The sequence below is a fragment of the Pedobacter panaciterrae genome (assembly GCF_013204795.1).
In the GTDB taxonomy this organism is placed as follows: Bacteria; Bacteroidota; Bacteroidia; order Sphingobacteriales; family Sphingobacteriaceae; genus Pedobacter; species Pedobacter panaciterrae.
This window is the reverse complement of record NZ_JABMKW010000006.1, coordinates 1-51,470: the sequence shown is the minus strand read 5'-3', so window position 1 is coordinate 51,470 and position 51,470 is coordinate 1. Positions and strand designations below refer to the sequence as shown.

Annotated in this window: 42 protein-coding genes; 30 read left to right on the top strand and 12 right to left on the bottom strand. The window is 36.7% G+C overall.

Annotated elements, in window-relative coordinates; translation table 11 throughout:
- The first annotated feature begins 59 nt into the window (after window positions 1-59).
- On the top strand, window positions 60-1,322 hold the full coding sequence (locus HQN86_RS01705) for an anthranilate synthase component I family protein (protein WP_172659313.1): 1,263 nt from the start codon (window positions 60-62) through the stop codon (window positions 1,320-1,322).
- Between the two features lie 129 nt (window positions 1,323-1,451).
- On the opposite strand, the gene HQN86_RS01700 is transcribed toward HQN86_RS01705, so the two are convergent.
- Genes HQN86_RS01700 through HQN86_RS01685 form a run of 4 tightly spaced genes read right to left on the bottom strand, consistent with a single transcriptional unit; the run spans window position 1,452 to window position 4,215 of the window.
- A complete protein-coding gene (locus HQN86_RS01700) occupies window positions 1,452-2,279 on the bottom strand; it encodes a M48 family metallopeptidase (protein ID WP_048907116.1) in 828 nt (275 codons plus the stop codon).
- A 14-nt stretch (window positions 2,280-2,293) separates the two neighbouring features.
- Window positions 2,294-2,941: a glycerol-3-phosphate 1-O-acyltransferase PlsY gene (plsY, locus tag HQN86_RS01695; RefSeq protein WP_172659312.1), complete on the bottom strand. Its 648-nt coding sequence runs from the start codon at window positions 2,939-2,941 to the stop codon at window positions 2,294-2,296.
- A gap of 3 nt (window positions 2,942-2,944) precedes the next feature.
- The gene (nadC, locus tag HQN86_RS01690) at window positions 2,945-3,787 is read right to left on the bottom strand and encodes a carboxylating nicotinate-nucleotide diphosphorylase (protein ID WP_172659311.1); all 843 of its coding nucleotides are present in this window, start codon (window positions 3,785-3,787) and stop codon (window positions 2,945-2,947) included.
- A 35-nt stretch (window positions 3,788-3,822) separates the two neighbouring features.
- A complete protein-coding gene (locus HQN86_RS01685) occupies window positions 3,823-4,215 on the bottom strand; it encodes a DUF4783 domain-containing protein (protein WP_048907259.1) in 393 nt (130 codons plus the stop codon).
- 212 nt (window positions 4,216-4,427) lie between these two features.
- Between HQN86_RS01685 and gpmI the strand changes: the two genes are divergently transcribed.
- Both gpmI and HQN86_RS01675 read left to right on the top strand, forming a co-directional pair.
- Complete coding sequence (gene gpmI / locus HQN86_RS01680; protein WP_172659310.1) at window positions 4,428-5,948, top strand: 2,3-bisphosphoglycerate-independent phosphoglycerate mutase; 1,521 nt, start codon at window positions 4,428-4,430, stop codon at window positions 5,946-5,948.
- Window positions 5,949-6,479, top strand: a complete 531-nt coding sequence (locus HQN86_RS01675) for a hypothetical protein (protein ID WP_172659309.1) — start codon at window positions 5,949-5,951, stop codon at window positions 6,477-6,479.
- 55 nt (window positions 6,480-6,534) lie between these two features.
- Here the strand turns inward: HQN86_RS01675 and HQN86_RS01670 are convergent, their stop codons facing one another.
- Window positions 6,535-7,161 (bottom strand): tetratricopeptide repeat protein, encoded by a 627-nt coding sequence (locus tag HQN86_RS01670; RefSeq protein ID WP_172659308.1) that lies wholly within the window; start codon window positions 7,159-7,161, stop codon window positions 6,535-6,537.
- A 317-nt stretch (window positions 7,162-7,478) separates the two neighbouring features.
- On the opposite strand from HQN86_RS01670, the gene lon reads away from it, so the two are divergent.
- The gene (lon, locus tag HQN86_RS01665; RefSeq protein WP_172659307.1) at window positions 7,479-9,950 is read left to right on the top strand and encodes an endopeptidase La; all 2,472 of its coding nucleotides are present in this window, start codon (window positions 7,479-7,481) and stop codon (window positions 9,948-9,950) included.
- A gap of 104 nt (window positions 9,951-10,054) precedes the next feature.
- Window positions 10,055-11,008, top strand: a complete 954-nt coding sequence (locus HQN86_RS01660; RefSeq protein ID WP_172659306.1) for a lipid A deacylase LpxR family protein — start codon at window positions 10,055-10,057, stop codon at window positions 11,006-11,008.
- On the opposite strand, the gene arfB is transcribed toward HQN86_RS01660, so the two are convergent.
- Window positions 11,009-11,419 (bottom strand): alternative ribosome rescue aminoacyl-tRNA hydrolase ArfB, encoded by a 411-nt coding sequence (gene arfB / locus HQN86_RS01655; protein ID WP_172659305.1) that lies wholly within the window; start codon window positions 11,417-11,419, stop codon window positions 11,009-11,011.
- A 91-nt stretch (window positions 11,420-11,510) separates the two neighbouring features.
- On the opposite strand from arfB, the gene cmk reads away from it, so the two are divergent.
- The 7 genes from cmk to HQN86_RS01620 all read left to right on the top strand — a co-directional run bounded on the left by cmk (window position 11,511) and on the right by HQN86_RS01620 (window position 20,539).
- On the top strand, window positions 11,511-12,191 hold the full coding sequence (gene cmk / locus HQN86_RS01650; RefSeq protein WP_172659304.1) for a (d)CMP kinase: 681 nt from the start codon (window positions 11,511-11,513) through the stop codon (window positions 12,189-12,191).
- Window positions 12,192-12,352: 161 nt separating this feature from the next.
- Entirely contained in the window at window positions 12,353-13,519 is a 1,167-nt protein-coding gene (locus HQN86_RS01645) for an efflux RND transporter periplasmic adaptor subunit (RefSeq protein ID WP_048907126.1), read from the top strand.
- 45 nt (window positions 13,520-13,564) lie between these two features.
- Window positions 13,565-16,741, top strand: a complete 3,177-nt coding sequence (locus tag HQN86_RS01640; protein WP_172659303.1) for an efflux RND transporter permease subunit — start codon at window positions 13,565-13,567, stop codon at window positions 16,739-16,741.
- A gap of 10 nt (window positions 16,742-16,751) precedes the next feature.
- A complete protein-coding gene (locus HQN86_RS01635; protein WP_172659302.1) occupies window positions 16,752-18,152 on the top strand; it encodes an efflux transporter outer membrane subunit in 1,401 nt (466 codons plus the stop codon).
- Between the two features lie 86 nt (window positions 18,153-18,238).
- On the top strand, window positions 18,239-18,916 hold the full coding sequence (locus HQN86_RS01630; RefSeq protein WP_172659301.1) for a response regulator transcription factor: 678 nt from the start codon (window positions 18,239-18,241) through the stop codon (window positions 18,914-18,916).
- A 28-nt stretch (window positions 18,917-18,944) separates the two neighbouring features.
- Window positions 18,945-20,258 (top strand): sensor histidine kinase, encoded by a 1,314-nt coding sequence (locus HQN86_RS01625; RefSeq protein WP_172659300.1) that lies wholly within the window; start codon window positions 18,945-18,947, stop codon window positions 20,256-20,258.
- 77 nt (window positions 20,259-20,335) lie between these two features.
- The gene (locus HQN86_RS01620) at window positions 20,336-20,539 is read left to right on the top strand and encodes a hypothetical protein (RefSeq protein WP_172659299.1); all 204 of its coding nucleotides are present in this window, start codon (window positions 20,336-20,338) and stop codon (window positions 20,537-20,539) included.
- A 62-nt stretch (window positions 20,540-20,601) separates the two neighbouring features.
- Here HQN86_RS01620 and HQN86_RS01615 read toward each other — a convergent pair whose 3' ends face one another.
- The 5 genes from HQN86_RS01615 to HQN86_RS01605 all read right to left on the bottom strand — a co-directional run bounded on the left by HQN86_RS01615 (window position 20,602) and on the right by HQN86_RS01605 (window position 23,746).
- Complete coding sequence (locus HQN86_RS01615; protein ID WP_172659298.1) at window positions 20,602-21,456, bottom strand: sigma-70 family RNA polymerase sigma factor; 855 nt, start codon at window positions 21,454-21,456, stop codon at window positions 20,602-20,604.
- Window positions 21,457-21,626: 170 nt separating this feature from the next.
- A complete protein-coding gene (locus HQN86_RS27045) occupies window positions 21,627-21,989 on the bottom strand; it encodes an aminotransferase class V-fold PLP-dependent enzyme (RefSeq protein ID WP_317171629.1) in 363 nt (120 codons plus the stop codon).
- 18 nt (window positions 21,990-22,007) lie between these two features.
- Entirely contained in the window at window positions 22,008-22,172 is a 165-nt protein-coding gene (locus tag HQN86_RS27040) for a hypothetical protein (RefSeq protein WP_317171628.1), read from the bottom strand.
- Entirely contained in the window at window positions 22,153-22,503 is a 351-nt protein-coding gene (locus HQN86_RS27035) for an aminotransferase class V-fold PLP-dependent enzyme (RefSeq protein WP_317171633.1), read from the bottom strand. The genes HQN86_RS27040 and HQN86_RS27035 overlap by 20 nt, the downstream gene beginning before the upstream one ends.
- Window positions 22,504-22,729: 226 nt before the next feature.
- The gene (locus HQN86_RS01605; RefSeq protein WP_172659297.1) at window positions 22,730-23,746 is read right to left on the bottom strand and encodes a LacI family DNA-binding transcriptional regulator; all 1,017 of its coding nucleotides are present in this window, start codon (window positions 23,744-23,746) and stop codon (window positions 22,730-22,732) included.
- A 287-nt stretch (window positions 23,747-24,033) separates the two neighbouring features.
- On the opposite strand from HQN86_RS01605, the gene HQN86_RS01600 reads away from it, so the two are divergent.
- The 18 genes from HQN86_RS01600 (at window position 24,034) to HQN86_RS01515 (ending at window position 50,256) form a co-directional block, all read left to right on the top strand.
- Complete coding sequence (locus HQN86_RS01600; protein ID WP_172659296.1) at window positions 24,034-26,451, top strand: TonB-dependent receptor; 2,418 nt, start codon at window positions 24,034-24,036, stop codon at window positions 26,449-26,451.
- Window positions 26,451-27,611 (top strand): PepSY-associated TM helix domain-containing protein, encoded by a 1,161-nt coding sequence (locus tag HQN86_RS01595; protein WP_172659295.1) that lies wholly within the window; start codon window positions 26,451-26,453, stop codon window positions 27,609-27,611. The genes HQN86_RS01600 and HQN86_RS01595 overlap by 1 nt, the downstream gene beginning before the upstream one ends.
- Before the next feature lie 136 nt (window positions 27,612-27,747).
- Complete coding sequence (locus tag HQN86_RS01590) at window positions 27,748-28,722, top strand: GlxA family transcriptional regulator (protein WP_172659294.1); 975 nt, start codon at window positions 27,748-27,750, stop codon at window positions 28,720-28,722.
- Window positions 28,723-28,895: 173 nt separating this feature from the next.
- Complete coding sequence (gene rpsA / locus HQN86_RS01585) at window positions 28,896-30,830, top strand: 30S ribosomal protein S1 (RefSeq protein ID WP_048907135.1); 1,935 nt, start codon at window positions 28,896-28,898, stop codon at window positions 30,828-30,830.
- A 113-nt stretch (window positions 30,831-30,943) separates the two neighbouring features.
- Entirely contained in the window at window positions 30,944-32,554 is a 1,611-nt protein-coding gene (locus HQN86_RS01580) for a beta-N-acetylhexosaminidase (protein ID WP_172659293.1), read from the top strand.
- Window positions 32,555-32,621: 67 nt separating this feature from the next.
- Window positions 32,622-33,143 (top strand): zinc ribbon domain-containing protein, encoded by a 522-nt coding sequence (locus HQN86_RS01575; RefSeq protein WP_172659292.1) that lies wholly within the window; start codon window positions 32,622-32,624, stop codon window positions 33,141-33,143.
- Window positions 33,144-33,908, top strand: a complete 765-nt coding sequence (locus tag HQN86_RS01570; protein ID WP_172659291.1) for a CPBP family intramembrane glutamic endopeptidase — start codon at window positions 33,144-33,146, stop codon at window positions 33,906-33,908.
- A gap of 85 nt (window positions 33,909-33,993) precedes the next feature.
- A complete protein-coding gene (gene pyrR / locus HQN86_RS01565; RefSeq protein WP_172659290.1) occupies window positions 33,994-34,542 on the top strand; it encodes a bifunctional pyr operon transcriptional regulator/uracil phosphoribosyltransferase PyrR in 549 nt (182 codons plus the stop codon).
- A gap of 1 nt (window position 34,543) precedes the next feature.
- Window positions 34,544-35,476: an aspartate carbamoyltransferase catalytic subunit gene (locus tag HQN86_RS01560; RefSeq protein WP_172659289.1), complete on the top strand. Its 933-nt coding sequence runs from the start codon at window positions 34,544-34,546 to the stop codon at window positions 35,474-35,476.
- A 133-nt stretch (window positions 35,477-35,609) separates the two neighbouring features.
- Window positions 35,610-38,627 (top strand): tetratricopeptide repeat protein, encoded by a 3,018-nt coding sequence (locus HQN86_RS01555; RefSeq protein WP_172659288.1) that lies wholly within the window; start codon window positions 35,610-35,612, stop codon window positions 38,625-38,627.
- 11 nt (window positions 38,628-38,638) lie between these two features.
- On the top strand, window positions 38,639-40,342 hold the full coding sequence (locus HQN86_RS01550; RefSeq protein WP_172659287.1) for a TonB-dependent receptor: 1,704 nt from the start codon (window positions 38,639-38,641) through the stop codon (window positions 40,340-40,342).
- 54 nt (window positions 40,343-40,396) lie between these two features.
- Entirely contained in the window at window positions 40,397-41,779 is a 1,383-nt protein-coding gene (locus HQN86_RS01545; RefSeq protein WP_172659286.1) for an HU domain-containing protein, read from the top strand.
- Between the two features lie 2 nt (window positions 41,780-41,781).
- Window positions 41,782-42,492, top strand: coding sequence for a MotA/TolQ/ExbB proton channel family protein (locus HQN86_RS01540; RefSeq protein WP_152542437.1), 711 nt, complete (start codon window positions 41,782-41,784; stop codon window positions 42,490-42,492).
- Entirely contained in the window at window positions 42,492-42,893 is a 402-nt protein-coding gene (locus tag HQN86_RS01535; protein WP_048907142.1) for an ExbD/TolR family protein, read from the top strand. Before HQN86_RS01540 ends, HQN86_RS01535 begins: the two co-directional genes overlap by 1 nt.
- Complete coding sequence (locus HQN86_RS01530; RefSeq protein ID WP_172659285.1) at window positions 42,893-43,708, top strand: energy transducer TonB; 816 nt, start codon at window positions 42,893-42,895, stop codon at window positions 43,706-43,708. The genes HQN86_RS01535 and HQN86_RS01530 overlap by 1 nt, the downstream gene beginning before the upstream one ends.
- Window positions 43,709-43,751: 43 nt before the next feature.
- Window positions 43,752-45,038 (top strand): bifunctional folylpolyglutamate synthase/dihydrofolate synthase, encoded by a 1,287-nt coding sequence (locus HQN86_RS01525; protein ID WP_172659284.1) that lies wholly within the window; start codon window positions 43,752-43,754, stop codon window positions 45,036-45,038.
- A 108-nt stretch (window positions 45,039-45,146) separates the two neighbouring features.
- The gene (gene pafA / locus HQN86_RS01520) at window positions 45,147-46,808 is read left to right on the top strand and encodes an alkaline phosphatase PafA (RefSeq protein WP_172659314.1); all 1,662 of its coding nucleotides are present in this window, start codon (window positions 45,147-45,149) and stop codon (window positions 46,806-46,808) included.
- An 85-nt stretch (window positions 46,809-46,893) separates the two neighbouring features.
- Window positions 46,894-50,256 carry a methylmalonyl-CoA mutase family protein gene (locus tag HQN86_RS01515; protein WP_172659283.1) on the top strand — a complete coding sequence of 1,121 codons (3,363 nt, stop codon included), beginning with the start codon at window positions 46,894-46,896 and terminating at the stop codon, window positions 50,254-50,256.
- A 73-nt stretch (window positions 50,257-50,329) separates the two neighbouring features.
- On the opposite strand, the gene HQN86_RS01510 is transcribed toward HQN86_RS01515, so the two are convergent.
- A complete protein-coding gene (locus tag HQN86_RS01510; protein WP_048907147.1) occupies window positions 50,330-51,310 on the bottom strand; it encodes an acyl-ACP desaturase in 981 nt (326 codons plus the stop codon).
- Window positions 51,311-51,470: the final 160 nt, after the last annotated feature.

The window sequence follows — 51,470 nt, the reverse complement described above, 5'->3', positions numbered from 1 at the left end:
TATTTGTCGCCTTTTTTCGTTTATGCTATTCCGATATTCTATACATTTGCGCAAACAAAATGAAAGTACAGGATTTAGATTCGTTTAAAGAAAAAGCATTGCAATGGGCCAACGCATTTGATGTTTGTTGTTGCTATGATTCGAACAGCTATCCTGATTCCTATGGAGAATTTGATTTCCTATTAGCCGTTGGCATTAAAGAATCGATTAATCTTAAATACGGCGCTGCTTTTGATTCCTTGAAAGAATTTTATGGAGTCCAGAAAAACTGGATGTTCGGACTACTTAGTTACGACCTCAAAAACGAGGTTGAACAATTAGACTCAGGGAATTCTGACAGTCTTAATTTTCCCGATTTGTTTTTCTTTGTCCCCAAATACCTTATTGCAGTGGTTAAAGGAGAAATAAAGGTTATCCTTGGAGACCAAACCCTGTTAAATCAAATTGAGGAATATACCAGTGATGACCAGGAAGCCCACTCTGGAATTGAAATTCAAAGTAGGCTATCAAAAGAGCTCTATATCAAAACAGTTGAAGAGCTACAAGAACATATTATAAGAGGTGACATATATGAGGTTAATTTTTGTCAGGAATTTTTTGCTGAACACGCCCATATAGACCCTTTAAATATCTATACAAAATTAAAAAAGGTATCCCCTACTCCATTTTCAGGTTTCTTTAAAATAAAAGATCAGTACATATTATCGGCCAGTCCGGAAAGATTTCTCTGTAAAAGAGGAAATAAACTGATCTCACAGCCGATTAAAGGAACTGCCAGACGAAGCAGCAACATAAAGGAAGATGAACTTATAAAGCTCAACCTGCAAAATGATGCTAAAGAACAGGCGGAAAATGTAATGATTGTGGATCTGGTTAGAAATGATCTGACCAAAAGTGCGGTGAAGGGAACCGTAGTGGTTGAAGAGCTTTTTGGAATTTATGGCTTCGCCCAGGTTTATCAAATGATATCAACAGTTACCTGTCAGTTAGATCCCAGGATACATTTTATTGACGCCATAAAAAATGCTTTCCCTATGGGCTCGATGACGGGCGCGCCGAAAATAAAAGCCATGGAACTGATAGAAGCGTATGAATTTAGCCGCCGTGGCGCTTACTCTGGTACATTTGGATATATAACGCCTGAGGGGAACTTTGATTTTAATGTGATCATCAGAAGCATCTTGTACCAATCTTCATCAAAATATCTGTCCTTTCAGGTCGGAGGGGCAATTACATACGCATCTAATGCTACCGCTGAATATGAAGAGTGTATGCTTAAAGCATCAGCGATTATGCAAACTCTTGAAGAGCATGTATCATAATCAATGAAATCATGCTATCTCCATTTCGTCATCTCGAAAGAAGAGAGATATTTCTTGCCTGTGTTATCCAAGAGATATCTCTCTTCTTTCGAGATGACGACCGTTTTAAGACGACCGCTTTATGCCTCCTTATTTTATTGGTTTCCCGGTTGTAGATTTATAGTATTTCTGTGCTTCGGGTATACTTCTTTGGATTTGTGCAATCCTTGTAGCGTCACTAGGGTGAGTACTTAAAAATTCAGGTGGTTTCTGACTGCCCTGAGAGGCGGCAGCCATCCTTTGCCAGAACGAAGTTGCGCTTTGAGGATTATATCCTGCCATTGCCATAAAAATAAGCCCTAATCTATCCGCTTCCAGCTCCTGATTACGCGAATAATTAAGCATCACTAAAGGCGTCCCTACTCCATATAGCGTATTAAATACAGATTGAGATTTTGCATTTTTTGATAACGCTACATTGCCCGCAACACCTAAACCTTGTGAAACCATTTGTTGCGACATACGCTCAGCTGAGTGTCCTGCAATAGCATGAGCAATCTCGTGTCCCATAACAGTAGCTAAACCAGCATCATCCTGAGTTACGGGTAATAATCCTGTATAGACTACAATTTTACCACCAGGCATACACCAGGCGTTCATCTCCTTATTTTCTACAACATTTACTTCCCATTTATAATCCTTAATTAAATCCGCATAGCCATTATTATTCATATAACTTTTTACAGATAATATAAGACTGTTTCCTACCCGTTTAACGCGTTGGGCCTGGGCATTTGTTGAAGATAATACTGCTGTTTTATTCTCAGTAAGAAACTGTGAATACGCCTGAAAGGCCATTGGCAACACCTGATCATCACTTACCAGATTTAGCCTGCTTCTGCCTGTTAAGGGAACTGTAGAGCACGAGGAAAACGCCAGGCCAATTGCTGTTACCCCGATTATTAATATCTTTTTCATTAGATTAAGGTTAGTTAATTTGTTTTTTTTTTAAACAGATATACTTTAGATTCTTTGCCTTTGAGTAGTCGCTCCAAGTTCTTTTGATGTGTTACCAAAATAAGTATGCAAACACACATACCATATAAAACCTCTGACTTTACTGAAGAATGAATTATGAACACTATGCTTAATGGGAAGGTGAACCCTGCACAAATAGAACTTAGTGAAACATATTTAGTTGCCAATAATACTACTACAAATACCAGAACACAAAACATCGCTGCTGTGAAGTTAACTGCCAAAATCATTCCAAAAAGAGTTGCCACTCCCTTTCCGCCTCTAAATCCGGCAAAGATAGGGAACAAATGGCCCATAACAGCTGTAACACCAAGGGCTAGCTCATAATTAATAAATTGCGAAGAATTTTGAGGACCCGTAACAGAAAGACCTATAAAGTATGCAAGCTTTGTTGCTGTGTAACCTTTTGCAATATCTATTGTCATTACAGCAATACCGGCCTTTTTGCCAAGTACCCTAAATGTATTGGTTGCACCTGCATTGCCGCTTCCATATTCCCGAACGTCTACACCATAAAACGCCTGGCCAAGCCACACCGCTGTTGGTATAGAACCAAACAGATATGCTAAAATAACTGCTGAAATAGAATAGATGGAAATCATAACCTAAAAGGCTTTTAAACTCATGTCTAAACTCTTAACAGAATGTGTTAATGCCCCCATGGATATAAAATCTACTCCACAAGCAGCGTATTCTGCAACATTTTCTTCAGTAATACCTCCCGAGGCTTCTGTAATATATTTACCATTAATTGCTTTAACAGCCTCTTTGAGATCGGCAAATGTAAAATTATCTAACATGATCCTGTTTACATTGCCATTCTTTAAAACCTCTTGTAATTCGGATAAATTTCTAACCTCGATCTCAATATCGAGTGTCTTTTTTTTATCTTTTAAATATTGATTTGCAGAATTAATAGCATTTGCAATACCCCCGGCATAATCAACATGATTGTCTTTAATTAAAATCATATCATATAGCCCTATGCGATGATTTACACCTCCACCAATCCTCACAGCCCATTTCTCGAGATACCTTAATCCGGGAGTGGTTTTCCTTGTATCTAAAAGTTTAGTTTTATAGTTACCTAAAAGCGCAACCACATGATTGGTTTTTGTTGCAATGCCACTCATACGCTGCATGCAATTCAAAACCAGGCGCTCGGCCAACAAAATTGAATGCGTACTACCCGATACTGTTAGAACAATATCTCCATATTTTACGGGAGCCCCATCTTTAATAAATACTTCTACGATTAATCTAGGGTCAATATGATTGAAGATCTGCAATGCCAATTCTACTCCGGCAACAATACCGTCTTCTTTAATTAGCAACTTCGCTTTCCCCTGAGCATTTGCCGGAATGGTTGATAAGGAGGTATGATCTCCATCGCCCAAATCTTCCGCAACAGCATTTTTTATAAATTGATCTATAGTTAGCTTATCCAAAACTTAAATTTAAACCCAAAAATAGCATTTTACAACTATTTCTCAGTCTCAATTCTTAATTCAGTAATAAAAAAAGCATTGCCGGCCTTTTTCATTGTAATGGAAACCCTAAAAGTTCCATTCTTTGTAACAAGAGAAAGGGCCCCGTATCTGTAATTGGGATTGGTATTTAACCTATGAATTACGGATGATTTTACAGGAATATATTTAGTAAAAAAACTTCTTAATATTTGTTCAGCTTGTGCTTTTGAATATACATCTTCCTCATCTATTATAATTAAGTCAACAGAAGGAGAAAAATGAGCGGCTATTTCTTTTGAATTTCCAGCTTTAAAATTTGTTGATAAGCCATCAATAATATCGCCCTGAATAGCAGCAAAAGAGGAAAAGTGAATAAAAAAAACAAATAATGAAAGTAAGGGCTTCATAATCTCTAAATAGCTAATGATCATTCTTGCACATAAACTATGCCATTAATGGCATAAAAACCACTTATAACACAAACCACTCAGTATGTGGTACTATAAAATATATTGACATGTTCTTGTAAAAACATACAAATATTGATATGAATTTTAATTAGGTTCAAAAAAAAGGCACAATAGACTTATCTTTGTTAATAAACGAAAAGTAGACAATAATGAATAATAAAAAACTAGTATTACTTATCCTTGATGGTTGGGGTTATGGAAAAAAAGACAAATCTGATGCCGCTTATGCTGCCAACACTCCATTCTTTGATTCCTTATTAAAAAAATACCCTAACTCAAAGCTTGAGGCTTCCGGAGAAGCTGTTGGTTTACCAGCAGGACAAATGGGAAACTCGGAAGTTGGCCATATGAACTTAGGTGCCGGACGAGTAGTATATCAGGAACTCGGACGAATCAATAAAGCAATAAGCGATAGAACTTTGCATCAGAATGAGGTTTTACTAGATGCTTTTAATTATGCTAAAAATAATAATAAACAAGTTCACTTTATAGGCCTTGTTTCAGATGGGGGCGTTCATGCTCATATCAACCATCTAAAGGCATTATGTGATGCAGCTGATGAACAAGGACTTAAAGATGTATTTGTACATGCTTTTTTAGATGGAAGAGATACCGACCCAAACTCAGGCCTTAAGTTTATTGAAGACCTTAATCGCCACTTAGAAACTTCTAATGCTCAAATAGCCAGCTTAATTGGCCGCTATTATGCTATGGATAGAGATTCCAGATGGGAAAGAGTTAAGTTAGCTTATGACCTCCTTACAAAAGGTGTTGGCGAGGCTACCAGTAATCCTATTTCTGCGATAGAGCAATCCTATAAGGATGGCATCACTGATGAGTTTATTAAACCTGTTGTAATTACAAAATCAGATGGTTCACCTGTCGCAACTATACAACCTGATGATGTGGTTATCTGTTTCAATTACAGAACAGATAGAGGAAGAGAGATAACTTCTGTATTAAGTCAGGCTGATTATCCTGATTTTGGAATGCATAAATTGCCACTGTATTATGTTACTATGACAACTTATGATGAAAGTTTTAATAACGTAAAAGTTATATTTACCAAGGACGATCTTTCTCAGACTCTTGGAGAGGTACTTGAAAAAAATCATAAGAACCAGATCCGAATTGCAGAAACAGAAAAATATCCTCACGTAACTTTCTTCTTCTCGGGTGGTAGAGAACAAGAGTTCGAAAATGAAAAAAGGATCCTTATCCCTTCTCCAAAAGTAGCAACCTATGATTTGCAGCCAGAAATGAGTGCTGCAGGAATTACCGAAGCTATTTGCAAAGAACTGGAGACAGGCTGGCCGGATTTTGTTTGTCTAAATTTTGCAAACCCTGACATGGTGGGCCATACTGGAGTATTTGATGCTGTTGTTAAAGCTGTTGAAACAGCTGACAGCTGTGCTGAGATTGTAGTAAATAAAGGAATTGAAAATGGATATTCGTTTATTATACTTGCAGATCACGGCAATTCAGAATATATGATAAATGGCGACGGCTCTGTTAACACTGCCCATACAACTAATCTTGTTCCCTGTATTTTAATTGATAAAGATTTCAAATCTGTTGCTGACGGCAAACTAGGAGATATTGCCCCTACTATTTTACAAATAATGGGTATTCAAAAGCCGGAAATTATGACTGGTAACAGTTTAGTATAAATGAAAAACACAATTTTATCATTTTTCATTCCTTTGTTTTTTATCAGTTGTAGCAATTCAACTGATAAAAAACAGAAAACTGACTTAACCTATTTTGATGTAAAAGGGTATTTTGAAAAAGAAGCTACAAGGCTAAACAAAGAGAATCCCTTAATAAACAAAACAGTAAGTGTGAATGGTGCTACAGAAAGTAAGCGCATTAAAATCCCTGATTGGAAAAAGGAATTAGCTCTTTTTTCGGACGCTGACATGAATAGGGCTTCATGGAAAGGTTTGTTTGAACTTAAAAAATCAAAGGATCAGGAGCTTTATTCTTCCGATAATGAGAAAGTTCCGGTTAAGGAGATCTCAGTAGTTTATAAAAACAATGAGGTGTTTGGTCTTAAAGTACTAATAAAAAATACAAATTCTCTGTACACGTCTATTGATACCTTGACCTACTATGCAGACAGTCTATACCAGGTTAAGAAAACGCAAAACATTAAATTACTATCCAAAAAATCATATACAATTACTGGATCTTTCCAATAAAAAAAGACCAATGCAAATTATGCATTGGTCTTTTTTTTTTAAGCTAAGCTTCTTATTATTTTAAACTGGTTATCTGGGCTTTTACGTAATCAATTAAAGATATGATATCTTTACGTTGTGGCTGAACAAGTAGTATCTTTTGAAAATCCGAAACCGAATTGTTGAATAAGGTAATGCAGGCTTTTTTCTCTACTGCCTTTTTTATCTTATAGGATTTATAAATTCCATAGTCCTTATAGGCCAATCCTCTGTTTTGTAACAACTGAGGATCTTCTTCCCCGTTTATCTCTATTGCTTTCGAAAAATCTTTAATAGCAGCTAGATAAAAGCTTTCTCTCATCTGATTTAGTGATTCTTTTGGATCATTTGCCACATTTAATCTGGCTTTTCCCCTATAATAATATGCGGAGTAATCTGATGGTTTTAAAGTCAGGAAACGGCTATATGTATTTATCGCATTTTCATAATCGCCACACTGGTAATAAGAATAACCTAACATTTTTAAAACGTTAGAATTATTAGGGTCTTTGGTATCCGCTTTTTCTAATTGAGCCACTGCACCTTTATAATCACCCTTTAACCAGGCCTGCATTCCCAACTTATCGTAGTTATTGTTTTGAGCAATACTACTGTTGGCCGAAATCACAAGTAATACCAGAATTGTTTGCTTGAAATAGTTCATTAATTTTTATTAAAAAATAAATATATTTAGTTTTATTCAATACCCTAACAAATTTTAAACTTTTTTTTCCCAGGTATCTCGGAGTTTACATTAGGCAACTATCATACCATTTACAAATATGATATACTAAACGTTAAATAATTAAAAATATGATGGGTATAAGGATTATTATTTTTTACCTGACTTTTTAACATAGAAAACAACTTATAGTGCTTTTGGCACAGGAGTTGAAATTATAGGTATTCAATATAATTAATAATTTCGCAAGCGACATGCTGTCAGATTGTCGTTTTTTAATTTTAAGAAGGACTATATTAATGAGTAAACAAGATCAATTTGATTTTAGCAATGCACTACCTATCATAAATGAAGATACTGAGTTTTTTCCGTTGATGTCTCAACAAGACGAAGATGAAATGAACAATGAAGAAACACCAGAGGTCCTGCCCATACTCCCACTTAGAAATACAGTCTTATTTCCAGGTGTGGTTATTCCTATTACTGTAGGAAGAGATAAATCAATAAAACTTATAAAAGAAGCTTATAAAGGAAATCGGATTATTGGAGTTGTTTCACAACGTGATGTTTCTATAGAGGATCCCACCTTTGAGCAATTAAACAGTGTAGGTACAGTTGCCCACATTATCAAAATGCTTCAAATGCCTGATGGAAATACTACGGTAATTATTCAGGGAAAGCAGCGCTTCAGATTAATCGAAGAAGTTCAGTCAGAGCCTTATATTAAAGTAACGATTAGTAAGTTTACTGAAGCTAAACATAAAAGCGACAAAGAGTTTAAAGCTTTGGTGGCTTCTATCAAAGAAATGTCGAGCCAGATTATTCAACTGTCTCCAAACATCCCTAGCGAGGCTGGAATTGCATTAAAAAATATTGAAAGCACTTCCTTCCTGATTAACTTCATATCATCGAATATGAATGCCGATGTGTCTGACAAGCAAAAAATGCTTGAAATGACTAACCTGCGTGAACGTGCCATGATGGTAATGGAACTGTTAACACTGGAGCTTCAAATGCTTGAACTTAAAAACCAGATACAGTCTAAAGTACGAACTGACCTTGATAAGCAACAAAGAGATTACTTTCTGAACCAACAATTAAAAACAATACAGGAAGAACTGGGAGGTAATTCATCTGATTTGGAGTACGAGGCTTTACAAGCCCGTGCAAAGAAGAAAAAATGGGCATTACATATAGAAAGTCATTTCAATAAAGAACTGGAAAAATTAGGCAGAATGAATCCTGCCGCTCCAGATTATTCTGTTCAGATAAACTATCTGGAATTGTTGCTAGACCTACCTTGGAATGATTTCACTAAGGATAATTTTGACCTAAAACGTGCACAGCGTATTTTAGACAAAGATCATTTTGGCCTTGAAAAGGTAAAACAAAGGATTATAGAGTATTTGGCTGTACTTAAGCTTAAACGTGATATGAAAGCTCCTATCATTTGCTTGGTTGGCCCTCCGGGAGTTGGTAAAACATCATTAGGAAAGTCAATTGCTAAAGCTTTAAACAGGAAATATGTCCGTATGGCTCTTGGAGGAATACGAGACGAGGCAGAAATTCGCGGTCACAGAAAAACCTATATTGGTGCAATGCCAGGCCGGATCATACAGTCTATCAAAAAAGCGGGTGCTGCTAATCCAGTATTTGTTTTAGATGAGATTGATAAAGTAGGCTCTGATTTTAGAGGGGACCCTTCATCTGCCCTTTTAGAAGTATTAGACCCAGAACAAAACAATGCTTTTAACGATCATTATGTTGAGGCGGATTACGATCTATCCAATGTCCTTTTCATTGCAACGGCTAACTCTTTAAGCTCTATTCAGCCGGCTTTGCTGGATCGTATGGAAATAATTGAGGTAAATGGCTATACCATTGAAGAAAAGATAGAAATTGCTAAAAAGTATTTACTTCCTAAACAAAAGGAACAACACGGCATAAAATCTAAAGATATTACCTTAAAAGGAGCTTTAATTGAAAAAGTGATTGAAGATTATACCCGTGAATCAGGAGTTCGTGGCCTTGAGAAAAAAATTGGTTCACTTGTACGAGGCGTGGCTACAAAAATTGCCATGGATGAAACTTATGAGCCTAATTTAACTTCTGAAGATGTTGAACGCATACTTGGAGCTCCAATTTACGATAAAGACCTTTACGAAGGTAACGAAGTTGCCGGTGTTGTAACCGGATTAGCATGGACCCAGGTGGGTGGCGATATCTTATTTATTGAAGCAAGCTTAAGCCCGGGAAAAGGAAAGTTAACCTTAACGGGTAATCTGGGTGAAGTAATGAAAGAATCTGCCATTATAGCATTGGCTTATTTAAGGGCTCATGCTGATTTGTTTGATATTGATCATTTACTGTTTGATCAATGGGATATTCATGTTCACGTTCCGGCAGGAGCTACTCCTAAAGATGGCCCATCAGCAGGCATAACTATGCTAACTGCCCTAACTTCTGCATTTACTCAACGTAAGGTAAAACCTAATCTGGCTATGACCGGAGAGATTACATTACGTGGTAAAGTTTTGCCGGTTGGAGGTATAAAAGAAAAAATACTCGCGGCAAAAAGAGCAAACATTAAAGATGTAATTCTTTGTAAATCAAACAAAAAAGATATTTTAGAAATCAAAGAAAGTTACATTAAGGATCTTAACTTCCATTATGTAACCGAAATGAAAGAGGTAATTGAGATTGCGTTAACTAAGGAAAAAGTCAAAAATCCTCAGAATCTTAATGTTAAACCAAATCCAATTGCTAACTAAGGCATAATATTTATTTCGAATAATGGCTATTGGCTTATATTTAGTCATTAAGTACTATATTAGACTCCGGTAATTTATACCGGAGTTTTTTTTACAACCAACAAATGAACAGCAAATCCATTCTCTTATTTTCGATTCTATCTATATTAACATTTAGTGCTTCCGCTCAAACTTTCAAGAATGAGTTCGGTTTTAAAAGCGACAATGACTCTTATCTTGCACAAGGTTCTGACCGTTACTACACCAATGGTTTATTTATTAATTATCGCAGAGCGATGGATCAGAGCAAGCTAAAGAATGGACTAGAAAAAAAAACCTATGAAATATCTGCCGGGCAAAAAATGTATAACCCTATTTCGGGCTATGCACCAGATCCTGAAAAACAAGACAGGCCATTTGCAGGGTATTTATATGTTGGAGGTGCTTTAAGCTGGTTCCATAGTAATGAAAGTGTACTAAAAACCAGTATAGAAATAGGAACAACCGGGCCAAATTCATTAGCTGAAGACGGACAAGAGCTATTACATAATACTGTGGGCTTTTATGAGCTTGATGGCTGGCAATATCAGATCAGAAATGAGATGGCGGTAAATCTTTCAGCCCAATACACAAAGCTATTACACCGTGCATCCAACAATGCTATTGATTTTTCATTTGATGGTTATGCAAATGTGGGTACCACATTTAGTGGGGCGGGGGCAGGTATTTTATTTAGAGCAGGCGGCATTAATCAACTGTTCAATTCCGCTTATACAAATGCAGTAATTGGAAATAATGCAAAAACAAAAGCATTGGTAAAAAGAGAGATTTTCTTTTACGCCAAGCCACAATTGAATTTTGTTGCTTATGACGCAACAGTACAAGGAAGCATGTTCAACAACAATAGTCCGGTTACATTTGGTATAAAACCTATTGTTTTTGCTCAGCAGATTGGATTTAATTACAGCTCACAACGCTTCACATTTGATTTCGGAATGCTATTTAAAACAAAAGAGATAAAAAGCACAGCTAAAGCACACCAGTATGGATCAATTAGTATGTTTTACAGATTTAATTAATTAGTCGAACTGCGGGCGCCTTCTGTTTTCTTTTTTAGCTGCTGTTATTTGCTTATCTGCCAATCTTTTTCTGATAACTGATTTAGGGATTTTTGTTGGCTTCCTATTTTTTTGAATGTGAAGCGCAGATTTCAGCAATGCAATTAATTTAATAATGGTTCTTTCTTTGTTCATCAGTTGACTGCGGTCTTCTTGTGAAACAATATGCAGGTTTCCTTCCTGATCTAGCCTATGCGCTAACCTTTCATTTAAAAGTTCCTTTTCATCCTCATTTAAAAAGGGTGCTGAGTGTATATTTAAAATTAGTTCAACCTTACTTGAAACCTTATTTACATTTTGTCCGCCCTTACCTCCGCTACGTGAAGTTTTAAATAGCACAACTTTAACAATATCTTCCTTAGTGGGTATCATGCCGCAAAAGTAATTATTTCCATTGCCATCAATTTACTTTATTAGAAATTTTGATTGAAAATCATTCCTCAAATTATTAACTTTGCCTTATATGAGAAAAAACCTGGTTATAGCTATTGACGGCTATTCTTCTTGCGGAAAAAGTACTCTTGCAAAGGCTTTAGCCAAAAAACTAGGTTTCATTTATATAGACAGTGGGTCCATGTACCGTGCCGTTACCCTATTCTTTATTCGCAATAAAGTCGACATTAGCGATCCTGAGGCAGTAAAAGATGCACTTCAGCATATCGAATTAAACTTCCACTCAAGGGATTACGAATCTCACATTACGCTGAACGGTGAGGAAGTTTCTGAAGAGATCAGACAAATGCCAGTTTCTGAAAACGTTAGCGAAGTCTCTGCGAACAAAATTGTGCGTAAAGAAATGGTAAAACAGCAACAACGCATGGGTAAGTCAAAAAATATTGTAATGGATGGCCGCGATATAGGCACAACAGTATTTGCCGATGCTCAGGTAAAGTTTTTTATGACTGCGGACCCCAAAATCAGGGCCGAACGTCGCTTTAAAGAATTACAAAGTAAGGGCGATACAATTACTTCTCTGGAAGACGTTTTTGAAAATCTGGCTCATAGAGATTACGCAGATACTACACGTGCAGAAAGCCCGCTAACCCGGGCCGAGGATGCTATAATTCTCGACAATACAGAATTAACACAAGAAGAACAGCTCGATTTTGCCCTAGAGCAGGTTCATCAGCATTTACCCGTCTGATTTTCGGGTCACCAACCCAATTATCATTTCATTAGTTTTCTGCAAAGCTTTAGTTACAAAAGTTGAAATAGCTTAAACATTACATTTTGATGTTTTATCTATTTTAAACTATGAATAATTTCGCAACCCGATAGTAAATATCTTTAAAACCTGCTACAAGAATGAAAACAAAGTTCCAATCTATTTATTTTTTATTACCAGTTTTATTAATCATTAGTTCTTGTGGAAGTAATGATAAGAAAAAGGATGCCGGAGCGGCAAATCAGGTACAGGCCTACCCTGTTGTTGCATTAACCGCTCAATCTACATCCTTGGAAACAGACTACCCTGCAACAATTGAAGGTATTCAAAATGTAGACATCAGACCAAAGGTCGATGGCTTTATTGAGAAAATTTACGTAGATGAAGGTGCTGTAGTAAAGAAAGGTCAGCGACTTTTTAGCATTAATGCGCCACAATATGAACAACTGGTTAGAACTGCAACCGCAGCAATCAGTAGTGCCGAAGCTGATGTAAATGCAGCACAGCTACAAGTAAACAAAACAAAGCCCTTAGTTGAGAAAGATATTATTAGTAAGTATGATCTAGATGCTGCTCAACTTACACTTCAAAGTAGAAAAGCTGCATTAGCTCAAACGAGAGCTGAACTAGTAAATGCAAAGGTAAACCTTGGTTACACTACAATTACCAGTCCCGTTGACGGTGTAATTGGTAGTATACCTTTTAAAACCGGTAGCCTTGTAAGTGGCAGCAGTGCAGAACCGCTAACCACTGTATCAAATATTTCAAAAGTTTATGCTTATTTCTCTTTAAATGAGAAACAACTTCTTGACTTTTCGAGGAATTATAAAGGCGCAACACTTGAGGCACAAATGAAAAACATTCCTGCAGTATCGTTGATATTAGCTGATGGAAGTGCCTATGCTGAGAATGGAAAAATTGAGTCTATAAATGGCTTAATAAATACCAACACTGGTTCAGCAAGCTTGAGAGCCACATTCTCAAACCCTTCTAAACTCTTAAGAAGCGGTGCCAGCGCATCGGTACGTATACCTCAGCATCTGGAAAATGCCATTCTTATTCCTCAAAAATCAACTACTGATTTACAAGGAAAAAAGTTTGTATTTGTTGTTGATGACAAGGGGATCATTAAAAATACGGAGATCGAAATTATGGAAAATGCAAAAGGCAATTTCTATGTAGTTACCAAAGGCCTTAAAGCCGGAGATAAGATTGTACTTGAAGGTTTTCAATCTTTAAAGGACGGTGCAGAGATTAAACCGGAAGAGAAAAGTGCAGATTCAGTATTCGCTGATCTTAAAAAATAAATAACAGTTTATCCAATCCGGCAATAACCGGTTGAAATAGAATATATGTTTAAGAAATTTATAGAGAGACCTGTTTTATCAACAGTTATATCCATTATAATTGTAATATTGGGGGTATTAGGTTTAATTACTTTACCTGTATCTCAATATCCAGAAATTGCCCCACCAACAGTTCAGGTATCTGCATCCTATCAGGGTGCGAATGCTGATGTTGTGATGAACAGTGTTGTTGTTCCGCTTGAGGAACAGATTAACGGTGTTGAGGATATGACCTATATGACCTCAACAGCCAGTAATGATGGTACAGCAACAATTACAGTAAACTTTAAACTGGGTACAAATCCGGATCTGGCAGCTGTAAATGTTCAGAACCGTGTATCAAGAGCTACCAGTTTATTACCTGCTGAGGTTACACGTTCAGGCGTAATAACTGCAAAAAAACAAGCAAGTAACGTTTTGATTTTCGGTATTTATAGTGATAATCCATCCTATGACCAGACATTTCTTCAAAACTACGCCAACATTAACTTAATACCCCAAATTAAGCGTATCAATGGTGTTGGTGATGCGAATGCTTTTGGTTTAATGGATTATACCATGCGAATCTGGCTTAAGCCAGAAGTTATGGCAACCTATGGCTTAGTGCCGAATGATATTAATGTAGTGCTTGCGGAACAAAATGTTGAAGCAGCACCGGGCCAATTTGGAGAACAAGGCAATCAGGCATTTCAATATACATTAAAATATTCAGGGCGCTTAAAAAGTGAGAGCGAGTTTAGTAATATCATTATCAGGACTGCGGCAAATGGACAAGTATTACGTCTTAAGGATATTGCAAGAATTGAATTAGGAGCTCAAAGTTATGCCAGTTCAGTAAGGTTTGATGGGAAGCCTGCACTTGGTATTGCTATAAACCAAACCGCAGGATCGAATGCAAAAGATGTTATTGAAGGTGCAATAAAGGTTTTGGACGATGCATCGGTTAACTTTCCAAAAGGCGTTCATTATGCACCACTTGTAAATGTTAATGATTTTCTAGATGCATCAATTGAAAAAGTAATACATACACTTGTTGAAGCATTTATACTCGTGTTTTTAGTTGTATTTATATTTCTTCAGGATTTCCGATCGACTCTAATTCCCGCAATTAGTGTTCCGGTGGCTATTATTGGTACATTCTTTTTCTTAAATCTTTTTGGCTTTACAATAAATCTATTAACACTCTTTGCTCTGGTTCTTGCCATTGGTATTGTTGTGGATGATGCCATTGTAGTAGTTGAAGCGGTCCATGCTAAACTCGATCATGGTTATAAATCGGCCAAAAAGGCTACTATTGATGCCATGGAGGATATCACGGGAGCAATCATATCCATCACATTGGTTATGGCTGCTGTTTTTATTCCGGTAAGTTTTATCCAGGGGTCTTCGGGGGTATTCTACAAACAATTTGGTTTAACCCTTGCCATTGCAATTATATTATCAGCAATTAATGCATTAACATTGAGCCCTGCTTTGTGTGCGCTGTTTTTAAAACCGCACGAAGAAGATCATGAGAAGAAGAAAAGTTTCCTTCAAAAATTCTATGTAGGTTTTAATACATCATTCGACATGATGACTAACAGATACAAAAGATCTGTTAAATTTCTTGCCAGAAGGAAATGGATTGCTGGTTTAGGCATCGCTATATTCACAGTAGTTTTAATTTGGACAATGAACACTACCCCTAAAGGATTTGTTCCGAATGAGGATTTAGGTACCATTATGTCTGATATTTCATTACCAGCTTCTACTTCACAGGAACGCACAAACGAGGTTATTGCACAAATTGACAGTATAGTTCACGCAGTTCCAGAGGTTAAAAACTCCATTAGAGTAGTGGGTAGAAGTATGATTAGTGGATCCGGAAGTTCTTATGGCATGGTAATTTCAAGACTTAAACCCTGGAATGAAAGAACTCGTGACGTAAAGCAGATTATTGGTGAATTATTTGCTAAAACAGCAAGTATCAAAGGCGCAAAAATCATTTTCTTTGCACCGCCAACAATTCAAGGTTTTGGTACCAGTGGAGGTTTTGAGTTTCAGTTACAAGATAAAACTGGTGGTGATATTAATAAGTTCAATACCATAGGAAACGATTTCCTTGCTGCCCTTAGCAAACGACCTGAAATTCAATATGCATCTACTTCCTTTAACCCTAATTTCCCTCAATATCAAATTGATGTTAATGTAGCCACGGTAAAACAGGCTGGACTAACTGTTACCGATGTTTTAAGTGTTCTACAGGGATACTATGGTGGTGTTTATGCATCCAACTTCAACAAATACGGAAAACAATACCGTGTTATGTTCCAGGCTGATGCGCAATACAGGGCAAATCAGGCTAGCTTAAATAACATATATGTAAGAAATGCAAGCGGCAAAATGGCACCCGTTAGTGAATTCATAACCTTAACTAAGGTTTATGGTCCTCAGGCAATTTCCCGCTTTAACTTATTTACATCTATTGCTGTAACCGGAAACCCAAACAATGGATATAGTTCTGGTGATGCATTAAAAGCCGTACAAGAAGAAGCGGCAATACACCTACCGGTGGGTTATGGCTACGAATTTTCAGGATTATCTCGTGAAGAGATGTCAAGTGGTAGTCAAACCATTTTTATATTCCTTCTATGTGTTGTGTTCGTTTACTTTTTACTTTGTGCGCAATACGAGAGTTACATCCTACCTCTTGCTGTTCTAATTTCGCTTCCTATAGGTTTAGCTGGTGTATTTATCTTTGATAAGATTTTCGGAATCGATAATAACATTTACACGCAAATCACCTTGATCATGCTTGTGGGCCTCTTGGCTAAAAATGCAATTTTGATTGTCGAATTTGCTGTAGACAGAAGAAGAAAAGGCATGAGCATAGTAAATTCGGCTATTAATGGTGCAACTGCACGTTTACGTCCTATTTTAATGACATCATTTGCCTTTATTCTTGGGCTATTACCTTTAATGCTTTCAACAGGAGTTGGAGCTGCAGGTAATAAATCTATTGGTACCGGTGCCGTTGGAGGAATGCTTATAGGGACAATATTTGGAATATTTGTTATTCCTGCACTATTTATCATTTTTCAAACCTTGCAAGAAAAAGTAAGTAACAAATCTCCTTTTGAAGAGGGTATTGTTAAAGAACAAGCGGAAATTGAATTCCCGGCAGTAGATACCCGTGAACATTAAATTTAATCACATGAACTTTAGATATAAATCTTATATAATCATCGGTTTTGCCACACTCTGTTTAACCGCCTGTGTAACTAAAAAATACGAACGCCCGGCCGTAAACAGCAATGATCTATACCGCGACAAAACCGGAACCGATACTGCGACCATTGCCAATTTGCCCTGGAAAACTTTATTCGCTGATGGCACTTTACAAACTTTAATTCAACAGGGATTAAATGAAAACCTTGATTTAAAGCAGGCTGTTGAACGTATTAAAATTGCTGAAGCTACATTAAGACAAAGTAAAGCTGCTTTTTTACCGAGTCTAAGTGGCGATTTATCTGTTACCGATGCTAAACAATCCAGAGCGGCATTAAACTTCCCTCCAGGAATAAATATCAATACAGAAACGCAAACCTATAAAGCACAATTGAGTACAAGCTGGGAAGCTGATATCTGGGGTAAACTGAGTAGTGCTAAAAGATCAGCATATGCTTCTTTACTCCAAACAGATGCGGCAAAAAGGGCAGTGCAAACACAGCTAATTGCTAATATTGCAAACACTTATTACAACTTACTTGCACTGGATAAACAATTAGCTATTACAGAGCAAACTGTAAAAATTAGAGAAACTGATGTAGAAACTATGAAATCTTTAAAAGAAGGTGCAATAGTTAATGGAGCAGCAGTTGTACAAAGTGAAGCAAATTTATATGCGGCGCAGGTTACCATTCCAGATCTTAAAAAGAGTATCAAAGAGACAGAAAATGCACTTAGCATACTTTTAGGAAAAGGACCTGGAACTATTGACCGTACTACTTTAGATGAGCAACAGCCATATAATGCTTTGGAGACAGGTGTATCTTCACAGTTATTACAAAATAGACCAGATGTCCAGGCGGCTGAATTTGCTTTTAGAGCAGCATTTGAAAATACGAATACAGCAAAAACATACTTCTACCCTGCTTTAACATTAACTGCTAATGGTGGATTATCAAGCCTTGACCTGAAAAATTTCTTTGACCAGTCTATATTTTATAACCTAATTGGGGGCATTACACAACCTATCTTCAATAAAGGACAAAATAAAGCAAGATTGAAAACTGCTCAGGCACAGCAACAGCAAGCATTTTATGGCTTTCAACAAACGCTTTTAACTAGCGGACAGGAGGTTTCAAATGCGTTATTTGCTTACCAAACGGCATCTGAAAAAGAAACAACCAGGGCAAAGCAAATTGCATCTCTTACCAAAGCTGTAGATTACACAAAAGAGTTGCTTCGTTATAGCTCGGCAACCAACTACACAGACGTTTTAACCTCTGAGCAGAGCTTGTTAGCTGCGCAATTGAATGGTATAAATGATCGTCTTCAGAAACTTCAATCAATTGTTAATTTATACAGAGCCCTTGGAGGCGGTTGGAAATAGAAATCTAATTGATTAATATTACAGAAACCTTCATGAGTTTATTATTTTAGAATAATAAACTCATGAAGGTTTTTAGCATATTAGAAATGAAAATACTTATTGTTGAAGATGAAAAAACATTAGCACTGGAAATGGCCGAATTCCTTGGCAAAGAAGGATACACCATTGAACATGCCTGGAAAAAGTCATCAGCTGAAGAAAAGATCTTTGTAAATTCTTACGACTTCATTTTACTTGACCTGGGGTTGCCAGGTGGCGATGGCTTCGAGTTGCTACATCAGTTAAAACAAATCGGTGGTCGTGATGATGCCGTGATTATACTTACCGCACGTGGCGATGTTGATGATCGGATTAAGGGCTTAGAGGCTGGAGCCGATGACTATCTGGCAAAACCTTTCTCTTTAACAGAACTATTGGCTAGAATGCATGCCATTATAAGGCGTAAGCACAAACTCGAAATGAATGAGATAAATGTTCACAAATTTACCCTGGACATTAAAAACCATGAAGTTTGTTTTAATGGAGAAAAGGTTAATTTGACAAATAAGGAATTTGAAATTTTCAATTACCTGGTGTTAAATAAAAACAGAGTAATTTCAAGAGTAAATCTTACAGAACATGTTTGGGGTGATATTCTGGAAATTAATTCAGATTCAAACTTTGTTGATGTACATGTTAAAAATCTACGTAAAAAACTATCGGCTCATTCATCCATTAACTGGTTTGAAACAGTTAGAAGTATCGGATACAGAATCAACTTCTAATGCGTAATTTCATATAGTTAATCCAATTATGAAACTACAATTTAAGCTTGCCTTATATAACACGCTAACCAAGATCGCTATTATTACCTTTCTGGGGATATTAATACTGGTATCTATTAATCATATCTCGGTAAAACACCTTCAGCAGCGTTTGATTCAGAAGAAAGCTAAATTTGTATCAAACCTCTCAACTGGAGAGATCAATGACTTACTCACACAACAAAAAACCTTTACCGATTACAACCTACTTAAGGAAGAATACATCATTCTAAAAGAAATTAAACAAGACAACAAACCCCTTAAAAATCACTTTAGCCAAGAAATACGCAGTATAGAAGATAGTGAAGAGGAGTATCAGATCCTTACTACAGACCTGGTTTTTGAAGGGACAAGATATGAACTCGAATTGGGCGAGACCATGGCAACGGTATACCAATTAGAACATACCATTTCAGTTTTTACATTTTTTATACTTCTTGCTGCAGTTATCTTAACATTAATAACTGACCTGGCTTTCACCCAATTTTTACTAGCTCCTTTTTATCGGATTATAGATCAGAAGCTAAACCGGGTAAATGACCCAATCAACTTCAATTATGAACCAATAAAAACCACAACAGAAGATTTCAAAATACTAGATAATAGTATCAGCATATTAATGAATAAAATTGCAACCTTATTTTTAACAGAAAAGGAATTTATTGCCAATGTTTCTCATGAATTACTTACGCCGATTTCAGTTTTAAATACCCGACTAGAAAATTTACTGAACGATGAAAAGCTATCTCCAGAGGGTGAAAACAAATTATTTGCCTGCCTTAAAACCCTAAGTCGTCTGAAATCAATTATAAACAGCTTGTTGTTAATTTCTAAAGTTGAAAACAATCAGTTTAACAAGCCGGATCTTATTTCTATAAGAGATACAGTAGCCGAAGTATATGAGGAATTAGAACATAGGCTTTTGATGATGAGTTTAACACTAAACATCAATCTTCCTGAAGATTATACTTTTACCGGAAATCGTTCACTGCTCCACACTTTAATAAGTAATTTGGTTAGCAATGCCATTAAATACAATGTTCCATCGGGTGTGATAAACATATATGGCAATAAAGAAAGTGATGGTTTCCATCTTTACATTGCCGACACTGGTCAGGGAATGAACCTTGATGAAGTGAAAGATGCCTTTGTTCGTTTCGAAAAATTCGAATCAAAAAAGGAGGACAGCTATGGTCTGGGTCTGGCTATTGCAAAAAGTATAGCGGCATTTCATCAGATTATAATAGATATCAAATCTGAAAAAGATAAAGGCACTACGGTCGAACTTATCTTCCATTTTTAGCCTTTATCTATCTTCATTAAATCTTCATGTTTGCTTTGCAACTTTGATCTAACAATTAACACAAAATAATTTTAGATATGAAAAGAACAATCTTAGCGTTAGCATTAGTTGCAACAACTTTTGGCGCATTTGCACAAACTCCTGCTGCTCAAAAACCAGCTACTCAAACAACTGCTGCTGCTCAAAAACCTGTAGCCCACAAAACTAAATCACATAAAAAAGCCGCTGTTAAAAAAACCTCTACAGCTGTTGCCCCAAAAGCAGCTGAAAATAAAAAATAAGGCAATTAATTAGGTTCAATAGTTTTGTCTAGCCGTCTGTTTATTAACAGGCGGTTTTTTATTTAAAAGCGATAAGAAGGGTTGTTTCTTAAATAAATACGTATAAACATTAAAACTTCATCTTTTAGCTGTCGGACCCTCTCTTTACAACGGTTTAAAAAAATTGATATGTCTTCAAGAGTATGAACAGTTTGGCCTATTCCAAAAAACATTTTTAGTATCATGTGTTGTCTGGAAGGTAATATCTTAAGTAATCGCTCTATATCATATTGAAAAGATTCGTGGATCAGCGAGGCATCTGTAGCGGGTGAATTCTCATCTGCAATAGTATCCATTAAAGTATAACCTGTTTCATCATTTATTACCATATCAAGAGAATGGGTCTTTTGTGAATCCAATATACAATCCGTTATTTTGTCTTCAGAAATACCAAGTTCTTCACTAAGCTCCTCATAAGTAGGCAACCTTTCATTTTTTTGCTCAAAGTAATTATTTGCATTATTAATCTTCAGTAAGTTTAAAATTTTGTTACCAGGCAACCTTACTATACGATTACTTTCTTGTAAATATGTCCAGATACTCTGACGAATCCACCAAACGGCATAAGAAATGAGCCTAAATCCACGGGTCTCATCAAATTTCTCTGTAGCATATATAAGTCCAATATTGCCGGCACTAATCAAATCGACCAAAGGAAGCCCTTTGCCCTGAAAGGCTTTTGCAATAGAAACCACAAAACGGAGATTGGCCTCGACCACCTTATCCCTTGCTCCTGGCACATTTTCTCTCACTTTTTTTATAAGACTTACCTCTTCATCTGGAGTTAATAAGGGGATTTTGTTTATCTCATTTAAGTACCATGATAATTCTCTAGAATCCCTGTTTAAGATTGATTGAGTGATCTTTAATCTTCTCATACTGCATTTATATTTGTTTAAGTTTAAAATTTCTAAATAGATCTTTGTTTGTAAAATCGTTCATACAATGCACCAAAACTTCAACACCCGAAATATCCATCGCATTGTAAAGAGAAGCCCTAAAACCACCCAAAGAACCAAAACGTCCAATTCCAACTACTCCCCTGCTTTCAGCAAAATTCAGTTTCCCGTTCCCTGTTGTACATTTTGAACGTTATGTTCATTCTTGATCTGTCAGCCTTGTCTGCCAATCCATAAAAACAATTGCTACGGTCAATTGCATCATAAAGCAGATTTGCTTTTGCTATATTCTTTTGTTCTGCTTGTTTAACACCTCCCATTTCCTTTAACCAGCGTAAATTCAGCATTGCCACATAAATAGAAAATACAGGAGGCGTATTAAACATGGAATTATGACTATCATATATGCGATAATCTGACATGGAAGGAATTAGGTTTTGAATTGCTTGTAGCAAAGCTTTTTTAACAATTACCAATGTTAAACCAGCCGGTCCCATGTTGGGCGCCTGCATAGATCAAGTCAAAATCTGCTACATTAATTTCTCTGCTGAAAATATCGGAAGACATATCACATCCATTGGTACCTCCGTTTCAGGGAAAGCAAAAATCTCGGTGCCTTCTATTGAATTATTTGATGTACAATAGAAATACGCTGAGCCAGCAGGAATATGGTAATCATAAGGTATATAAGTCATAGTCACTACCTTTTGAGCTTGCTGCTATATGAACAGGCCCGAACAAACTGGCCTCCTTAATGGCTTTTAGAGAAAAGTATCCTGTGTCTAGATAAACAGCCCTTTTGTGAGGTTGCATCAGGCACATGGGTACCATAGAAAACTGTGTGCTTGCACCACCTTGTAAAAACAGAACACTATAGTCATCAGGCACTTCTAAAAGCTCCCTTACAAGACTTTGGCATTCATTTATTACATTTTCAAATTCTGATGAGCGGTGAGAAATCTCAAGGATACTTAACCCTGTTCTATTATAATTTTTAACAGCACCCGAAGCACTATTTAAAACAATATCCGGAAGAATACATGGGCCTGCTCCAAAATTATATTTTTTATTAGCCTTTGCGGTTTAGGTTGATACCCGCAAAAGTCGGAAGGATCTTTTTAAAAAATAAAGCCCATAAAGTTCAGTAAACTATCCTGTATCGGAAAGATTTACCAAATCTTATTTAGTTCCAAAATCATTCTAATAAATTTAACCAAATATAATTTTTGGATAAACGCTGAAGCTATTGTTATTATTTGACTGTAGTTGAGTCCCTGATGTTTAAGACTGTAGGTAATATTACCTCATAAGATTCATGATCTCCTTTTTGATTATCCAGTCTATTCAATAATATTTTCATGATATTTTCGGCGATTTTTTCAAGTGGCTGGGCTACTGCTGTAATTGGAGGAGCAGAGAATTCAAGTAGTTCAAAATCGTCAAAAGAAAGCAAAGCTATATCTTTAGGAATTTTTAAACCCAATTTCTGTATTGCTCTTAGGCTTGCCATAGTGATATAATTAGTAGCACATATAACTGCATCTAACTTTTTTTCTTCTTTCAAATAATCAGCGACCTCTTGAATTAATTCATTCGAAGGCGCATAAGTAAGTTTTTTAACATATGAGTTTAGCCCTTCTGCTTTAACCGCATCTTCATAACCACTCAAACGATCGAGCATCTGTTGCTCAATTGTATCAATAGTAATAAATCCAATGTTCTTATACCCTCCATCTTTTAGGTGTTTAACAGCGCTACATGTGCCTTGATGATTATTAATAATTACATAATCAGTTTTTATATCAGGGAAATACCTGTCAAACAAAACAACTGGTTTCCTACTCTTCGTCAGCAACTTTACTTCATCTTCCAAACCATGAGGAAGAGCTATGATATAGCCATCAACATGTCGGTCCTGAAAAATCTGTAGCAATTCCTGTGCTTTCGTTTTATTATTTTTTGTGCTGCTATAAATTATTTTATAGCCCTTTTGTGAAGCCTTTTCATCTATAAGTCGTGCAATACTGGAAAAAAAAGGCTCTGAAATATCATCAACCAAAAACCCGATAATATTGGTTTTTCCAGTACGAAAACTTTTTGCCAAAGCATCTGGCTTATAACCCAGCTCTTCAACGAGTTCTAAAACCTTCTTAGTCAATGGTTCACTAATTCTTTTTTCTTTAGCTTTACCATTTACTACAAAAGAAACCGTACTGATTGAGATACCCAATAATTTAGCGATATCCTTAATTGAAACTTTTTTTTCCATTAATTTAATTCCCGATTAATATTGCAATATAGTAAATCAGGAATTATTTCCTATTCTTCCATCTAACTAGCTTGCAGTATAGGTTCTTTAACCCCTTCGGGATTATCAAAGGTAGGCTCCTTCCAAAACATTTCATTTTTTCTCCTAAACCAACGTTTTAAAGATATTTTTTAAAACCACAAAACCAATCAGATTAGATTAATTCTAAATAAATTTTGATTATAAAATATTAGACACTTACTTTGCAGCAAATTAGAATTAATCCAAATAAGCAAACAAAAGAATAAATGAATAATTTTAGAGTATTTAATGTACTTATAACGCTGTTGTTTCTCTCAGTTAATGCTATGGCCCAACAAACCGGCAGCATTACCGGAAAGATCACCACATCAGATGGGCACAATGCTGCATTTGTATCTGTTAAGTTAATTGGGACACCGTTTGGGGCAACTACGAATGAAAAGGGTGATTATGAAATCAACAAAGTGAATCCTGGAAGATATACCATAAGAGTTTCAGCGGTTGGTTTAAGTCCTCAAGAAAAAACCGCAGACGTTACAGAATCAACAAGTACTAAAGTTGATTTTGTATTGAGAGAAGACCTTAGCACACTGGAAGAGGTAAACATATCTACAAATGCCAAAAGATACAAAGTAGATCAACCCTCATCATCTTTAAGATTAAACCAACCATTGTTAGAAATACCGCAAAACATTCAGATTGTTAGCTCATTAGCCCTGGCTGATCAGCAAGTAATTAGCATGAGTGATGGAGTACTCAGGAACGTCAGTGGAGCTGCAAGGCTAGAGCATTGGGGCGACATGTATACCAATATCACAATGCGTGGTTCACAAATTCAAGCGATGCGAAATGGATTTAACTTTGTTGCATCATACTGGGGACCGCTTACAGAGGATATGAGTATGGTAGATCATATTGAATTCGTGAAAGGACCAGCAGGTTTTATGATAGGTAATGGAGATCCAAGTGGAATGTATAACGTTGTTACCAAAAAACCAACGGGCAACAACCGTGGAGAAGTTTCTTTTACCGCAGGCAGCTTTGACCTATATAGAACCAGTATAGATTTTGACAGGAAATTAACCGATGATGGAAAGTTGTTGTTCCGATTGAATGCCGCGGCTCAAACAAAGGACTCATTCAGACCGTTTGAGAAAAATGACCGCTACACCTTTGCGCCTTCATTAAGCTACCAGTTATCCAATAAAACTAAATTAACTGCAGAATATGCATGGCAAAATGCAAAAATGACGGAAGTAGGTTCGTTTTACATCTTCTCTCCTGAAGGTTACGCCACCCTGCCCCGTGATTTTACACTTACCCAACCGGGAGTGCCTCCAACCAGAATTAACGATCATAGTGCTTTTATTAATTTACAACACAACTTTAGTAACAACTGGAAAGCAACGGCACAGGTAGCCTATTCCAAATACCTGCAAAATGGATATAGTTCATGGCCATCTGCAGTATACGCCAACAGCACCCTAATTAGAAATGTTGGTATTTGGGATGCTGAAAGCACCATGAAATTAGCCCAATTCTTTATCAACGGAAAGGTAAAAACAGGTGGTATTAATCATAATATTTTAGCCGGCTTTGATGGAGGAAAAAAAAGCTATATGGCAGATTGGGGTCAATCCCATGATTTGGATCTCCCATCTTCACCTTTTGATTTAAAAAATCCTAACTATGGTTTTCCATCTAATGGCTATCCTGAATTTGACAGAGTAACTAGTTTGAAAGACCGGGCAATTGCCGCAGGTGGGTTAATGGACCAAAAATACCTAAGCGGTTATCTACAAGACGAACTTGGCTTTCTGGATAACAGAATTCGTTTAACACTTGCCGGAAGGTATACCTATGTAAGCCAGTCGGCATGGGGAGGAAGTCCCGACAAAGCAAAACATTTCACACCGCGTGTGGGATTAAGCGTCTCGGTAGACAAAAATACTTCTATATATGCTGTATACGATGAAGCATTTATACCCCAAACTGGATTTTTACGTAATGGGGGAAGTATTGATCCAATTACCGGAACCAATTACGAAGTTGGTATTAAAAAGGATTGGTTTGATGAAAAATGGAATACTACTTTATCTGTATACCGAATTCTTAAACAGAACGAACTTGCTTCAGACCCCTCCAATGGAGCTGGCGATAACTTTAGCATAGTTGTTGGCGAAAAAAGAGCACAGGGTATAGAATTCGACTTAAAAGGCGAGATCTTTACTGGCTTGAAATTGATAGCCAATTATGCATATACAGATGGCAAGGTAACCAAAGTAGCAGATGGTGTAACTGATATGGCTGTTGGCGATGTAGTTCCCGGCTTTTCAAAACATACCTCTAATGCCTGGTTAAGTTATACTTTACAAAGGGGAGCTCTTAAAGGCACAGGTATTTCATCAGGCTTTACCTATCTGGCAGGCAGAGCTATGGGTACGTATAGCGGAGATAATTCAGAACAGAATCTACCTGATTATTTTAAGCTGGACGCCGGACTTTTCTGGGAAAACAAAAATCTAAGAATCACTGGAAACGTATTTAATATCCTGGATAAATATTTATATTCAGGAGCATATTACACCAATTATTGGAACGCACCAACTTATGAACAAGCAGTTTATTCATGGCAGGCAGAATCTCCAAGAAATTATAGATTAAGTATAGCCTATAAATTTTAATGATTAATAACAAAAAATACCGGTTTAAATACTGGATTGGACGAATACACTTATGGCTCGGATTAACATCCGGGCTATTTGTATGTTTTCTAGGTATCACAGGCTGTATACTGGCATTTCAGCGGGAAATAGAGGATACAGTACAATCTTACAGATATGCCGAGATAAGAAATGAGCCTCTGCTACCTCCTTCCAAAATAAAGAAAATTGCAGACCGTGCACTGCCTGGTAAAGAAGCCCATAGTATAGGATATCAAAACGGAAGAGCCTCAATAGTATCTTACTTTAAAGAAGGTGAAGACTATTACTGGACTGTATATGTAAACCCATATTCAGGTGAAGTTTTGAAAGTGAAAGATATGGCCTGGGACTTTTTCAGGATCATGATAATGGGCCACTATTATCTCTGGCTACCTCCAAATATCGGTCAGCCTATTCTCGCTACTGCCACCTTGTTATTTACTTTCTTATTATTTTCAGGATTGATACTTTGGTGGCCTAAAAATAAAGCTGCAAGCAAAAAACGCTTTACTGTAAAATGGAATGCAAAATGGCGAAGGGTAAACTATGACCTCCACAATGTATTTGGCTTTTACATGACATGGGTGCTGATTTTTATAGCATTTTCTGGGTTGGTAATGGGTTTTCAATGGTTTGCTAAATCTGTCTACTGGGTATCTTCAGCTAGTAAGAAGATGATTCCTTTTGAAGAAAGTATCTCAAAAAGCGCTCTTGATGCTAAATTAGTTGCGTCAGCTGTGGGTAAAGCACCCGCAGAGGATATTCTTTGGGCAAAGGCAAGAACCGAAAGACCCGGTTTTGAAGGCAGTATGGATGTGCATCCCCCTCATGCTAAAAACTCAGCAGTAGAAATATCGATTAATCCTGATCCCGACACTTATTGGAAGTCGGACTACCTGTTTTACGACCGTTACACACTACAAGAAATAGAGGTAAACCATATGTATGGTAAACTTGAGAATGCGACAGCAGCTGATAAGATCGCCCGTATGAACTACGACATTCATGTAGGAGCAGTATTGGGGCTTCCGGGAAAAATAATGGCCTTCGCAGCCAGTTTGATTGCTGCCAGCCTACCCATCACCGGCTTCCTGATTTGGCGCGGACGGAAAAAGAAAAGCAAGCAATCTCTCACTTAATTCACACATTGTGCAAACTTCCTTCACAAAAAAGCACCTACTAGTGAGTTTGGTGTGAAGGAAGTCTGAGCATTGTGTGAAGAAATCATTGGCTTGAGCATTTTTTTCCTAATTTGCATTTCCAAATGCAAAACCTATGATACAAGTTGCACTATTATTAACTAAAAAATATCGTCTCCTTAGTATTGCTGCGATTTTAGACGTATTTGATACTGTAAACAGCTATTATAAATCGAATGGTAAGGATGCTATTTTTAATTTGAATCTATTTTACATTGGAGATTACACCAATGAGGTAGCCATCTTTGAAAAATATATTCCCAAGCTTTTAACTTCCTCTGATAGACAAGACATTGTGTTAATACCTGCATTTGACACCGGAGAAATAGGCTTATCATTAAATGAAAATGTTGAGTTTTTACCCTGGCTACAACAACAATATAAAAAAGGTGCAGAGATCGCCAGTTTCTGCACTGGAGCATTCTTACTAGCCGCAAGCGGTTTGCTTAATGGTAAACAAGCAACCACTCATATCAACGCCAGCTCAGCTTTTGCCTCTTACTTTCCAGATGTAACTTTTAAGCCTGATGCCGTAGTTACTCATGATACAAGAATATATACAAGTGGTGGCGCAACAAGTAGCTTTCATTTACTACTTAGGTTAATTCATAACTACTGCAATCGCGACGTAGCAGTACGTGTAGCCAAAATATTTTCAATTGATATGAACCGTGAGCAACAAAGTCATTTTGGATCCTTTACCCCTATTCGCGACCATGGAGATGAACTGGTGTCCAAAATCCAGCATTGCATGGAAAACACCTATAGTGAGCCTATAACAATTGATGATATATTAAAACAAATCCCATCTAGCCGGCGCAATATTATCAGACGGTTTAAACAGGCTACGGGGAATACACTAATTGAATATCTTCAAAAAACCAGGATAGAAGCCGCTAAAAAACTCCTCGAACAAACAAATCAAAGCATTTTGGAAGTTATGCTAAATTCAGGATATAATGATCTTAAAACCTTTAGGCAGCTGTTCAAAAAGAATTCCGGAATGCCGCCTAAAGATTATCGCGATAAATTTAAAGTGCGGGTTGCATAGCACAAATCCCCCAACCTTTTTAGAATAACTATTATATATATACTTATTTAAATGTTGTGGCAATCCCTACACAATCTGTTCTAAATCAACAACATTTATCAAAAAAGTCTTTTCTTTAAAAATATTAATTATTATCTTTGCCGTCCCTAACGGGAAAAGGAGATTTAATTTTAATGGCTAAAAAACAAGTAGCAGAAAAAGAACTAGAGGCTAAAACAGCTGAACTACAAGGCGCAGATGCTCGTCTTGCAGAAAAAGAAACCATTGAATCAGAAGCTGATTCAGTGTCGATCGAACAGATCAAATCATCGTTAGCAACACCTGATCAAGATTTTGACTGGGATGCTGATGATAAAGTTTTCGGAAAATACTCGGATGAAGACCGTAAAAAGTTTGAAGACATGTATACCGATACTTTCAATCAAATCACTCAAGGTGAAATCATTAGCGGTACTGTTGTTTCTATAAACAACAAAGACGTGGTATTGAACGTTGGATTTAAATCAGACGGTTTAGTATCTACTTCTGAATTCCGTGATACACCTGATTTGAAAGTTGGCGATAAAGTTGACGTTTTCGTGGAAGCTCCAGAAGATGCTAACGGCCAATTGATTTTATCTCGTAAAAGAGCTAAAACTCAGAGATCATGGGAAACTATCAATGAAGCCCTTGACAATGACAGAATTATCAACGGATTTGTTAAAAGCCGTACTAAAGGTGGTCTTATTGTTGACATTATGGGTGTTGAGGCTTTCTTACCAGGTTCTCAAATTGACATCAAACCTATCCGCGATTACGATGTATACGTGGGTAAAACAATGGAATTCAAAGTTGTTAAGATCAACCACGAGTTTAAAAACGTAGTTGTATCTCATAAAATCTTAATTGAAGACGACTTAGAAAGCCAAAAAGTTGAGATCGTATCTAAACTTGAAAAAGGTCAGGTACTTGAAGGAACTGTTAAAAACATCACTGACTTCGGTGTATTCATCGATTTAGGTGGCGTTGATGGTTTACTTCACATCACTGATATTTCTTGGGGCCGCATAGAGCATCCAAAAGAAGTATTGAGCTTAGACGAAAAAATCAACGTTGTAGTTCTTGACTTTGATGACGAGAAAAAACGTATCGCATTAGGATTAAAACAATTAACTCCTCACCCTTGGGAATCTTTAGATGCTAACTTAGCTGTTGGTTCTAAAGTTAAAGGTAAAATTGTTACTGTTGCTGATTACGGTGCTTTCCTTGAAATCATTCCTGGTGTTGAAGGTTTAATTCACGTATCAGAAATGTCTTGGTCTCAAAACTTACGTAGCCCTCAGGAATTCCTGAAAGTTAGCGACGAAATCGAAGCTGAAGTTTTAACTTTAGACAGAGACGAGCGTAAAATGAGTTTAGGCATTAAACAATTAACTCAAGATCCTTGGCAAAATGTTGCTGAAAGATATCCTATTGGAAGCAAACATACTGCTGTAGTCAAAAACATGACTAACTTCGGTGTATTTGTTGAAATCGAAGAAGGTATTGACGGTTTAATCCATATATCTGATCTTTCTTGGTCTAAAAAAGTTAACCACCCTAACGAATTCACTAAAGTTGGTGATACATTAGACGTAGTTGTTCTTGAATTAGACGTTGAAAGCCGTAAATTAAGCTTAGGTCACAAACAACTTGAAGAAAACCCTTGGGATACTTTCGAAACTATCTTTACTGTAGATTCAATCCACCAGGGAACTGTTGTTAAAGTAACTGATAAAGGTGCTGTTATTGCTTTACCTTATGGTGTTGAAGGTTTCGTACCTACTAAGCATATGGCTAAAGAAGATGGTACTACTATCAAAGCTGAAGAAACTAATGATTTCAAAATCATTGAGTTTAACAAAGATGCTAAACGTATCGTTGTTTCTCACGCCCGTATCTGGGAAGAGGCTAAAGCTGAAGCTGTTGCTGAAGAAAGAGCTACTAAGAAAAAAGAAGCTAAAGCATCTAGCAATGCAGTGAAAAAAGTTAAAGATTCAGTTGAAAAATCTACATTAGGTGATTTAGGCGTGCTTGCACAATTAAAACAACAAATGGAAGGTGAAGAGAATAAAGCTAAAAAAAGCTAGTTCCATTTAACTTTATATAATATAAAGGCCCTCAAAATTTGAGGGCCTTTTTTTTGCTCTAAAATTTGGACTCATATTATTACTTTTGAGCAACACACATGATACCTCCTACTATGAGAATAACACTTAGCTTATTTTTACTCATCATTCTTTCCTTTAAACTGAGTGCGCAAGATATAATACCTGCACCCGTTGAAATGAGGGCAGGATCCATACCCAACGAGAAATTTAGTATCGATAAAAACACTGTGATCTTTATTAATACTTCACAGGCGCAGTCTTCCGCTCAATTCTTATCAGATTATATCTCTAACCATTATAACTTACAACTGGAAATAATTACTGAGATTACAAAAATTGGCCCTCGGCGATCTATAAATTTAATTGTAGACAGCACATTATATCCCAATCCTGACAAGTACACACTCTCAGTGCTTCCAACCACAATAAATGTAGGGTCGCCATCTCCCCAAGGCATTTTCTATGCGATACAAAGTATTATACAGCTTTTACCATCGCAACCAGACAATCCGGAAAAACTGACTATTCCAACAGTGGAGATTATTGATTATCCCCGCTTTGCCTATAGGGGAATGCACCTTGATGTTAGTCGGCATTTTTTTGATGTTAATTTTATTAAGAAATACATTGATTATCTGGCACTGCACAAACTAAACTATTTCCATTGGCACCTGACTGATGACCATGGTTGGCGGATAGAGATTAAAAAACACCCCAAGCTTACGGAAATTAGTGCATGGCGTAATGGAACTATTATTGGCCTTTATCCTGGAACAGGAAACGACGGGATTAGATATGGAGGATACTATACACACGAGGAAGTTAAAGAGATAATAAAATATGCAGCAGAAAGGTACATCACCGTTATTCCTGAAATTGAAATGCCCGGACATAATATGGCAGTATTAGCCGCTTATCCGGAATTGGGAACCACTCCTTCCATACCAACTCAGGTGGCGCAAACATGGGGTATCTTCAACAAATTCAATAACGTGTTACAGCCAACTGAGAAAACATTTAGCTTTCTGGAAGATGTTCTGACAGAAGTAATGGAATTATTCCCTTCTCCGTACATTCATATTGGAGGTGATGAATGTTCAAAGATTTGGTGGAAACAATCTCCATTTGCCCAAAAGCTGATTAAAGAAAAAGGATTAAAAGATGAGAATGGTTTACAAAGCTATTTTATTCATAGAATGGAAAAATTTGTAAACAGTAAAGGAAAAACGATAATTGGATGGGATGAGATTCTGGATGGTGGCCTGGCGCCTAATGCTATTGTGATGAGCTGGCGTGGAGAGAAAGGTGGCATTGCAGCGGCAAAACAACACCATAAAGTAATCATGACTCCAGAAAATTCTATGTACTTTAATCACGGTCAGTTTATGAAAGATGACTCATTGACGGCGGCTAAATTTTTACCACTAAAAACTGTTTATGATTATGAGCCCGTTCCTGCTGAACTTACTGCCCAAGAAGCAGAATATATTTGGGGCGGACAGGGAAACCTTTGGTCGGAATATATTGCAAATCCAGCCAAAGCTGAATATATGCTTTTCCCCAGATTAGATGCACTTAGCGAAGTTTTATGGAGCCAAAAAAATAAACGCAATTATGTCGATTTTAAGAAAAGGCTAAAGACGCAGTTTAAGCGTTACGATTTAATGCTTATAAATTACAGTAAAACATACACAAATAAGTAAAGGTAATTTTCAATTAATTTTGTGATTACTTATTACAGTTATATCTTTAAATAAATTAACGCCTTATATGGAATATCATACAAACTCATGTCCTTGTTGTAATAACAAGCACGAATCTGACGATTTATTTTGCAATGGATGTGGCTTCCCACTTAAGGGAACTCAACAAGAACAAGACTTTTTTTATTCTGAAAGAAATGCTAAAGAAATCGACCTTTCGGATTTAAATAATAATGTCGAATCTGCCCGAAAATCACTATACTGGATTGCAGGACTTAGCGTAATATCATTTTTTGTTGGATATTTTACAGCTAAAAATGAACAGGATAAATTCGCTATTCTATTTACCTCGGTGATACTTATAGGAGCTTTTTTAGCTTTTGGCGTATGGAGCAAAACCAAACCAACAGCAGCTATGATATCCGGATTGTCACTTTATGTGATTATCCATGTTATAAATGCCATTGTAGACCCCGTTACAATATTTTCAGGCATAATTTTAAAGGTGATCATTATTGTTTACCTTATAAAAGGAATTAGATCAGTTTTAGAAGTCGACAAACTAAAAAAAGAACTGAACATCAATTAATTGGAAACTCAGGAAATTCAGCAAATAGAATGCAACCACTGTAATGGTTTAATATCTATCAACAATAAATATTGCAACATTTGTGGTAAAGAACAGAAAAAAGACCAAACTCTTATAGACTCTAGAAAATGGCCCGGACTTAAACAGATCGGGCTATTTTTTGCTATAGAGCTTACTTGCTGTGTTGCAGCACTATCGATAGATAATTTCGACATATCTACAGCAATTCTCTTTGATATAATAATGGCGGGAACAGCGGTGCTATTCTTCTCTTATAACTGGAGAGAAAATGCGCATCTGTTAAAATGGCCAAATTTTTCCCTTAAAAAAACTATTATCTGTATTATAATAAGTATAACGGCATCTATTATAGTTCAATTTCTTGTTGAGCATTTAAACCACTCGCTCTTCAATACAGATTATTCTTATTACACTATATACAAGCCGCATAAATATGGCAAATACATCATGATTATTTCAGTTGCCTTATTCCCAGCATTATTTGAAGAGCTGGCTTACCGAGGCTATCTGATGCAAAAATTACTAACAATCGTAGACAAAAAAGAGGCCATATACATTACCTCTATTCTATTCTTTTTTATGCACCTCAGCATGACATCATTTTTCTGGATGTTACCTTTTTCAATTGTCCTGGCCCAAATAAGGATTAGAGAAAATACACTTTGGTATGGAATTATAATACATTTCACTTTTAACCTCACGGTATGTATGATGGAGATTTCAACTTTTGATACCTTGATTTAAATTACAACCTAGAATATTTTCAAAAAGCTTACTCAGAGGTTTGGTGTTACAACTTTTTGGCTATATTTGTACAACAATTTAGTCAATGCAAAAGAGAACCCTGCTAGACGGACAAAAATTCCAAATCACAATTAAGCGACTTTGTCATCAATTAATTGAGAATCACATCGATTTTTCTAATACTGTTTTAATAGGTATACAGCCAAGAGGCAGTTACTTTGCCGACAGGGTGCAACAAGAGCTTTCACAAATCCTTAAAAAAACCAACATTAAAAAAGGCAATCTGGACATCACCTTTTTTAGAGATGACTTTAGGAGAAAGGACGGAATAGTTTCTGCAAACAGCAATACCATAGATTTTATAATTGAAGGCCAGAATGTTATCCTTATTGATGACGTATTGTGGACCGGCAGAACAATTAGGGCTGCAATGGATGCATTACTTGCATATGGAAGGCCTGAAAAGGTTGAACTAATGGTGTTAATAGACAGGCGTTTTTCCAGACAACTACCTATCGAGCCAGATTATATAGGCCAGAAGGTAGACAGCCTAAACTCACAAAAGGTTAAGGTAAGCTGGAAAGAAACCGAAGGAGAAGACAAAGTTATCTTATTATCAGAAAGCAATAAATAGTATGGCAGTAGAGAAATTATCAACCCGACATCTTTTAGGTATCAAAGATATTAACCGGAATGATATTGAATTAATTTTTGAAACTGCAGATAACTTTAAGGATGTAATTAACCGACCTATCAAGAGGGTTCCATCTTTGAGAGATATCACCATTGCAAATATCTTCTTCGAAAACTCCACCAGAACCAAACTTTCTTTCGAACTGGCAGAAAAGAGGCTTTCAGCTGATGTGGTTAATTTTGCAGCGTCTTCTTCCTCTGTGAGTAAAGGAGAAACGCTAATAGATACTGTAAACAATATCCTGGCTATGAAAGTGGATATGGTAGTGATGAGACATCCATATGCCGGAGCCGGACAATTTTTAAGTAAGCATATTAAAGCTCAAATTATAAACGCAGGAGATGGTGCACATGAGCATCCCACCCAAGCGCTACTTGATGCTTTTTCCATTCGCCAAAAACTGGGCGATGTAGCCGGAAAAAAAGTAGTAATCGTTGGCGATATCCTGCACTCCAGAGTTGCCATATCAAATATTCTTTGCTTACAAAAGCTTGGTGCTGAGGTGATGGTTTGCGGCCCTACTACTTTAATTCCCAAGCACATCCAAAGCCTTGGTGTAAAGGTTGAACATGATCTGATTAAAGCACTTAACTGGTGTGATGTGGCAAATATGCTCCGCATCCAGCTGGAAAGACAAGACATTAAATATTTCCCTTCATTAAGAGAATACGCCATGATGTATGGGCTGAATAAACAGATTTTGGACAATCTTGATAAAGAAATAATTGTAATGCATCCAGGCCCAATTAATCGCGGTGTAGAGATTACTAGTGATGTTGCTGACAGCAAACAATCAATCATCTTAGAACAGGTAGAAAATGGGGTTGCCGTAAGGATGGCAGTACTTTATTTACTAGCCTCTCAAAGAGATTAACTTTCTTTAACAGCTTTTTTATACCATTTTCTTTTTCTGTTCGTTAAACCTGTGTTATTAACACATGTTAATTTCTTATGCTATCAAGACACAATACTATATCTATATTAGTACCAACCATATTTGAAATCAGATGCAAAAAAAATACTTTTTTATTCCGCTGTTACTAGCAGGCGGCTATACTGCAAGTTATGCCCAGTCGAGCCTACTAGTTAACCTCAATAAAAATTATCAAACAGGACTCGAACTGCTTGACAATGAAAAATACGTTGCTGCTGCCCAGCAATTTAAACTGGTTGAACAGCTTAGACAAAAACCAGGAACACAACAGGAAAGCAACTCGGAACTTTCCTTATTAAAAGAAAATGCTAAATTCTATGCTGCTGTTTGCGCATTAGAATTGGGCAATAATGATGCAGAGAGTTTATTTCAAAATTTCATAAAAGATTATCCACTTAATCCCAATACAAAACTTGCCTATTTTCATGTAGGAAAATCATATTTTGATCAGAAAAACTACAAGAAAGCATTAGAGTGGTTTGAAAAAACAGATCCTTCTACTCTTTCTGCTAAACAACGTTTAGAATATCAGTTTAAGCAAGGATACGCTTATTTTTTACAGAACGACATTGAAAAGGCCGAGCCTTTATTTGAAACTGTTAAAAAAGAAAAATCTCCTTTCCAGGAAAGTGCTACCTATTATTTTGCGTACATCAATTACCTGAACAAAGAATATAAAACTGCATTAAGCAACTTTGAGAAACTTAAAGGATCTCCAACATACGAAGCTAGTTACCCTTATTACATTACTTCAATGTATTATCTTGATGAAAGATATGATGATGTATTAGAATACGCCCTGCCCATTCTTAAATCTTCAAAACAACAATATGAGGCAGAGATGTTAAGTCTTATTGCTGCTTCATATTTTGCAAAATCTGATTTTGTAAATGCAGAGAAGTATTTCAAAGAGTTCTACGCTAAAGATAAATCAAATGTTAAAAATAACCTTTTCATTTATCAATACGGATACTCGTTATTTCAATTGAAAAGATATCCTGAATCAGTTTCAATTTTGGAAAAGCTTGATACGGATGATGTATACCTTCAAAGCGGGATGTACACTTTAGGTCGCTCTTTCATTATTCTTAAAGACAAAGAGAAAGCAAGAAGTGCCTTCTTCAGGGCATCAAGACTTGATTTTGATAAAGTTATACAAGAAGAATCATGGATCAATTATGCAAGGTTAAGTTATGAACTAGACTTTAATCAGCAAGCTCTTGAAGCGACCCAGAACTTTTTAAAACAGTTTCCAACTTCTCGCAAAATTAACGAAGCAAAAACCTTACTTGGAGAAATTCTATTGACCAGTAAAAACTATCAGGCTGCAATAGATATTCTTGAACCGATTCAAAGCAAATCGCCAGAGGCCAGAGAAGCTTATCAAAAAGTGACTTACTTTAGAGGACTGGAGTTTTATAACGAACGAGCATTCCCTAACGCTTTATCAATGTTCTTACGTTCTGAGAAGTTCCCCGAGGATAAAGAAATTCACGCATTAAGTACGTATTGGAAAGCCGAGGCTTCTTACGAATTAAGAAAATTTGGTGAAGCTGTTAAACATTTCGAAACATTCCTTGGAATGCCTGATGCTGATAAAACCGGGGTTTATAATTTTGCAAATTATGCCCTTGCCTACGCTGCATTTGAAAACGAAAGCTACGGAAAAGCAGCTACATACTTTGAACGCTTCTTAGCGGGTAACGATAAGGATCAAAAAACAGTTAACGATGCCATCATAAGGTTAGCTGACTCTTATTTTGTAAATAAAAGTTACGGCAATGCACTTGTAAACTATAACAAGATCATCAATGCCAGATCTACGGGCGAAGATTATGCACTTTTTCAACGTGGTATGATCCAGGGATTGGAAAATCAAAATGAGGCTAAAATTGGAACCATGCAGGATCTTCTTAAACAGTTCCCTAATTCTAATTATGCTGATGATGCTGGTTTCGAAACTGCCTATACTTATTTCAATATTGGCAATTTCGATAAATCTAGTACAGATCTTATTAGTTTAGTTAGTTTATATCCTAATAGCAGTTATGTTCCAAGAGCCTTGGTTACCATTGGCCTTGTTCAATATAATCAGGATAAAGACGATCAGGCATTAGAGTCATTCAAAAAAGTAATCAGAGATTACGCCAGTAGCGAAGAAGCAAAACAGGCATTAGAATCTATTAAAAATATCTATGTTGACCGTGGTGATTCACAAGGTTTCATCACCTATGCTAATTCAACTCCCCTAGGTAATTTCTCCGAAGCAGAACAAGATAATATAGTTTTCCAGGGAGCAAATAACCTTTATTTAAAAGGCGACTTCAAAGGTGCTTTTGAAGCTGTAAATGCTTATTTTGATAAGTATCCGAAAGCAATACATGACAAAGAAGCTAAGTTTGTTAGAGCTGAGTCATTGGTTAAGCTTGGTCGCCCTCTGGAAGCTGTTGCAGATTATGAGTACATTCTTAATGACTGGACAAGTGATTATACTGAACGTTCACTGGTAAGTATTTCTCAATTGTTTTTAGATCAGAAGAAATATAACGAAGCAATTGTTTACCTAAAAAGACTAGAAACTACTGCCGATTACAAAGTTCACCATAGTTACGCTATAAATAACCTCCTGAAAGCCTACGACGCATTAAAGATGCCTGATGATATGATCAAGTATGTTCAGTTGATTAAAGAGTCTGAAAAAGGTTCTGAGGAAGAGAAGAACAGTGCTGATCTATATGCGGGTAAGGCCTATTTATTAAAGGCCGATACAACAAGTGCAGTAAAAGCCTTCAATAATGTAGTAAGTAAAACTAAAACCCTGGCAGCAGCCGAAGCTAAATACAATATTGCTGCAGTACAATATGCCAAAGGTGATTATAAAACCTCAACTAAAACATGTTTTGATCTGATTAACAATATGGCCTCTTATGACTATTGGGTTGCCAAATCGTTCCTTTTATTGGCAGATAATTATGTAGCTCTAAAAGATAAGTTACAAGCTAAAAGTACGCTCTTAAGTATTATCGACAATTATGAAGGCAAGGATGATATCGTTCCAACTGCTAAAGAGAAATTAGAAAAAATTAAATAAGATTAAGCGACATGAGATTAACTAAATTAATATATAGTACCCTTTTCTTTATCACAGCTACATCCCTAGGGTTGAAAGCTCAGGATACAAAGACTACAGAAAAGAAGACGGATGAGAAGGCTGTTACCGAAGAAATTGAAGTTGTAAGACCTTACAAACCTATTTTAGCAGAGGCAGTAAAACTGAGAAGAAGCCCTGATCTGAATGATATAAAAACATATAAGGCTAAATTTAACTATAGCCTTACAGATAGAAAATTAGAACTAAATTCCGACATTAATAAATTACAAGCCCAGGAAGTAGTTGCCGAAAAACAAGAAGAGCTAATAAACAACTATATTAAAGGTGGTTTCGGATCTGCGAAAACTATTTTTGGCGAGGCCTATATAAACCTGGGCCGTGATGAGGCTATGCAAGCTGGTGGATATTTTCAACATTTTAGTCAGTCAGGCAAGCTAAATAAACAACAGTCTAGTCAGCAAAAACTTAGTGTTTTTGGCCGTAGCATTGGCGATGTTGTTACCTTAAGTGGTCGTGTTAATTTTCAAAGAAACGGATTATATTTCTATGGCATTGATAAGAACAATCCGACATTAAATCCCGATCCTGAAAAACAAACACTTAATTTCTTTGAAGCAGAAGGGGAACTTGTAAATAAATACACAGAAGATCCCGACGCCCTTAGTTATGCATTGAAACTTAACGGATATATCTGGAGTGATAAATTTAATGCCAAAGAAAACTCAGTTGTTTTAAATGGATATGTAAATAAGAGAATCAGTAAGTTTAACTTAGGTCTTGCTGCATCAACTGAATTCGGAAGCACTAAAGATGAGCTAGTAAGTGTTGGCAACAATCTTTTAAAGTTAAATCCTTATATCAGATTACAGGCCAGCGGTGTAAAAATAACCGCTGGAATTAATTTTGTACAGGAATTTGGCGCATTCTCATCAAGTAGGATTTTCCCGGCTGTTACAGCTGATTTTACATTAATACCTGATTACCTGCAAATATTTGGAGAAGTAAAAGGTGATGTAAACCGTAGTTCTTTAAAACAATTTAGTGATGAGAATCCATTCTTGAACAACAATATTACCATCAGAAATTCTATCGAAAAACTAAGTATCAGTGGCGGTATTAAAGGCACAGGCGGTCCTGGTTTTGGATACAAAGCAAGAGTATACCACAAGAGCATTGAAGACATGCCATTGTTCGTAAACAACTTTTCAAATTTCAATAAATTTGATGTGATCTACGATTTCGGAACTATGAAACTTATTGGAATAGAAGGGGAACTCTCTGTACAGGTAAGTGATGCCTTAAAATGGACAGGTAAATTAAATTTTGAAGATTATAAACCAGCCGCAGAAACACAAAGCTGGTTTAAACCTCAAATGCGTTTAAGTTCTGATCTATCATATGTGATCAACAAAAAAGTAACCCTTAATGCTTCTGTAGCGCTTCAGGATGATAGCAAAGCAAAAATTTATACTGCAGCTCCTGCTAATCCTTATTATACACCTGATCCTGCAAATGAAACAGTAGTTACTGTTAAGGGATTTGTCGATCTAGGAGCCGGAGTATCATATAAAATAAATAATAAGTTTTCTGCATTCGCGAGAGCCAACAATTTGTTAAACTCATCGTATAGCAGATACCTGCATTATGAGGTAATTGGGCTCAATGTTTTCGGAGGTATAAGCTACTCATTCTAATAGGTTTTTAATTAATAATTGGTTGATACGGAATTAAAATTTATTTTTACCAGAATGGATATCTTATCATACCTTACTGAACTTATAAAAACTCGTAAAGAAGTTGGAATTTCTGGACTGGGTACTTTTTATAAAAAGAAATCGCCAGGAAGGTACGATGTTGAAACACACTCTTTTCTGCCGCCAAGTTATACTTTGGCATTTGCAGAAGAGAATAGAGAATCTCAATCTCTTATCGCCTACATCAGTAAAAAAAGGAACGTATCAACCGAGGCGGCTACTTATTATATTGACCAGTTTACTGATGAGACAATAAAGCAGCTTTCCGAGAAGCAATACGCTGATTTTGGAGAAATAGGTATACTATCTGGCACACCTGGAAACTTAATTTTCAACCCCAAAGATCAACTAAACTTTGGCTTTGACTTTTATGGTTTACCTCCTTTAAAAGAAGACGCAACTGCCATTATTAATGAAAACATTGCGGAACCTGAAATAGCTGATGAACAAGCTATTGAACAACCACTATCTTTTGAACAAGAGCCTATCATTACAGAAGAGCAATTGAATCTTGAAGATAATAATGCCGATTTGAGTGATGGGTCAGATGAGATAGAAGTTATTGTTCATCATCATGAAGAAAAACCTGCACGGGATGACCAACCTGTTTATGACGAGATATCAGAAGTTAAAATAGCCCAAAAACCTACCTCTTCAATTTCGATTGAAACCCCAGAGGGTTTAGATGATGACTCAAATGTTGTTGAAGAGCCTATTGCTCCAAAAGTTACCAATACTCCATTCTTTAACACACCAAGTCCACTAGAGCCACAGATTGCTGAACCAATAGAGATTGAAGAAGAAAATCATGGACTTCCGTTCTACCTAAAAATTATTATTGCCTTTGCAATAATAGTAGCAATAGGATTGGCCGCGTATTTTATTAAGCCCGAACTTTTTAATGGTGCTTTAAATAAATCCGACAATGGTCTTCACGATAATTCTGAACTGATCAAAAATAATGATAAAATCAAAACTGATTCAATTGCCCAGGCAGATAGTATCAGAATAGCTAACGAGAGAGCAATACAAACTGCAGATTCAATAAAAAAGGATAGTTTGGCTGTTAGTCCTGCTCCAACGCCAGCTGTTTCCGGAGCTACAGTTAGTGGCCCTGAAGGTCCTGTTACATGGGAAGTTATTGGTGCTTCAGTAATTAATCAAAAGGAAGCAGATAAATTTATCGCCCAAATGAAAGCAATAGGCATAACTGCAAAAGTTATCCCAACCCTTCCTGGTAAAAGGAGATTGAAAATTAGCATTGCAACATTTAAAGATGAGGAAAGTGCAAGGGAAGGACGCAAACTACTAGTTACAAAATTAAAAGATCCAGGAATTTATATACATCAAAATAAACACACACACAAACCACAATAAATATGATCGTTTTATTACAAGGTGCAACTGATACCGCTAACAAGCTTATTGATACCGCTAATAACTTAAACCAAGCAATTACAACTGCCCCACCAGAGCTTCATTTCATAGACCTTTTATTTAAAGGCGGATGGGTAATGCTCCCTTTAGCTTTTTTGGCATTTTTGGGATTAGTGATCTTTGTTGAAAGATACCTGACAATAAGAAAAGCTTCTAAAACTGAATCAAATCTAATGCTTCAGATTAAGCAATACATTCATGATGGAAGATTAGAAAATGCAATAACTTTATGTCGCAATAATAACTCTCCATTGGCAAGAATGCTTGAGAAAGGATTAAAACGTATTGGTCGCCCTATTAAAGATATTGAAGCTGCCATTGAAAACAACGGAAAATTAGAAGTATCGAAATTAGAGAAAAACATAGGCATATTAGGAATTATTGCAGGTATTGCTCCCATGCTTGGTTTCGTAGGAACAATTATTGGGGTAATTACTATTTTCCATGACGTTTCCATTAAGGGTGCTATTGAAATTGGTACAATTTCTGGTGGTCTTTATACAAAAATGATTACCTCAGCAACAGGACTGATCATAGGTATTATTGCTTATGTGCTATATCATATTTTAAATATGATGGTTGAGCGTATAATTTTAAGAATGGAAACTGATGCTATCGAATTTATTGATCTATTAGAGGAGCCAGGAAAATAATGAATTTACGCAAAAGAAATAAAGGAACTGTAGAAGTACATACCTCTGCTTTGAACGACATCATGTTCTTCCTGCTTTTGTTTTTTCTATTGGCATCAGCTGTAGTTAATCCACAGGTAGTGAAGTTATTACTACCTCGTTCAGAAGCAGGACAACAATCTAATTCCCAAAAAACCGTTACTATATCCATAGATGATAATTTAAATTATTTTGTAGATAAGCAACCTACTAAGCCTGAAAATATTCTGGCTGTAGTTGAAACCATGCAAAAGGCATCACCAGATTTAACTATAGTCGTTTACGCTGAAAGAAAGGTTTCCATTGAAAACGTGATGTCTATCTACGATGTAGGTAACAAATTGAAACTCAAAGTTGTACTCGCTGTAGAACCTAAGAAATAATGACTTATCCTAAAGAAGAAAACAATTATCCCAAGGCACTGGCAATATCTACCGGTATCATGGCTGCATTGCTTGCTTTAAGCTTCTTTATCGTTATAGGAAGCTTTGAGCCTGAAGAAGCAGGTATGGGGGGTATGGTTGTTAACTATGGAACTTCTCCTACAGGTATGGGATCAGATTACACCAGTATAGAAGAGCCATCTGCCGATCCGAATGCAAATAACCGTAAACCAGATAAAGTTACACCAGAAGAAGTAACTAAAGAGACTCCTACTCCACAAACAAGCGAAAAAGAGATCGTTACGCAAAACTCTGAAGATGCCGTAGTTGTAAAGAGTAAAGCAACTAAAAAAGAAGCAACTCCTACTGCTACTAATACAGAGACAAAACCGTCAAAACCAGTTGTGAATCAAAATGCCCTCTACAAAGGAAAATCCAGTAAGGGAGCTGGTGCAGGTGATGGAACAGGTGATACACCAGGAAATCAAGGGAGTAAAAATGGAGATCCGCTAGCTAATAATTATGGCGAAGGGGGATCTGGTTTTGGGGAAACTCCCATTGCATTAAGGAAATTCACAAACCTGGTTACTCCAAAGGACGATGGTCAGAAAACTGGTAAAATCGCTGTACGCATAAAAATAAACAAAGCCGGTCTTGTTATAGATGCTACTCCCGGAGTTAAAGGAACTACCCTAAATGATAGGGAATTATGGCAAAAATGCAAGGAAGCTTTAATGGGTGCTCGCTTAGCGCCATCAGAAACCGCCCCAGATATTCAAATTGGTGTAGTTGTTTTCAACTTTAAAGTTAAATAATCAGGTAGCTTTGATACTTTTGTGATGTTATTAAGCATCAGAAATGAATTACGAACAAACCATAGATTATTTATACCGCAAACTACCAATGTTTACCAGGGTGGGTGCTGTTGCCTTTAAAAAAGATTTGCACAATACCATCGCTATGTGCGAAAGGCTGGATAATCCGCAAAATAATTTTAAGACGATACATATTGGCGGCACAAATGGGAAAGGTTCAACCTCCCATATGTTAGCCGCCATTTTTCAACAAGCGGGTTATAAAACCGGATTGTATACCTCTCCTCATTTAAAGGATTTCAGGGAACGCATCAGAATTAACGGCGAAATGGTTTCTAAAGATTTCGTCATAGATTTTGTTGATCAACAACAAGAAATAATTGAGGAACTTAGTCCTTCTTTTTTTGAAGTTACCGTAGCCATGGCATTTTCATATTTTTCTGAACAGAATGTGGATATTGCTATAATTGAAGTAGGTTTGGGTGGACGATTAGACTCAACAAACATTATAACTCCAGAATTGTCTGTTATCACCAATATTAGTCTTGATCACACCAACATCCTCGGCAATACATTAAGGGAAATTGCAGGAGAAAAAGCTGGAATTATAAAACCAGGTATTCCTGTCGTAATTGGGGAAAGCCATCCAGAAACAGATCAGGTTTTTATTCAAAAAGCAAAGGAGACACAAAGCCTGATTCTTTTTGCCGACAAGCAATTGCAAATTAGCAAGTCAGTTAAAGAAGATGAGTATTTAAAAGTTTCCATCTCGCAGAATGGAAATGTATTGATTGAAAATCTCTTGCTTGATCTTACTGGAACGTACCAATTAAAGAATATTTTAACTGTTATTCAGGCAGTCGAGACTTTAAGGGCATTAGATTTTAAGATTGATAATGATGCACTTTATGCTGCATTAAAAGAGGTAAAAGGTTTGACCGGTTTAATGGGGCGCTGGCAAATATTAAGTAAAAACCCTTTAATAGTTTGTGATACCGGGCATAATATTGCAGGTATAACAGAAGTGATGCAAAACATCAACGATACACCACATAATAAACTTCATGTTGTAATTGGGATGGTGAAGGATAAAGACATAAGTGGTGTATTAAATCTTCTTCCTGCAAAAGCCACGTATTATTTTTGCCAACCACAACTAGAAAGGGCACTGCCTGCTCAGGAACTTGCAAGTGAAGCAGAAAACCATGGGCTAAAAGGATTCGTATTTCCAACTGTCGAACTTGCAATAAATGCAGCTAAGAAAAATGCAAATGCCGATGACCTTATTTATATAGGTGGAAGTACTTTCGTAGTGGCCGAAATACCATAAAACTTTTACACTATATTAAACGATACCTATGGCCAAGTAATTAACTTTATAAAATCCTAATAAAACTGTTCTCTTGCCTTATAAACTCTAAAAATTCAACAAATAATGATGAAAAGAATTATCCTTTTATTTACCATTTTAGCCCTGTTCTCGACGGGATCAATAGCACAAAAAAAAACAGCACTAGCAAAAAACACATCTTCTAATACATTAAACAGACCAAAATTAGTTGTAGGCTTAGTTGTTGATCAAATGAGATGGGACTATCTGTATCGTTACTATAGCAGATATTCAAATGGTGGATTTAAGCGAATGGTAAATGAAGGGTTCTCTGCTGAGAATACTTTTATTCCATACACTCCTACCTATACAGCATGCGGACACTCGAGTATCTATACCGGATCAGTTCCAGCTATTAACGGGATCATTGGAAACGATTGGTACGATCCACAATTAAAACGAGGAGTTTATTGTGCCGAAGATACCACAGTTAAAACGGTAGGTAGTGATACCAGAGCTGGCTTAATGTCTCCTAAAAACTTACTTACCACAACCATTACTGATGAACTTCGTTTAGCTACAAACTTTAAAAGTAAAGTAATTGGCATATCACTAAAAGACAGAGGATCAATTTTACCAGCAGGTCATTCTGCAAATGCGGCCTATTGGTTTGATGGGGGAACTGGCGATTGGATTACCAGTACACACTACATGACTCAATTACCATCATGGGTAGTAGATTATAACAAGTTGAAAATGGCAGACAAGTATTTTGAGAAGAACTGGAATACATTATATCCAATTGAAACTTATGATCAAAGCACTAGCGACAACAAAGAGTATGAAGGAAAATCTAGAGGAGAACAAACCCCTACCTTCCCTCATCCTTTCAAATTGTATGCAGGAAAGAATTATGAAATGATAAAAAGTTCTCCTTATGGAAATACAATGACTTTAGAGTTGGCCAAACTTGCTATAAATTCAGAGCACCTTGGTGAGGGAAGTTCCACTGATTTCCTTGCTGTCAGCTGTTCTGCAACAGACTATGTTGGACATCAATATGGGCCAAATTCAATAGAAGCAGAGGACACGTACCTAAGGTTAGATAAAGATTTGGAACAGTTCTTTAATTATCTGGATACTAAAATTGGCAAAGGAAATTATCTAGTGTTTTTATCTGCTGATCATGGGGCAGCGCATGTTCCAGGTTTTATGACTGAGAATAAACTACCTGGGGGGCTATTCAATGACTCTCCGGTTATAAAGAGTTTAAATACTACAATTGAAGAAAAATTTAAAGTAAAAAAGGCAATCATCACTTCTACTAACAGCCAGTTTTACTTCAACCATCAGGCAATTAAGGACGCCAATGCCGACTTTGATGCAATAAAAGCATTAACAATTGCAACAATAAAGGAGCAAGATGGAGTTATGGATGCAGTAGATCTCACTAAATTAGCTAGTTCTACCCTACCTGAACCAATAAAGAAAGCCATTACTAATGGATATAATGCACGTAGAAGTGGCGATGTTTATTATATATTGAAATCAAACTATTTCGAAGGCGGAAAAACAGGAACAACTCATGGTGCATGGTTCCCATATGACTCGCACATTCCGTGTGTATTTATGGGATGGAATGTAAAACCAGGAAAAACAAATAAAACTCATTACATGACAGATATTGCAGCTACCCTGGCTGCAATGCTCCATATTCAGATGCCTAGTGGCTGTATAGGCGAACCTATAACAGAACTAACACATCAATAAAATCTTTATAGGTACAAGAAGGCCACTCAAGAATATTTTTGAGTGGCCTTTTTGTTACCTTTGATTACCAATTATTAAACCAGCTATGGAACAAATTGAAATCTATAAGCCCAAACATAAAATCCGTTTTGTAACTGCCGCGGCATTATTTGACGGACATGATGCTACAATCAATATCATGAGAAGGATTCTTCAATCCTCGGGGGCAGAAGTAATACATTTAGGCCATAATCGCTCGGTTGAAGAAGTTGTAAACTGCGCTATACAGGAAGATGTTCAAGGGATTGCGATGACTTCCTATCAAGGTGGTCATATCGAATATTTTAAATATATGTATGATTTGCTTCAGGAACGTGGGGCACCCCATATCAAAATATTTGGTGGTGGTGGTGGTGTGATCCTGCCTTCGGAAATTGCGGAATTACAGGCTTACGGTATTACAAGAATCTATTCCCCTGATGATGGCCGTAAAATGGGGTTGCAAGGCATGATTAATAATATGCTTGAACAAACTGATTTCATCACTACAAAATCTTTAAATGGGGAATTAAAAAACATCCCAAAAAAAGATATCAAAAGTATTGCTGCAGCAATCACAGTTGCAGAAAATGATCCAGATGCTGCTCAATCTTTCGTAAACGAGTTAAAAAAACTGACTATCAACAACAATGCTCCGGTACTTGGTATTACAGGAACTGGTGGATCTGGTAAGTCATCCTTAGTTGACGAGTTGGTAAGAAGATTCCTAACAGAGGTAAAAGATAAAACACTTGCAATTATCTCAGTTGATCCATCAAAGCGCAAAACTGGAGGCGCCTTACTTGGAGATAGGATCAGGATGAATGCAATAAATAATTCCCGAATATATATGCGCTCATTGGCTACAAGGCAAGCCAATTTAGCACTTTCAAAAAACGTTCAGGAGAGCATTGATATCTGCAAAGCTGCAGGTTATGATCTAATTATAGTTGAGACTTCCGGTATTGGGCAATCAGATACTGAAATAACGGAGCATTGCGACATCTCTTTATATGTAATGACTCCCGAGTTCGGTGCAGCTACCCAGTTGGAAAAGATTGATATGCTCGATTTTGCTGACCTTGTTGCCATCAATAAGTTCGATAAGCGTGGTGCCCTGGATGCTTTACGTGATGTCCGAAAACAATTTAAACGCAATCACAATCTGTTCACTGCAGATGACGACAGTCTTCCTGTTTATGGTACAATGGCTTCTCAATTTAACGATCCGGGCATGAACAATCTCTTTACTGCCTTAATGCAAAAGATAAAGGAAAAGACAGGAATCGATTTTAAAGCCCAAATGGAGCTTATAGGAGGAGAATCCGAAAAGATTTATATAATTCCCCCAGACAGAATACGATATCTCGCAGAGATCGCTGAATCTAGCCAGACATACAATGAATGGGTAGATAAACAAGCTGCAATTGCTAGAAAAATGTATCAATTACAAGGTGTTATTGATCTTTCAACTGAGGAAAACCTAACAAACACCTTAAAAGAGATTTATCAACATCAAGAGGAACAACTGGATGGAGAATGTAGGAAATTACTGCGCCAATGGCCCGAGACTAAAACCAAATACCAGCAAAAGTTCTTTGTATATAAGGTAAGAGATAAAGAGATCAAACAACCACTCTTTTACGAATCACTCTCTAAATTGCAAATCCCAAAGGTATCGCTCCCTCGATATAAGGATTGGGGCGACATTCTTCAGTGGTTATTGACAGAGAATGTCCCTGGTGAATTCCCGTATGCCGCCGGTGTTTTTCCCTTAAAACGCGAAGGAGAAGACCCAACCCGCATGTTTGCAGGAGAAGGTGGACCAGAAAGAACCAATAAAAGATTTCATTATGTATCCTTAGGTCAGCCTGCACACCGCTTATCCACGGCCTTTGATTCTGTAACTCTTTACGGAGAAGATCCACATGTACGCCCCGACATTTATGGCAAAATAGGCAACTCTGGTGTAAGTATAGCAACTCTCGATGATGCTAAAAAATTATACTCCGGTTTTGATCTTTGTGCTTCATCAACCTCAGTGTCCATGACAATAAATGGGCCCGCACCTATGTTATTAGGATTTTTCATGAATGCAGCAATAGATCAGCAATGCGAGAAATACATAATTGAAAATGGACTACAAAAAGAAGTAGAGAACAAAATTCTTTCGATATATAAGGAAAAGGGACAGCAAAGACCAACATATAATGGCTCTTTACCTGAGGGGAACGATGGTCTGGGATTAATGCTTCTTGGCGTAACCGGCGATAAGGTATTACCAGCAGATGTATACGTTAAAATTAAAGCACATGCCATAAGTACCGTGCGCGGCACTGTCCAGGCAGATATTCTTAAGGAAGATCAGGCACAAAACACCTGTATTTTCTCTACTGAATTTGCCCTAAGGATGATGGGTGACATTCAAAACTATTTTATTACCGAAAAAGTACGCAACTTCTATTCAGTATCAATCTCCGGATATCATATTGCTGAAGCAGGTGCAAATCCAATATCTCAACTTGCCTTTACATTGAGTAATGGTTTTACTTTTGTTGAATATTATCTGAGCAGAGGAATGAACATTGATGATTTTGCGCCTAATCTATCTTTCTTCTTCTCTAACGGCATCGATCCTGAATATTCGGTGATTGGCCGTGTAGCAAGGCGTATATGGGCTAAAGCAATTAAAAACAAATACAAAGGAAATGATAGGTCCCAAAAACTGAAATATCATATCCAGACCTCAGGCCGTTCATTGCATGCTCAGGAAATTGATTTTAATGATATACGCACAACCTTACAGGCTTTATATGCAATCTATGATAACTGTAATTCTCTTCACACAAATGCTTATGACGAGGCTATAACGACTCCAACCGAAGAATCTGTGCGCAGGGCGATGGCTATTCAGTTGATCATTAACAGAGAACTAGGCTTAGCTAAAAATGAAAACCCACTGCAAGGAGCCTTTATCATTGAAGATTTAACTGATCTGGTTGAGGAGGCAGTATTGTTAGAGTTTAAACGTATTAATGACAGAGGAGGGGTATTAGGAGCAATGGAAACCATGTATCAGCGTGGTAAAATACAGGAAGAAAGCTTATACTACGAGACGTTGAAACATACTGGTGAATATCCTATTGTAGGGGTAAATACCTTTCTAAATAAAAATGGCTCACCTACAATAATACCCGGAGAGGTAATTAGAGCAACAGAAGAAGAAAAACAATATCAAATTACAGCACTTAAGACCTTTCAAGATAGAAATTCAGACTTGTCGGCAGCAGCACTAAAAAAACTTCAAAAAACTGCTATTGCCGGAGAGAATATATTTAATGAACTTATGGAAGTATGTAAGATATGTTCTTTAGGTCAAATCTCTAATGCACTTTATGAGGTTGGGGGCCAATATAGACGAAATATGTAAAACAATTAATACTAAAAAAGGCCTGAATTCTTAAACTCAGGCCTTTTTTAGTATTAAAAGATACAGCTTTTAGTTAAGCATGAATCCAGCTAAATTTATAGTCCATTGTTGGATTGTTCATTCTCTCAGCAACGCGCAACAGCCTGTTTGGTAAAGCCATGATATAATCACGTGCTTTTTCTCCGGCTTCATTTAAATCACGCATACTTTCTAACTTCCACTCTTCAATTAACTGTTGCATGATTTCCACATAATCAATCGCAGTATACACTCCTAAACGTTGAGCAGCATCAGTAAAATGTCCGAATGTTTGTCCAATTTTCATACCCATTTCGCGTAAAAAGTGAGCAGGCATTACGATCTTCTTTCTCATCATATCTTCAAAAGCGACCATAGCCTCATTTGGATCAACTTCAAATATTTTCGACATAAAATCTTTATATGCCTTTGCATGACGTGCTTCATCAGATGCAATTACTCCACACATTTTAGAAAGTAATGTGTCACCATCCTTTTTAGCTAAAGAAGCTACTCTCCTGTGAGAAATATTTGTAGCTAACTCCTGAAAACTAGTATATATAAAATTTCTATATGGATCATGGCCGGTTCCTATATCAAACCCATCTGCAATTAGGTATTGAGTTGATATTTCCATCTGGCGCATATCAACGCGACCTGACAAGTAAAGATATTTATTTAATAGGTCACCATGCCTGTTTTCCTCCGCAGTCCAGTGACGTACCCATTTCATCCATCCACCTTGTTCATTTCTAGTAATCCCGTCCACCATACAAAGCCACGACTCGTATGTCGGTAATGCTTCTTCCGTAATTGTATCACCTATTAAAACAGCTACAAGATCATAAGAAAGATCCTTAGCATTCTCACGTAATAATTTTATATCCTGGTAGAAAGTTTCACTAGTAGAATCGGGCAAAAAATCAGATGGCTGCCAATTTGTATCAATCGGTTTCAGGTATGTTTCCATCATATCAAGCATATAGCCTTCTATATGTAACATTACTTCCCTTCTCTTTTCCGCGAATAAATTCATTCGTTTATATTATTTTAAATTTGTATCAAATATACCAAAATTATTGCATAAAGATGGTTGCACCAATACTTTATTAAGAAATAATCTAAGGCCCCTATCCCCTTATCTGGTTGATTATTATGTAAGGTATTTATGAATATAAGAATAACATAGCATTCAT

Bases quoted from the DNA above. Each gene is read 5' to 3' on its own strand.
- HQN86_RS01705 (WP_172659313.1), top strand. From the start codon at position 60: ATGAAAGTACAGGATTTAGATTCGTTTAAAGAAAAAGCATTGCAATGG.
- HQN86_RS01700 (WP_048907116.1), bottom strand. From the start codon at position 2,279: ATGAAAAAGATATTAATAATCGGGGTAACAGCAATTGGCCTGGCGTTT.
- plsY (WP_172659312.1), bottom strand. From the start codon at position 2,941: ATGATTTCCATCTATTCTATTTCAGCAGTTATTTTAGCATATCTGTTT.
- HQN86_RS01685 (WP_048907259.1), bottom strand. From the start codon at position 4,215: ATGAAGCCCTTACTTTCATTATTTGTTTTTTTTATTCACTTTTCCTCT.
- gpmI (WP_172659310.1), top strand. From the start codon at position 4,428: ATGAATAATAAAAAACTAGTATTACTTATCCTTGATGGTTGGGGTTAT.
- HQN86_RS01675 (WP_172659309.1), top strand. From the start codon at position 5,949: ATGAAAAACACAATTTTATCATTTTTCATTCCTTTGTTTTTTATCAGT.
- HQN86_RS01670 (WP_172659308.1), bottom strand. From the start codon at position 7,161: ATGAACTATTTCAAGCAAACAATTCTGGTATTACTTGTGATTTCGGCC.
- lon (WP_172659307.1), top strand. From the start codon at position 7,479: ATGAGTAAACAAGATCAATTTGATTTTAGCAATGCACTACCTATCATA.
- HQN86_RS01660 (WP_172659306.1), top strand. From the start codon at position 10,055: ATGAACAGCAAATCCATTCTCTTATTTTCGATTCTATCTATATTAACA.
- arfB (WP_172659305.1), bottom strand. From the start codon at position 11,419: ATGATACCCACTAAGGAAGATATTGTTAAAGTTGTGCTATTTAAAACT.
- cmk (WP_172659304.1), top strand. From the start codon at position 11,511: ATGAGAAAAAACCTGGTTATAGCTATTGACGGCTATTCTTCTTGCGGA.
- HQN86_RS01645 (WP_048907126.1), top strand. From the start codon at position 12,353: ATGAAAACAAAGTTCCAATCTATTTATTTTTTATTACCAGTTTTATTA.
- HQN86_RS01640 (WP_172659303.1), top strand. From the start codon at position 13,565: ATGTTTAAGAAATTTATAGAGAGACCTGTTTTATCAACAGTTATATCC.
- HQN86_RS01635 (WP_172659302.1), top strand. From the start codon at position 16,752: ATGAACTTTAGATATAAATCTTATATAATCATCGGTTTTGCCACACTC.
- HQN86_RS01630 (WP_172659301.1), top strand. From the start codon at position 18,239: ATGAAAATACTTATTGTTGAAGATGAAAAAACATTAGCACTGGAAATG.
- HQN86_RS01625 (WP_172659300.1), top strand. From the start codon at position 18,945: ATGAAACTACAATTTAAGCTTGCCTTATATAACACGCTAACCAAGATC.
- HQN86_RS01620 (WP_172659299.1), top strand. From the start codon at position 20,336: ATGAAAAGAACAATCTTAGCGTTAGCATTAGTTGCAACAACTTTTGGC.
- HQN86_RS01615 (WP_172659298.1), bottom strand. From the start codon at position 21,456: ATGAGAAGATTAAAGATCACTCAATCAATCTTAAACAGGGATTCTAGA.
- HQN86_RS27045 (WP_317171629.1), bottom strand. From the start codon at position 21,989: ATGCAGGCGCCCAACATGGGACCGGCTGGTTTAACATTGGTAATTGTT.
- HQN86_RS27040 (WP_317171628.1), bottom strand. From the start codon at position 22,172: ATGACTTATATACCTTATGATTACCATATTCCTGCTGGCTCAGCGTAT.
- HQN86_RS01605 (WP_172659297.1), bottom strand. From the start codon at position 23,746: ATGGAAAAAAAAGTTTCAATTAAGGATATCGCTAAATTATTGGGTATC.
- HQN86_RS01600 (WP_172659296.1), top strand. From the start codon at position 24,034: ATGAATAATTTTAGAGTATTTAATGTACTTATAACGCTGTTGTTTCTC.
- HQN86_RS01595 (WP_172659295.1), top strand. From the start codon at position 26,451: ATGATTAATAACAAAAAATACCGGTTTAAATACTGGATTGGACGAATA.
- HQN86_RS01590 (WP_172659294.1), top strand. From the start codon at position 27,748: ATGATACAAGTTGCACTATTATTAACTAAAAAATATCGTCTCCTTAGT.
- rpsA (WP_048907135.1), top strand. From the start codon at position 28,896: ATGGCTAAAAAACAAGTAGCAGAAAAAGAACTAGAGGCTAAAACAGCT.
- HQN86_RS01580 (WP_172659293.1), top strand. From the start codon at position 30,944: ATGAGAATAACACTTAGCTTATTTTTACTCATCATTCTTTCCTTTAAA.
- HQN86_RS01575 (WP_172659292.1), top strand. From the start codon at position 32,622: ATGGAATATCATACAAACTCATGTCCTTGTTGTAATAACAAGCACGAA.
- pyrR (WP_172659290.1), top strand. From the start codon at position 33,994: ATGCAAAAGAGAACCCTGCTAGACGGACAAAAATTCCAAATCACAATT.
- HQN86_RS01560 (WP_172659289.1), top strand. From the start codon at position 34,544: ATGGCAGTAGAGAAATTATCAACCCGACATCTTTTAGGTATCAAAGAT.
- HQN86_RS01555 (WP_172659288.1), top strand. From the start codon at position 35,610: ATGCAAAAAAAATACTTTTTTATTCCGCTGTTACTAGCAGGCGGCTAT.
- HQN86_RS01550 (WP_172659287.1), top strand. From the start codon at position 38,639: ATGAGATTAACTAAATTAATATATAGTACCCTTTTCTTTATCACAGCT.
- HQN86_RS01545 (WP_172659286.1), top strand. From the start codon at position 40,397: ATGGATATCTTATCATACCTTACTGAACTTATAAAAACTCGTAAAGAA.
- HQN86_RS01540 (WP_152542437.1), top strand. From the start codon at position 41,782: ATGATCGTTTTATTACAAGGTGCAACTGATACCGCTAACAAGCTTATT.
- HQN86_RS01535 (WP_048907142.1), top strand. From the start codon at position 42,492: ATGAATTTACGCAAAAGAAATAAAGGAACTGTAGAAGTACATACCTCT.
- HQN86_RS01530 (WP_172659285.1), top strand. From the start codon at position 42,893: ATGACTTATCCTAAAGAAGAAAACAATTATCCCAAGGCACTGGCAATA.
- HQN86_RS01525 (WP_172659284.1), top strand. From the start codon at position 43,752: ATGAATTACGAACAAACCATAGATTATTTATACCGCAAACTACCAATG.
- pafA (WP_172659314.1), top strand. From the start codon at position 45,147: ATGAAAAGAATTATCCTTTTATTTACCATTTTAGCCCTGTTCTCGACG.
- HQN86_RS01515 (WP_172659283.1), top strand. From the start codon at position 46,894: ATGGAACAAATTGAAATCTATAAGCCCAAACATAAAATCCGTTTTGTA.
- HQN86_RS01510 (WP_048907147.1), bottom strand. From the start codon at position 51,310: ATGAATTTATTCGCGGAAAAGAGAAGGGAAGTAATGTTACATATAGAA.